Annotated in this window: 60 protein-coding genes, 3 tRNA genes, 1 pseudogene and 1 riboswitch (2 of these 65 cut by a window edge); of the genes and pseudogenes, 32 read left to right on the plus strand and 32 right to left on the minus strand. The window is 56.2% G+C overall.

Annotated elements, in window-relative coordinates; all coding sequences use genetic code 11:
- On the plus strand, positions 1-622 hold the 3' portion of the coding sequence (gene folE2 / locus AABB29_RS13050; RefSeq protein ID WP_341366497.1) for a GTP cyclohydrolase FolE2. 482 nt of this gene lie to the left of the window's left edge; only the last 622 of its 1104 coding nucleotides appear in the window; the start codon falls outside the window, past its left edge; the stop codon is at positions 620-622.
- Positions 623-625: 3 nt separating this feature from the next.
- Here the strand turns inward: folE2 and AABB29_RS13055 are convergent, their stop codons facing one another.
- Positions 626-1075 carry an SRPBCC family protein gene (locus AABB29_RS13055; protein WP_341366496.1) on the minus strand — a complete coding sequence of 150 codons (450 nt, stop codon included), beginning with the start codon at positions 1073-1075 and terminating at the stop codon, positions 626-628.
- The gene (locus tag AABB29_RS13060) at positions 1072-1389 is read right to left on the minus strand and encodes a metalloregulator ArsR/SmtB family transcription factor (RefSeq protein WP_341366495.1); all 318 of its coding nucleotides are present in this window, start codon (positions 1387-1389) and stop codon (positions 1072-1074) included. Before AABB29_RS13060 ends, AABB29_RS13055 begins: the two co-directional genes overlap by 4 nt.
- A 132-nt stretch (positions 1390-1521) precedes the next feature.
- Here AABB29_RS13060 and AABB29_RS13065 point away from each other — a divergent pair, with 132 nt between their 5' ends.
- The 5 genes from AABB29_RS13065 to AABB29_RS13085 all read left to right on the plus strand — a co-directional run bounded on the left by AABB29_RS13065 (position 1522) and on the right by AABB29_RS13085 (position 4743).
- Complete coding sequence (locus AABB29_RS13065) at positions 1522-2142, plus strand: ATP-dependent Clp protease proteolytic subunit (protein WP_341366494.1); 621 nt, start codon at positions 1522-1524, stop codon at positions 2140-2142.
- A gap of 126 nt (positions 2143-2268) precedes the next feature.
- Entirely contained in the window at positions 2269-3534 is a 1266-nt protein-coding gene (clpX, locus tag AABB29_RS13070) for an ATP-dependent Clp protease ATP-binding subunit ClpX (RefSeq protein ID WP_341366493.1), read from the plus strand.
- A gap of 4 nt (positions 3535-3538) precedes the next feature.
- Positions 3539-3922 carry a RidA family protein gene (locus tag AABB29_RS13075; RefSeq protein ID WP_341366492.1) on the plus strand — a complete coding sequence of 128 codons (384 nt, stop codon included), beginning with the start codon at positions 3539-3541 and terminating at the stop codon, positions 3920-3922.
- Between the two features lie 61 nt (positions 3923-3983).
- Positions 3984-4367 (plus strand): NADH:ubiquinone oxidoreductase subunit NDUFA12, encoded by a 384-nt coding sequence (locus AABB29_RS13080; protein WP_341366491.1) that lies wholly within the window; start codon positions 3984-3986, stop codon positions 4365-4367.
- 10 nt (positions 4368-4377) lie between these two features.
- The gene (locus AABB29_RS13085) at positions 4378-4743 is read left to right on the plus strand and encodes a DUF2155 domain-containing protein (protein WP_341366490.1); all 366 of its coding nucleotides are present in this window, start codon (positions 4378-4380) and stop codon (positions 4741-4743) included.
- Here the strand turns inward: AABB29_RS13085 and aat are convergent.
- From aat to AABB29_RS13130, 9 genes are all read right to left on the minus strand, one after another.
- Positions 4707-5360, minus strand: coding sequence for a leucyl/phenylalanyl-tRNA--protein transferase (gene aat, locus AABB29_RS13090; protein WP_341366489.1), 654 nt, complete (start codon positions 5358-5360; stop codon positions 4707-4709). The two genes, AABB29_RS13085 and aat, sit on opposite strands and share 37 nt — an antisense overlap.
- 5 nt (positions 5361-5365) lie before the next feature.
- On the minus strand, positions 5366-6712 hold the full coding sequence (accC, locus tag AABB29_RS13095; protein ID WP_341366488.1) for an acetyl-CoA carboxylase biotin carboxylase subunit: 1347 nt from the start codon (positions 6710-6712) through the stop codon (positions 5366-5368).
- A gap of 9 nt (positions 6713-6721) precedes the next feature.
- Positions 6722-7231 carry an acetyl-CoA carboxylase biotin carboxyl carrier protein gene (gene accB, locus AABB29_RS13100; protein WP_341366487.1) on the minus strand — a complete coding sequence of 170 codons (510 nt, stop codon included), beginning with the start codon at positions 7229-7231 and terminating at the stop codon, positions 6722-6724.
- Between the two features lie 113 nt (positions 7232-7344).
- Positions 7345-7695 (minus strand): hypothetical protein, encoded by a 351-nt coding sequence (locus AABB29_RS13105; RefSeq protein ID WP_341366486.1) that lies wholly within the window; start codon positions 7693-7695, stop codon positions 7345-7347.
- 117 nt (positions 7696-7812) lie between these two features.
- Positions 7813-8562 carry an ABC transporter ATP-binding protein gene (locus tag AABB29_RS13110; protein ID WP_341366485.1) on the minus strand — a complete coding sequence of 250 codons (750 nt, stop codon included), beginning with the start codon at positions 8560-8562 and terminating at the stop codon, positions 7813-7815.
- Positions 8563-8607: 45 nt separating this feature from the next.
- Positions 8608-9366, minus strand: coding sequence for an ABC transporter ATP-binding protein (locus AABB29_RS13115; protein ID WP_341366484.1), 759 nt, complete (start codon positions 9364-9366; stop codon positions 8608-8610).
- An 11-nt stretch (positions 9367-9377) separates the two neighbouring features.
- Positions 9378-10574, minus strand: coding sequence for a branched-chain amino acid ABC transporter permease (locus AABB29_RS13120; protein ID WP_341366483.1), 1197 nt, complete (start codon positions 10572-10574; stop codon positions 9378-9380).
- 4 nt (positions 10575-10578) lie between these two features.
- The gene (locus AABB29_RS13125) at positions 10579-11610 is read right to left on the minus strand and encodes a branched-chain amino acid ABC transporter permease (protein ID WP_341366482.1); all 1032 of its coding nucleotides are present in this window, start codon (positions 11608-11610) and stop codon (positions 10579-10581) included.
- Positions 11611-11741: 131 nt separating this feature from the next.
- Positions 11742-13079, minus strand: a complete 1338-nt coding sequence (locus AABB29_RS13130) for a substrate-binding protein (RefSeq protein WP_341366481.1) — start codon at positions 13077-13079, stop codon at positions 11742-11744.
- Positions 13080-13301: 222 nt separating this feature from the next.
- On the opposite strand from AABB29_RS13130, the gene AABB29_RS13135 reads away from it, so the two are divergent.
- The 5 genes from AABB29_RS13135 (at position 13302) to AABB29_RS13155 (ending at position 19226) form a co-directional block, all read left to right on the plus strand.
- The gene (locus AABB29_RS13135; RefSeq protein WP_341366480.1) at positions 13302-14606 is read left to right on the plus strand and encodes a short-chain fatty acyl-CoA regulator family protein; all 1305 of its coding nucleotides are present in this window, start codon (positions 13302-13304) and stop codon (positions 14604-14606) included.
- A gap of 79 nt (positions 14607-14685) precedes the next feature.
- Positions 14686-15054, plus strand: coding sequence for a response regulator (locus AABB29_RS13140; protein WP_341366479.1), 369 nt, complete (start codon positions 14686-14688; stop codon positions 15052-15054).
- Positions 15051-15323, plus strand: coding sequence for a hypothetical protein (locus AABB29_RS13145; RefSeq protein ID WP_341366478.1), 273 nt, complete (start codon positions 15051-15053; stop codon positions 15321-15323). Before AABB29_RS13140 ends, AABB29_RS13145 begins: the two co-directional genes overlap by 4 nt.
- The gene (locus tag AABB29_RS13150; RefSeq protein ID WP_341366477.1) at positions 15323-18013 is read left to right on the plus strand and encodes an ATP-binding protein; all 2691 of its coding nucleotides are present in this window, start codon (positions 15323-15325) and stop codon (positions 18011-18013) included. The genes AABB29_RS13145 and AABB29_RS13150 overlap by 1 nt, the downstream gene beginning before the upstream one ends.
- A 52-nt stretch (positions 18014-18065) precedes the next feature.
- The gene (locus tag AABB29_RS13155) at positions 18066-19226 is read left to right on the plus strand and encodes a FliM/FliN family flagellar motor C-terminal domain-containing protein (RefSeq protein ID WP_341366476.1); all 1161 of its coding nucleotides are present in this window, start codon (positions 18066-18068) and stop codon (positions 19224-19226) included.
- 8 nt (positions 19227-19234) lie between these two features.
- Here the strand turns inward: AABB29_RS13155 and AABB29_RS13160 are convergent, their stop codons facing one another.
- Genes AABB29_RS13160 through AABB29_RS13175 form a run of 4 tightly spaced genes read right to left on the minus strand, consistent with a single transcriptional unit; the run spans position 19235 to position 21416 of the window.
- Positions 19235-19660, minus strand: coding sequence for a TIGR01244 family sulfur transferase (locus AABB29_RS13160; RefSeq protein ID WP_341366475.1), 426 nt, complete (start codon positions 19658-19660; stop codon positions 19235-19237).
- An 11-nt stretch (positions 19661-19671) separates the two neighbouring features.
- Positions 19672-20103, minus strand: a complete 432-nt coding sequence (locus tag AABB29_RS13165; RefSeq protein WP_373636564.1) for a DUF6691 family protein — start codon at positions 20101-20103, stop codon at positions 19672-19674.
- On the minus strand, positions 20103-20528 hold the full coding sequence (locus AABB29_RS13170; protein WP_341366474.1) for a YeeE/YedE thiosulfate transporter family protein: 426 nt from the start codon (positions 20526-20528) through the stop codon (positions 20103-20105). The genes AABB29_RS13165 and AABB29_RS13170 overlap by 1 nt, the downstream gene beginning before the upstream one ends.
- Positions 20529-20552: 24 nt before the next feature.
- Entirely contained in the window at positions 20553-21416 is an 864-nt protein-coding gene (locus AABB29_RS13175) for an MBL fold metallo-hydrolase (RefSeq protein ID WP_341366473.1), read from the minus strand.
- An 86-nt stretch (positions 21417-21502) separates the two neighbouring features.
- Here AABB29_RS13175 and AABB29_RS13180 point away from each other — a divergent pair, with 86 nt between their 5' ends.
- Entirely contained in the window at positions 21503-21820 is a 318-nt protein-coding gene (locus tag AABB29_RS13180; RefSeq protein WP_341366472.1) for a metalloregulator ArsR/SmtB family transcription factor, read from the plus strand.
- Here AABB29_RS13180 and AABB29_RS13185 read toward each other — a convergent pair.
- Positions 21793-23022 (minus strand): acyl-CoA dehydrogenase family protein, encoded by a 1230-nt coding sequence (locus AABB29_RS13185; RefSeq protein ID WP_373636565.1) that lies wholly within the window; start codon positions 23020-23022, stop codon positions 21793-21795. The genes AABB29_RS13180 and AABB29_RS13185 overlap by 28 nt on opposite strands.
- A 17-nt stretch (positions 23023-23039) precedes the next feature.
- On the opposite strand from AABB29_RS13185, the gene AABB29_RS13190 reads away from it, so the two are divergent.
- Positions 23040-24173: a phosphotransferase family protein gene (locus tag AABB29_RS13190; protein WP_341366470.1), complete on the plus strand. Its 1134-nt coding sequence runs from the start codon at positions 23040-23042 to the stop codon at positions 24171-24173.
- A gap of 275 nt (positions 24174-24448) precedes the next feature.
- On the opposite strand, the gene AABB29_RS13195 is transcribed toward AABB29_RS13190, so the two are convergent.
- Entirely contained in the window at positions 24449-24664 is a 216-nt protein-coding gene (locus AABB29_RS13195; RefSeq protein ID WP_341366469.1) for a hypothetical protein, read from the minus strand.
- 160 nt (positions 24665-24824) lie between these two features.
- Here AABB29_RS13195 and AABB29_RS13200 point away from each other — a divergent pair, with 160 nt between their 5' ends.
- On the plus strand, positions 24825-25082 hold the full coding sequence (locus tag AABB29_RS13200) for a DUF2312 domain-containing protein (protein WP_341366468.1): 258 nt from the start codon (positions 24825-24827) through the stop codon (positions 25080-25082).
- A 25-nt stretch (positions 25083-25107) separates the two neighbouring features.
- Here AABB29_RS13200 and AABB29_RS13205 read toward each other — a convergent pair whose 3' ends face one another.
- Positions 25108-25992, minus strand: coding sequence for a hypothetical protein (locus AABB29_RS13205; protein WP_341366467.1), 885 nt, complete (start codon positions 25990-25992; stop codon positions 25108-25110).
- 227 nt (positions 25993-26219) lie between these two features.
- Between AABB29_RS13205 and AABB29_RS13210 the strand changes: the two genes are divergently transcribed.
- The 3 genes from AABB29_RS13210 to AABB29_RS13220 all read left to right on the plus strand — a co-directional run bounded on the left by AABB29_RS13210 (position 26220) and on the right by AABB29_RS13220 (position 28308).
- Positions 26220-26295, plus strand: a tRNA-Thr gene (locus AABB29_RS13210).
- Between the two features lie 165 nt (positions 26296-26460).
- Complete coding sequence (locus AABB29_RS13215; protein WP_341366466.1) at positions 26461-26913, plus strand: Arm DNA-binding domain-containing protein; 453 nt, start codon at positions 26461-26463, stop codon at positions 26911-26913.
- Positions 26914-26956: 43 nt separating this feature from the next.
- Positions 26957-28308, plus strand: a protein-coding gene (locus AABB29_RS13220; RefSeq protein ID WP_341365916.1) for an IS3 family transposase whose coding sequence is annotated in 2 segments (ribosomal slippage) — positions 26957-27293 and positions 27293-28308 — 1353 coding nt in all. Because the reading frame shifts where the segments join, the coding sequence is not laid out codon by codon here.
- A gap of 19 nt (positions 28309-28327) precedes the next feature.
- Here the strand turns inward: AABB29_RS13220 and AABB29_RS13225 are convergent.
- Positions 28328-28851, minus strand: a pseudogene (locus AABB29_RS13225) (transposase); the annotation flags it as partial.
- 101 nt (positions 28852-28952) lie between these two features.
- Between AABB29_RS13225 and AABB29_RS13230 the strand changes: the two are divergent.
- The gene (locus AABB29_RS13230) at positions 28953-29360 is read left to right on the plus strand and encodes a hypothetical protein (protein WP_341366465.1); all 408 of its coding nucleotides are present in this window, start codon (positions 28953-28955) and stop codon (positions 29358-29360) included.
- Here the strand turns inward: AABB29_RS13230 and AABB29_RS13235 are convergent.
- The 5 genes from AABB29_RS13235 to AABB29_RS13255 all read right to left on the minus strand — a co-directional run bounded on the left by AABB29_RS13235 (position 29357) and on the right by AABB29_RS13255 (position 33924).
- Complete coding sequence (locus AABB29_RS13235) at positions 29357-30043, minus strand: HAD family hydrolase (protein WP_341366464.1); 687 nt, start codon at positions 30041-30043, stop codon at positions 29357-29359. The two genes, AABB29_RS13230 and AABB29_RS13235, sit on opposite strands and share 4 nt — an antisense overlap.
- Complete coding sequence (locus AABB29_RS13240) at positions 30040-30945, minus strand: aminotransferase class IV (RefSeq protein ID WP_341366463.1); 906 nt, start codon at positions 30943-30945, stop codon at positions 30040-30042. Before AABB29_RS13240 ends, AABB29_RS13235 begins: the two co-directional genes overlap by 4 nt.
- A 406-nt stretch (positions 30946-31351) precedes the next feature.
- The gene (locus tag AABB29_RS13245) at positions 31352-32407 is read right to left on the minus strand and encodes a hypothetical protein (RefSeq protein ID WP_341366461.1); all 1056 of its coding nucleotides are present in this window, start codon (positions 32405-32407) and stop codon (positions 31352-31354) included.
- Positions 32400-33434 carry a hypothetical protein gene (locus AABB29_RS13250; RefSeq protein ID WP_341366460.1) on the minus strand — a complete coding sequence of 345 codons (1035 nt, stop codon included), beginning with the start codon at positions 33432-33434 and terminating at the stop codon, positions 32400-32402. The genes AABB29_RS13245 and AABB29_RS13250 overlap by 8 nt, the downstream gene beginning before the upstream one ends.
- A 415-nt stretch (positions 33435-33849) precedes the next feature.
- Positions 33850-33924, minus strand: a tRNA-Phe gene (locus AABB29_RS13255).
- A 419-nt stretch (positions 33925-34343) separates the two neighbouring features.
- Positions 34344-34560: riboswitch (cobalamin riboswitch) on the plus strand.
- A 119-nt stretch (positions 34561-34679) separates the two neighbouring features.
- On the opposite strand from AABB29_RS13255, the gene AABB29_RS13260 reads away from it, so the two are divergent.
- From AABB29_RS13260 to AABB29_RS13275, 4 genes are read left to right on the plus strand one after another with little or no spacing between them, the layout of a single operon-like run.
- Complete coding sequence (locus tag AABB29_RS13260) at positions 34680-35075, plus strand: DUF1636 domain-containing protein (RefSeq protein ID WP_341366459.1); 396 nt, start codon at positions 34680-34682, stop codon at positions 35073-35075.
- Complete coding sequence (locus AABB29_RS13265) at positions 35072-35872, plus strand: ABC transporter ATP-binding protein (protein WP_341366458.1); 801 nt, start codon at positions 35072-35074, stop codon at positions 35870-35872. The genes AABB29_RS13260 and AABB29_RS13265 overlap by 4 nt, the downstream gene beginning before the upstream one ends.
- Positions 35869-36804 (plus strand): ABC transporter substrate-binding protein, encoded by a 936-nt coding sequence (locus AABB29_RS13270; protein ID WP_341366457.1) that lies wholly within the window; start codon positions 35869-35871, stop codon positions 36802-36804. Before AABB29_RS13265 ends, AABB29_RS13270 begins: the two co-directional genes overlap by 4 nt.
- 1 nt (position 36805) lies before the next feature.
- A complete protein-coding gene (locus tag AABB29_RS13275; RefSeq protein ID WP_373636566.1) occupies positions 36806-37846 on the plus strand; it encodes a FecCD family ABC transporter permease in 1041 nt (346 codons plus the stop codon).
- Between the two features lie 213 nt (positions 37847-38059).
- Here AABB29_RS13275 and AABB29_RS13280 read toward each other — a convergent pair whose 3' ends face one another.
- Positions 38060-38698, minus strand: coding sequence for a hypothetical protein (locus AABB29_RS13280; protein WP_341366456.1), 639 nt, complete (start codon positions 38696-38698; stop codon positions 38060-38062).
- 284 nt (positions 38699-38982) lie between these two features.
- On the minus strand, positions 38983-39567 hold the full coding sequence (locus AABB29_RS13285; protein WP_341366455.1) for a thymidine kinase: 585 nt from the start codon (positions 39565-39567) through the stop codon (positions 38983-38985).
- A 293-nt stretch (positions 39568-39860) separates the two neighbouring features.
- On the opposite strand from AABB29_RS13285, the gene AABB29_RS13290 reads away from it, so the two are divergent.
- The gene (locus AABB29_RS13290; protein ID WP_341366454.1) at positions 39861-40313 is read left to right on the plus strand and encodes a hypothetical protein; all 453 of its coding nucleotides are present in this window, start codon (positions 39861-39863) and stop codon (positions 40311-40313) included.
- Positions 40310-41023, plus strand: a complete 714-nt coding sequence (gene arsH / locus AABB29_RS13295; RefSeq protein WP_341366453.1) for an arsenical resistance protein ArsH — start codon at positions 40310-40312, stop codon at positions 41021-41023. Before AABB29_RS13290 ends, arsH begins: the two co-directional genes overlap by 4 nt.
- 95 nt (positions 41024-41118) lie before the next feature.
- Here the strand turns inward: arsH and AABB29_RS13300 are convergent, their stop codons facing one another.
- On the minus strand, positions 41119-42237 hold the full coding sequence (locus tag AABB29_RS13300; RefSeq protein ID WP_341366452.1) for a beta-ketoacyl-ACP synthase III: 1119 nt from the start codon (positions 42235-42237) through the stop codon (positions 41119-41121).
- A gap of 175 nt (positions 42238-42412) precedes the next feature.
- Here AABB29_RS13300 and AABB29_RS13305 point away from each other — a divergent pair, with 175 nt between their 5' ends.
- A complete protein-coding gene (locus AABB29_RS13305) occupies positions 42413-42841 on the plus strand; it encodes a BrnA antitoxin family protein (protein WP_373636567.1) in 429 nt (142 codons plus the stop codon).
- 140 nt (positions 42842-42981) lie between these two features.
- On the opposite strand, the gene carB is transcribed toward AABB29_RS13305, so the two are convergent.
- The gene (carB, locus tag AABB29_RS13310; protein WP_373636568.1) at positions 42982-46299 is read right to left on the minus strand and encodes a carbamoyl-phosphate synthase large subunit; all 3318 of its coding nucleotides are present in this window, start codon (positions 46297-46299) and stop codon (positions 42982-42984) included.
- 194 nt (positions 46300-46493) lie between these two features.
- Between carB and aspS the strand changes: the two genes are divergently transcribed.
- Positions 46494-48347: an aspartate--tRNA ligase gene (gene aspS, locus AABB29_RS13315; protein ID WP_341366449.1), complete on the plus strand. Its 1854-nt coding sequence runs from the start codon at positions 46494-46496 to the stop codon at positions 48345-48347.
- On the plus strand, positions 48347-48832 hold the full coding sequence (locus tag AABB29_RS13320) for a DUF1993 family protein (protein ID WP_341366448.1): 486 nt from the start codon (positions 48347-48349) through the stop codon (positions 48830-48832). Before aspS ends, AABB29_RS13320 begins: the two co-directional genes overlap by 1 nt.
- Before the next feature lie 40 nt (positions 48833-48872).
- On the opposite strand, the gene AABB29_RS13325 is transcribed toward AABB29_RS13320, so the two are convergent.
- On the minus strand, positions 48873-49586 hold the full coding sequence (locus tag AABB29_RS13325) for a response regulator (RefSeq protein WP_341366447.1): 714 nt from the start codon (positions 49584-49586) through the stop codon (positions 48873-48875).
- Between the two features lie 127 nt (positions 49587-49713).
- Here AABB29_RS13325 and mce point away from each other — a divergent pair, with 127 nt between their 5' ends.
- Positions 49714-50118 carry a methylmalonyl-CoA epimerase gene (gene mce, locus AABB29_RS13330; RefSeq protein WP_341366446.1) on the plus strand — a complete coding sequence of 135 codons (405 nt, stop codon included), beginning with the start codon at positions 49714-49716 and terminating at the stop codon, positions 50116-50118.
- A 64-nt stretch (positions 50119-50182) separates the two neighbouring features.
- Positions 50183-50470: a DUF1467 family protein gene (locus AABB29_RS13335; RefSeq protein WP_341366445.1), complete on the plus strand. Its 288-nt coding sequence runs from the start codon at positions 50183-50185 to the stop codon at positions 50468-50470.
- Here the strand turns inward: AABB29_RS13335 and AABB29_RS13340 are convergent.
- Both AABB29_RS13340 and AABB29_RS13345 read right to left on the minus strand, forming a co-directional pair.
- On the minus strand, positions 50457-51146 hold the full coding sequence (locus tag AABB29_RS13340) for an EI24 domain-containing protein (RefSeq protein WP_341366444.1): 690 nt from the start codon (positions 51144-51146) through the stop codon (positions 50457-50459). The two genes, AABB29_RS13335 and AABB29_RS13340, sit on opposite strands and share 14 nt — an antisense overlap.
- The gene (locus AABB29_RS13345) at positions 51143-51721 is read right to left on the minus strand and encodes a nitroreductase (protein WP_341366443.1); all 579 of its coding nucleotides are present in this window, start codon (positions 51719-51721) and stop codon (positions 51143-51145) included. Before AABB29_RS13345 ends, AABB29_RS13340 begins: the two co-directional genes overlap by 4 nt.
- A gap of 380 nt (positions 51722-52101) precedes the next feature.
- Here AABB29_RS13345 and AABB29_RS13350 point away from each other — a divergent pair, with 380 nt between their 5' ends.
- Both AABB29_RS13350 and prfH read left to right on the plus strand, forming a co-directional pair.
- A complete protein-coding gene (locus AABB29_RS13350) occupies positions 52102-53229 on the plus strand; it encodes an RNA ligase RtcB family protein (protein WP_341366442.1) in 1128 nt (375 codons plus the stop codon).
- Entirely contained in the window at positions 53229-53873 is a 645-nt protein-coding gene (gene prfH, locus AABB29_RS13355; protein ID WP_341366441.1) for a peptide chain release factor H, read from the plus strand. The genes AABB29_RS13350 and prfH overlap by 1 nt, the downstream gene beginning before the upstream one ends.
- 110 nt (positions 53874-53983) lie before the next feature.
- Here the strand turns inward: prfH and AABB29_RS13360 are convergent.
- Positions 53984-54067: transfer RNA gene (locus tag AABB29_RS13360), tRNA-Tyr, on the minus strand.
- A gap of 119 nt (positions 54068-54186) precedes the next feature.
- Between AABB29_RS13360 and rlmB the strand changes: the two genes are divergently transcribed.
- Positions 54187-54368 carry the start of a 23S rRNA (guanosine(2251)-2'-O)-methyltransferase RlmB gene (rlmB, locus tag AABB29_RS13365; RefSeq protein ID WP_341366440.1) on the plus strand. Its footprint extends 598 nt past the window's final position, so only the first 182 of its 780 coding nucleotides appear in the window; it begins with the start codon at positions 54187-54189; the stop codon falls past the right edge of the window.

Below are 54368 nucleotides of genomic sequence, written 5' to 3' on the forward strand. Positions count from 1 at the left end.
GGATGCTTATAAGACCGATCTAGAGAGCTTTGACGCCCGCATTCAGATGCGCTTTAGCTTTCCGATGAAAGTGGAAAGCTTGCGGTCCGGTCTGGCGGGGTATCAGTACTATGATATCGCGCTGGAATTGGTGGAAAGCGCGGGCGTCCGTAAGAAGATTGTCCACCTGGACTATGTCTATTCCTCGACTTGCCCCTGTTCTTTGGAGCTGTCCGAGCATGCGCGGCAGTTCCGGGGGCAGCTTGCCACCCCGCATTCGCAGCGCTCGGTCGCCCGGATTTCGGTGTTGCTGGAAGATGGCGGTGATTTACTGTGGTTTGAAGACCTGATTGATCGCGCCCGGGCCGCCGTGCCGACTGAGACCCAAGTCATGGTCAAGCGTGAGGATGAGCAGGCCTTTGCAGAATTGAACGCTGCCAACCCGATCTTTGTCGAGGATGCTGCCCGATTGTTTACGCAAGCATTACAGCTGGATACGCGGATTTCTGACTTCCGCGTGATCGCCAGCCATCAAGAAAGCCTCCACAGCCATGATGCGGTGTCGGTCTTGACCGAAGGTGATACATTTGCGGCCGAAAGCCTTGATCCGCGGTTGTTCCAGTCGCTATTCCACGTTGGCTGATGTTTAGGCGATTGCCGGGGTCAGCCCGGCTTTCGCAAAACATCCCAGCACCAAATCCCAGCCGGACAGGTAGCTTGAGCTGACAGCATCTGCAGTGTCGCCAAGGATCTCAAATCCGCCGTGCGTCAGATCGCAGCGCGTCCCCGCCTCGGTCTGGGTGAACGTCACGGTGACCATGGTTGCCTCGTCCGCGTCGCGTCCGGGATGCCATGAAAATGCGAGGTATTTGCCAGGATCGTAGGCCAACAGGGTGCCCCAGACGTTGATGCTGCCGTCTGCGCCCGTCTCAACGATGTCGCCGCCTTTGTGATTGGCAAAGCTGACTTTGGATGTATCCCCGGTCACGGAAAACGGGTCTTTTGGCCACCATGTGTCCATGTTTTCGGTAAAGAGTTCAAAGGCTTCGGATGCGGTCAGGGGAACGATGAGCGTTTTTTCAATGGGGTTTTTCATTTTGAACTTTCCTTTGCTTTTTCTGCCGCAGCCCTGCCAAAAGCGGCAAGCGCATCATCCCAAAGCGTGTCCAGGTAACGGCGTAATTCATCCACCCCGTCTGGTGCGATCGCATAGAGCCTGCGATTGCCCGATGGGGTGACGGTGAGAAGGCCAGCGTCAGACAGCACGCGTAGATGTTGGCTAACTGCGGGGCGGCTGATGGGCATGCCGTCGGCGATGGCCCCAACAGCCAGTGGTCCGCTGCGTAGCCTGTCGATGATGTCCCGCCGTGTTGGATCGGCGAGGGCGGTTATTGTATCTTCGTAGGTCATGACTTACCGTAAGTCACTACTTACGATTCGTCAAACGTTTCGTGCTCCCCTTGAAGCCCCTGACACCCGAGACTAAGACTCTTTCAGGATTTTCGCAGTAGGACAGTTATGTCCAAACATGAGGCAGATAATATGCAAGACCCCGTCGAGACCTATATGAATCTTGTTCCTATGGTGGTTGAACAGACCGCCCGGGGCGAGCGCGCCTACGATATCTTTTCCCGTCTGCTCAAAGAACGGATCATTTTTGTAAATGGTCCGGTGCATGATGGCATGAGCCAGCTGATTGTCGCCCAACTGCTGCACCTCGAATCAGAGAACCCCAAAAAAGAGATCAGCATGTACATCAACAGCCCCGGCGGCGTGGTGACATCTGGTTTGTCGATTTACGACACGATGCAGTACATCAAGCCAAAGGTCAGCACGCTGGTGATCGGGCAGGCGGCCTCGATGGGTTCGCTTTTGCTGACGGCTGGGCATGAAGGGATGCGCTTTTCGTTGCCGAATAGCCGCGTGATGGTGCACCAGCCATCCGGTGGGTATCAGGGCCAGGCAACCGACATCATGATTCACGCCGCTGAAACGCAGAAATTGAAGACGCGGCTGAATGAAATTTATGTGAAACATACCGGAAACACGCTGAAAAAAGTTGAGGCGGCGCTGGAGCGCGACAACTTTATGTCACCTGAAGAGGCTAAAGAATGGGGTTTGATCGACGAAATCGTCGAAAATCGCCCAAAGTCGGACGAGTAAACGGTTTGTTAACGCTGCGGGCAGATGTTCATTTTTGACATTGTGGACCTTGGCGGGCTGTCCTAATGTTAGCAGTAAGGACGGCCCGCATTACGTTTGACCGGCCACATGGCCAAGAGGTTTGAGATGGCGAATACATCTGGCAACGACAGCAAGAATACTTTGTACTGCAGTTTTTGCGGCAAAAGTCAGCATGAGGTTCGTAAACTCATCGCAGGGCCAACGGTTTTCATCTGTGATGAATGTGTCGAACTGTGCATGGATATCATCCGTGAGGAAACGAAGACCGCAGGTCTGAAATCCGGCGATGGTGTCCCAACGCCGACCGAAATTTGTCAGGTTCTTGATGATTATGTCATTGGCCAGATGCACGCGAAGCGCGTGTTGTCGGTCGCTGTGCATAACCATTACAAACGCCTAAATCACGCCGATAAGGCCGATATTGAACTGGCGAAGTCCAATATCATGCTGATCGGCCCGACTGGTTGCGGTAAGACGTTGCTGGCTCAGACGCTTGCGCGAATCCTAGATGTTCCCTTTACCATGGCGGACGCCACCACGCTGACCGAGGCGGGTTATGTTGGGGAAGATGTTGAAAACATCATTCTTAAATTGCTTCAGGCCTCTGAATACAATGTTGAGCGTGCGCAGCGCGGCATCGTTTATATCGATGAGGTCGATAAGATCACGCGCAAGTCTGACAATCCATCCATCACCCGCGACGTGTCGGGCGAGGGTGTACAGCAGGCGCTTTTGAAAATCATGGAAGGCACTGTCGCATCCGTTCCGCCCCAAGGTGGCCGGAAGCATCCGCAGCAGGAATTCCTGCAGGTCGACACCACGAACATCCTGTTCATTTGCGGTGGCGCCTTCGCCGGATTGGATAAGATCATTGCACAGCGCGGCAAAGGCTCTGCAATGGGCTTTGGCGCGGATGTCCGCGAAGATGATGATCGCGGGATCGGTGAAATTTTCACAGATCTTGAGCCGGAGGATTTGTTGAAATTCGGGCTGATCCCGGAATTTGTTGGCCGTTTGCCTGTTATCGCGACACTGACAGATCTGGATGCAGATGCGCTGATCACGATCCTGACAGCGCCCAAGAACGCGTTGGTCAAGCAATACCAGCGCCTGTTTGAGCTGGAAGACACCAAGCTGACCTTCACCGAAGACGCGCTGAGCGCCATTGCGAACCGCGCGATCGAACGTAAGACAGGGGCGCGGGGGCTGCGTTCAATCATGGAAGATATCCTGCTGGATACGATGTTTGACCTGCCCGGTATGGATACGGTCACCGAAGTGGTTGTGAACGAAGAGGCTGTGACCTCAGATGTGGCACCGCTGATGATCCATGATGATGGCAAAAAGAAAGAGCCTGCGACAGCAAGCTAAGCCGATGTCTGTCAAACACATCACAACCGGATCGCCATTTGAGAAGCAAATCGGGTACAGCCGCGCTGTGGTGGCAGATGGCTGGGTATTTGTGGCTGGCACCACCGGTTATGACTATGCGTCGATGACTATGCCGGACAGTATCGAAGAGCAGTGCCGCAATACGCTGGATACGATTGCAAAGGCCTTGGAAGAGGCCGGTAGCGGGCTCGATCACGTTGTGCGCGTTAACTATATCGTGCCGAATACAGATGAATGGCCGGCCTGCTGGCCGATCACTTCGGCAGCGTTCGCCAAGGCACGCCCGGCGGCGACAATGATTTCAGCGCAGCTACAGAACCCTGAAATGAAAATTGAAATCGAAGTTACAGCGCGGGTTCCCGGCTAAGTATACTGGACCTTTCAGCTGTGTTCGTGCATGGATGAACCACGGTATTTGGAGACGCGCAATGGGCCTTGGTCACAACATCAAACGTATCTTTACCTGGTGGGATGGGCAGTCTTTTGGCACCCAGCTTTGGACCAGCCGCAATGGCGAAAAGGTTGGCGAAGATGCTGAGGGCAATGTCTATTATCGAAATGCAGATGATAGCCGCCGTTGGGTGATCTATGATGGTGAAAACGAAGCTTCGCGGGTCAGCCCTGAGTGGCATGGATGGCTACATCATACATGGGATGAACCGCCTACCGAGGTCGCTGTTTCGCACAAAGACTGGGAAAAGCCGCATCAAGAAAACCTGACTGGCACGCTTGCGGCGTATGCGCCAGCAGGCTCGATTCGCAAGTCAGCCCCGGCAGAGCGGGCCGATTATGAAGCTTGGTCACCTGAATAGGAAATCCACGATGCTATTGCGGGCGTTTGCACTCTTTGCCGTTTGGGGGACATCCGTTGTCGCGCAGGACCAAGTTGAAGCTGTGACCGCCCCAGGGGGTGATCTACGTGTGTTGGACAAGTTGACCGGCGATGTGACCGACCTATCCCTGCAAAATGGCGAAACGGCTGCCTTGGGCTTTTTGAAAGTGACTCTGAATGAATGTCGTTACCCCGCCGCAAACCCGTCAGGTGATGCTTTTGCAGAAATCGTGGTGACTTATCGGGACGAACCGCAGCCACTTTTTACGGGCTGGATTTTAGCATCATCGCCCGCGCTGCATGCAATGGATCATCCACGTTATGATATTTGGGCGCTGCGCTGTATCACGTCCTGAGCGTGGGGAATATGACGCCCAGCGGCATTGAAATATGCGGCTGTGTCTAGAGCGGCGGCGAGTTTTTCCTGAAAGACACGGCGCGGAATCTCGACCGCGCCAAGGCTTGCCAAATGCGGCGTGAGGAACTGCGTATCAAACAGCTGATAGCCACCTGACCGAAGCCGATCGATCAGATAGGCCAACGCAATCTTTGAGGCGTCTGTGGCTTTGCTGAACATGCTTTCGCCAAAGAACGCACCACCAATGGAAACGCCGTATACACCGCCGACCATCTTTTCGCCGTCCCAAATCTCGATCGAGTGGGCGTGGCCTGACTGGAATAATGCGGCATATAAATCGATGATGGTGTCGTTGATCCAGGTTTCGTCCCGATCGGCGCAGTTTTGCATGACATCCCGAAAGGCCCGATCAAAGCTGACCGTGAACTTTGTGCGGCGCATTGTCCGTGCCAGACTGCGCGAAATATGAAACCCGTCTAATGGAAAGATCCCGCGTCGCTTTGGATCGACCCAAAAGACCTCTGGATCGTTCCGACCTTCTGACATCGGGAAAACACCGACCCGGTAGGCCTGCAACAGCAGTTGCGGGGTGAGGGGCGGATCGGTGTCTTTCATACGGCCTAGTTCAAGTTTTGCTCAAGCCAATGTTCAAGCCAGTGAATATTATATTCGCCGGTTTGCACCGCCTCTTCCTCGAGCAACGCGTGGAACAAGGGGATCGTGGTGTCGACACCATCCACAATCAATTCACCCAAGGCGCGGGCGAGCCGGGCCAAAGCCTCTGGTCGGTCCCGCCCTTGGACGATCAGCTTGCCGATCAAGCTGTCGTAGTAGGGCGGAATACGGTAGCCATCATAAAGCCCGCTATCCATGCGCACCCCTAGCCCGCCGGGGGCGTGATACTGCGTAATGGTGCCGGGACAGGGGGCAAAATCGGGCAGCCTTTCCGCATTGATTCGTACCTCAATGGAATGCCCGTTGATTTTCAGGTCGTCTTGCGAGAAGGACATAGGCAGTCCAGCAGCAACACGCAGCTGCTCGCGCACCAGATCGACACCAAAGATGCCCTCTGTCACAGGGTGCTCCACCTGCAGGCGGGTGTTCATTTCGATGAAGTAGAATTCATCATTTTCGAACAGAAACTCGATGGTGCCCGCGCCGATATAATTGATCTTGGCGACCGCATCTGCGCAGACCTTACCGATCCTGGCGCGCAGCTCTGGCGTGATGCAGGGGCCAGGTGCTTCTTCGAAAACCTTCTGGTGCCGCCGCTGGAGCGAACAATCCCGTTCGCCAAGATGCACCGCGTTGCCTTTGCCATCGCCAAAGACCTGGATTTCGATATGCCGCGGTGTTGTGAGGTACTTTTCGATATAGACCTCATCATTGCCGAAGGCGGCTTTGCCCTCGGCACGCGCGGACATGAACGCCTGTTCCATGTCGCTTTCGGTCTGCGCGACTTTCATACCGCGCCCGCCACCGCCAGCGGTGGCCTTGATAATGACAGGATAGCCGATCTCCGCCCCGATCCGTTTGGCGTCTTCCAAAGTGGGGACGCCACCGTCCGAGCCGGGCACGCACGGCACCCCAAGCGCCTTCATTGTGTCTTTGGCGGTGATCTTATCGCCCATGACACGGATATGCTCGGCTGTGGGGCCAATGAATGTTAGGTCATGATCTTCGACAACCTGCACAAAAGCGGCGTTTTCCGAAAGGAACCCATATCCTGGGTGGATCGCCTGCGCGCCGGTGATTTCACAGGCCGAAATAATAGCCGGAAAAGACAGATAGCTTTGCGCCGAGGAGGGGGGCCCGATGCAAACGGCCTCATCTGCCATGCGGACATGCATCGCGTCGGCATCCGCCGTGGAATGAACCGCGACGGATTTCACGCCCATTTCCCGGCAGGCCCGGACAACGCGAAGGGCGATTTCGCCTCGGTTTGCGATAAGGATTTTATCGAACATGGGTGCGCCTTATTCGATGATCACAAGAGGGGCGCCAAATTCGACTGCGCCACCATCTTCGACCATGATCCGTTTGACCGTTCCGCTGCGTGGAGCTGGAATATGGTTCATTGTTTTCATGGCTTCGATAATCAGTAGCGTATCGCCTTCGTTGACGGTCGCACCGGTGCTGATGAAAGGGGCAGCGCCAGGTTCGGGGGCTGTATAGACCGTTCCGACCATGGGTGAGGTGACCGCACCTGGGTGGTTGGCAGGGTCGCCAGCGTCGGCAGCCTGCGCGGGCGCTGGCGGCGCAGCTGCGGGGGAAGCAGTTGGGGCAGCCGCTACAGGGGCCGGTGCTGCTGCGGGGACACTGGCCTGGACGATGGTCTGAATCTGCCGGCTGACCCGGACGTTAAGACTGTCATTTTCGCCATAGTCCCGTTTGACCTGTAATTCGGTCAGGTCATTTTCGCGAAGCAATTCTGCCAGTGCCTGAATAAAGCTGACATCGCTGTCGTGAGGGGTTTTGTTGCTCATTTTTTCCTCGGCCCGTTGCCCAATTCTGCGCGCTTCGCGACGTTACGTCACAAGCTTGGAACTGCTTATAGGGCAACCCGCCCGAGGTGGAAAGCGGGGGAGGATTGAAAATGTCAGGCGTCTGTATTGACAGGTTGCGCCGGATCCTGCGTTTTGGCGTCATTTTCGGCGTCAGGCGCGGCCGCCATTTCAGCCTCTGCATTTCCATCTGAGGGAAGCATCGGCGTACTATAGGGGCGCAACGTCCGTTCATCGGGCGCAATTTCGCCAGGCTGCTCTGGAAACTCTGTTCCAGATAATCTTGCACTGACGACTTGTGCGACAAAGGGTTTATTGGTGGGAATTGTCGCCGCACCTTCCATCTTTTCTACGATTGGAACTTTAGTATCCCGCGTTGGTTCCTTGTTTGGTACATAGGGCGCGGCCGCCACAGATTTGGGCGCAAAGGTTACTGAACTATCCATCTCTCGGCTCCGAAAAGCTACATTTATGATGGATTAAGAATCGCAAGCGGGCCTTACCAGTAGGTTAAGGCCCGCATCACTTGTTCCTCGCATTTTAGTAAAATGCGTAAGCCTTTGTCAGATCGCCAGATATTGCGCCCGCAATGCTTCGTCATCCAATACTTCTTGGGCCGATCCATCAAAAACAACGGTACCGGTATCCAGGATAACCGCCCGGTCTGCCAGTTTCAGCGCGGCCACGGCATTCTGTTCGACGATAACTGTTGTGATCCCCTGATCACGGATCACACCAAGCGTCTTTGCAATTTCCTGTACGATCACCGGCGCCAAGCCCTCATAGGGCTCGTCCAGCAGCAGAACCTTAATGTCGCGGGCAAGGGCCCTTGCAATGGAGAGCATTTGCTGCTCGCCCCCGGAAAGTGTCACGCCCTCCTGTTTGCGCCGTTCCCCAAGGCGCGGGAAAAGGTCATAGATACGCTCCAGTGACCATCCATGCGGCGGTGCAATTTGGGCGAGTTGCAGGTTTTCCTCGACGGTCAGCCCAGGGATAATCCGCCGGTCTTCGGGTACAAGGGCAATGCCATTTTGTGCAGCCTGATGGCTTTTCATTTCATGCAATGGCTTGTGATCAAGCCAGATTTCACCATGTGTCAGCTGCGGGTCGTCTAGCCGGGCAATCGTCCGCAGCGTGGATGTTTTTCCAGCCCCGTTGCGGCCCAGTAGCGCCAAGATCTCACCTTCATGGATGTTGAAGCTGACATTTTGCACAATGTAGCTTTCGCCATAATAGGCTTCGATTTCCCAAATACTCAGGTAAGCAGGATGGGTCGCCGCATTATTGGCGTGTTTGTTGAAAGGTGCATTCATTTTCGTGTCTCCTGCCAAATCATTTTTCGCGAAAAATGATCCGGGTTAAACCTGCGCCTCACCCAGATAGGCTTCGCGAACCTTGGGGTGGCCTTTGATGTTGTCAGGCGTGTCTTCGACAAGCGGGGTGCCCTGCGCCAATACGGTGATCCGCTCGGCCAGTGAGAACACCACATTCATGTCATGTTCGATAATCGCCATGGTGATCCCGCGTTTTTCACGAATTTCCTTCAGCAGGTTGATCGTGTTTTCGGTATCGGCGCGTGCCATCCCCGCTGTTGGCTCATCAAGGAGCAAAAGCTTGGGATCCTGCACCAGGCACATGGCCATTTCCAAACGCCGCTTGTCGCCGCGCGACAGGCTGGATGCAATCATCTCTTTTTTCTCAAGCATATTGACGTCCGCCAGAATGGCCTCGGCCTGTTCTTGAATGCCCTTTTCAGAAAAGATGCTTTCGATTGCATGCATCCGAAAGGCGCCATCCCGCTTGGCGAAACAGGGGATCATGACGTTCTCAAATACACTGAGATCACTGAAGATTTCCGGTGTTTGGAACACACGGCTGATCCCCATTTGATTGATCTCATGAGGTTTGCGCCCCAAGACCGAATGGCCGTCAAACATAACCGACCCGCTATCCGGTACGAGCTTCCCGACAAGCACGTTCAGCAGGGTCGATTTACCGGCTCCATTGGGGCCGATAATCGCGTGAGTGGTGTTCTCGGCCACGCTGAGGTTCACATCCCCTAGCGCTTGCAAGCCGCCGAACCGTTTATTGATGCCTTTGACTTCAAGGAGTCCCATATCCAATCCCCTTATTCGGCTGGTTCGGTTGCGTTTGGTTTGGCGTCTTCGGGCGATTTGCGCCGAAACGCCGAAGCGATCTTTTGTCCGCCCTGCACTAGGCCGCCGGGCAGGAAGATGACGACCAACATGAACAGGATGCCAAGCGTCAGGTGCCAGCCCTTGCCCACAAAGGGGTAAACGATGGCGACCAGAAAATCCTCGATCCCGTCAGGCAGGAAGGCGAACCAGTTGTGCAGAATATCCTTGTTGATCTTCGAGACGATGTTCTCGAAATATTTGATGAAACCGGCCCCTAGGACAGGACCCATCAGTGTCCCTGCGCCGCCTAAGATGGTGATCAGAACGATCTCGCCCGAGGCGGTCCAGAACATCCGCTCTGGTCCCGCTTGGGTGTCCATCGCCACCATCAGACCGCCCGCCAGACCGGCATACATCCCAGAGATGACGAAGGCCGCCAATGTGTAAGGCTTTGGGTTCAGCCCGGTATAGCTCATCCGGTTTTGGTTGGTTTTCACTGCCCGCAGCATCATCCCAAAAGGCGAACGGAAGATGCGGATCGACAAGTAGAAGGCCAGCAGCATCACCACGGCGCAGATGTAGTAGCCCGTGTTGAACGTGAAGGCCCAGTTGCCAAGCTCAAGCACGTAAGAGCTTTTCATATCCAGCCCGAAGAGATTGGCGCGTCCGATCTCGCCTGCTTCTTTGGCCCCGTCAAGAATGGGGGCATCGGTTGATTTTAGTTGCAACCCTGTCTCGCCCCCTGTCAGTGGTGTCAGAACCGAATAGGCCAAGGAATAAGACATCATCGCAAAGGCCAGCGTGAGGATCGAAAAGTAGATCCCAGAGCGCCGTAGTGAGATGAAGCCAACAACCAGCGCGAACAGGGCAGCTACGATGATCGCCGCAATCATGCCGGGGATAATGTTGGTGGTCACCAGTTTCATCATCCAGATGGCGGCATATGACCCCACTCCCAGAAACGCGGCGTGCCCGAAGCTCAGGTATCCTGTCAGCCCGAAGAGGATATTGAACCCAATCGCAAGGATCCCGAAGATCACAAAGCGCTGCATCAGGTCAGGATAGCCCGCGTTGAATTGCGCCATCGCGGAGCCTTCGGGGAAGGGGTTCAGCAGGAAAGGGGCCATCATCGTCAGGAAAAGGACGATCAGGAAGATCCGCCAGTCTTTTGCGTTAAGTCCGATCATTGGATTATTCCTCCATCACGCCTTTGCGGCCCATCAGGCCACGCGGACGCGTCAACAGAATGATGATTGCCACCAGGTAGATGACGATTTGGTTGATCCCAGGCAGCAGCTGCACCACACCGGGCATTGAGGCAAAGCTCTCCAACACGCCCAGCAGGAAGCCGGCCAAGACCGCGCCGGGCAGGCTGCCCATGCCGCCGACAACCACCACAACAAAGCTCAGTACAAGGAAATCCATCCCCATGTGATAGTTGGGCGCTACAATGGGCGCGTACATCACCCCAGCAAGGCCTGCGACCGCTGCCGCGATGCCAAACATGATAGTAAACCGCCGGTCGATATCGATGCCCAGCAGCCCAACCGTCTCGCGATCGGCCATCCCAGCCCGTACGACCATCCCAAAGGTGGTGAACTGCAAGAAGGCAAAGACGGCGCCGATGATGGCGATTGCAAAGAAGAAATAGACAAGCCGCCAGTACGGATAGATGATTGCGTTTGGATCAAAACCGAATGCGACGCCGAAATCAAAGCTGCCGACAAAGGCCTCTGGTGCAGGCGTTGGGATCGGGTTCGCGCCGTAGAAGTATTTCACGACCTCCTGGATCACGATGGCAAGGCCAAAAGTGACAAGGATCTGGTCAGCATGCGGGCGCTTGTAGAAATGCTTGATCAGTCCGCGTTCCATGATGAAGCCGATTGCGATCATGATCGGAATGGCGACCAGGATTGACAGCGGGACGGCCCAGTCGATGATTGCATTCCCGGCAGCTTCACCGAAAAAGTCGTACACATAAGGCACGTCCACTTGTAGCGGATTGCCCAAAAAGTCGGTGCGCGTTTCGTCGACAACCTTATGGCTGAGCGTCAAAACCTTGTTCAGGGTGACCGCGACGAAGGCCCCCAGCATGAACAACGCCCCATGGGCGAAGTTCACAACGCCCAGGGTGCCGAAGATAAGTGTCAAACCCAACGCGATCAGCGCATAGGCAGAGCCTTTATCAAGCCCGTTTAGAATTTGCAGTATGAACTGGTCCATTTGCATGACCTCTGATCGGTTAGAGACTGGGCAGGCCGCCCATCGTCCGTCCGCGCCGAAAGCGCGCTGATAATTTCAATGAAAAGGGAAGGGGGATCACCGGCCGATGGCCGATGATCCCATAATTGCCCTTAAGCGCCTGGGTTACAGGAGCCCAGCTCGCCGCCGAAGATCGAGGCGTCATAAGTGACCTGCGCCGCAGGTGTGACTTCAACGATTTCCAGAAGGTCGAACTCGTTTTCCGGGTTCTCTTTACCCTTCACAACCAGCACGTCTTTGAAACACTGGTGGTCTTCCGCACGATAAAGTGTCGGGCCGTTGCCCAGACCGTCAAATTCGAAGCCTTCCAGAGCTTCTGCAACGGCGCATGGGTTGAACGAACCGGCGCGGGTTACGGCATCTGCATACAGCAGGGTCTGCACATAGCATGTGTGCGCGGCCTGGCTTGGCGGGAAGCCGTATTTGGTGCCGAAGGAGCGTACAAAAGCCTGGCTGCCTGCGTCCTGCAGCGACCAGTGCCAATTGGTTGAACCGAAGATGCCTTTCACGTTCGCACCCGCACCTTTCGCCATCAGGCGAGAATACAGTGGTACGATGATTTCGAAGTCTTTGCCGTTGGCTTGTGCTTCGCGCAGACCGAACTGAACCGCGTTGGTCAGCGAGTTCACCATGTTCCCGCCGTAGTGGTTCAGCACCAGCACGTCAGCACCAGAGTTCAGAACCGGGGCGATATAGGATGAGAAGTCAGTTTGTGTCAGCGGTGTTTTCACAGCGTTCACAGTTTCCCAACCCAAAGCCTCGGTCGAGGTGCGCACGGCTTCTTCTGTGGTGTAACCCCAGTTGTAGTCGGCGGTCAGGTGGTAGGCGCGGCGGTCGGTGCCGTAGTTGGCAGCAAGGATTGGCGCCAGCGCGGCACCCGACATGTAAGAGTTAAAGAAGTGACGGAAACCGTTGGCCTTCTTGTCCTTACCGGTTGTGTCGTTCGAGTGGGTAAGACCTGCCATGAAGATCACGCCAGCTTCCTGACACAGGGCCTGCACGGCCACGGCCACACCAGAGGAAGACCCACCAGTGATCATGATCGCGCCGTCTTTTTCGATCATCGAACGGGCCGATGCGCGGGCAGCGTCAGATTTCGTCTGCGTATCGCCGGTCACATATTTAACTTCGCGGCCCAAGATGCCTGTGCCGTCCAGTGCTTTGGACGAGAAGGTGGTCAGCATGCCGCCATCGCCGCCGCCGTTCAGATGCTCAACAGCCAGCTCATAGGCGCGCAGCTCATCTGCACCCTCGTCAGCGTAAGGACCGGTTTGCGGTACGTTGAAACCCAGCGTGACCTCGCTGTCGCCTGGGGCGTTGGTAAAGCCAGCGTGCCCGTCTGCGCGCAAATATGTTGGCAAAGCAAGCCCTGCACCGGCAATCGCGCCGGTCTTCAGCACACCGCGCCGCGAGAAGTTCGATTTGGACATGAATATCCTCCCTAGAGTTTATAAGCCGATCCAGCCTCCTCACTGGCCCGACACGCACTTTACAATGCTCTTTCACTGTCGGGGAGAGATGGCAATTTGGGCAACAAGCCATTGGGGGTGCTAGACTTATTTGTAAATTTATGCACTAAGTGCGCGAAGATATGTGTAAAGCTGTTTTCTTGCGCCTGCAGAAAGCGATTGAAACTGTTAAGGGAATCCTAATTGCCAACCCGTCGACTTACCGGCTCACGGATCAGAGAAAAGCGACTTGATCAAGGGTTGCGCCAGGCCGCTGTCGCTGATGCCGTCGGGATTTCGGCCTCTTATCTGAACCTGATCGAACATAACCGCCGCAGAATCGGCGGTAAGTTGTTGTCGGATATTGCGCGCATCCTTGGGGTTGATCCGTCGCTTTTGACCGAAGGTGCGGACAGTGATCTGCTGGATCAGATGCGCAGTGCCGCTGCTGCATCCGATGACGGGGTTGAGATCGCCCGCACCGAAGAACTTGCCGCGCGTTACCCCGGTTGGAGCCGCTTGATCACATCTCAGGCCCGCCGCTTGGGTGAATTGGAAGAGCGGGTACAGGTCATGCAAGACCGGATGGCGCATGACCCCGAACTTGCCGATGCGCTGCATGATGTGATTTCGGCTGTGACCTCAATCAGGTCGTCCTCGGCAATTCTGACCGGACAAGAGGAATTGGATGCCGATTGGCAGCGCCGGTTTCACGAAAATATCCATAGTGACAGTATCCGTCTTGCCGCCCGAAGTGAGGCGCTGATCACTTATCTTGAAAAGCCGGATATGGATCTCGATACGTCAAATAGTCCACGCGCGGCGCTAGAGGCGTTTCTGGCTGTGACCGGCCATCATCTGGCTGATTTAGAAAACTCCAAGCCGGATGTTGCATCTGTCGTGGCGGGGTCCGGCCTAAACGGTAGTGCCGCCGACTTGCTGCGCGATTTTGCCATCCGATACAGCGCTGATGCGGAACTGATGCCTTTGACGGCTTTTTCCAAGGCCAGTGAAGCTGCAAAATATGACCCAATCGCCCTTGCTGGCCAGTTCAATGCGCCGCTTGATGCGGTTTTGCGGCGCATCTCAACACTTCCGGCAAACGCCGGTCATCCTCCGACGGGGCTCGTGATATGCGATAGTTCGGGCACGATTGTTTTGGCGAAATCGGTGCCGGGCTTTGTGTGGCCGCGCACCGGCGGCGCTTGTCCGCTTTGGCCGGTATTCGGTGCGCTGAGCCGCCCGACCCAACCTGTCCGGCAAGAGGTCGTTTTGCCCGGCGCGCCAGAGCCGCGTTTTCTAAGCTATGCTATCGCCGTGCCGATCAGTACCCCGCGCTATGACGCGCCGCCTGTTCTGCAAAGTACGGCTTTGCTGATGCCAGATCCGCCGCAGGGTACAGATCATCCTGTTGAATTGGGCATTTCTTGCCATATCTGCCCACGCCCGGCCTGCAATAGCCGCAGAGAGGCCCCCATCGCGGGCGTTGCATTGCAATCTGCACTTTGACAGCACGCCCGATTGCCCTGATAGTCAGCCCGAGGGGATCCTCGGGAGGGGATACGGGAGTAAGAGGAGAAACGATGGGATGGGCAAACGTGTCCTTCTGATCGAGGATGAGCCGAATATCATCGAGGCGATCAGCTTTATTTTGTCCCGCGATGGTTGGACAGTGCACACACATGAGGATGGTCAGACGGCCATGGAAAAAATCACGGCCACGCCGCCGGATATGATCATCTTGGACGTGATGCTGCCGGGGCGCAGTGGTTTCGACATCCTGCGCGATCTGCGTGATCATGACGTATCAAAGGACATTCCTGTGATGATGCTGACAGCAAAGGGCCAAGATAAGGACCGCGAATTGGCGCTGCGGCTGGGGGCGAACCATTTTATGACGAAACCCTTTTCCAATGCCGATGTCCGTGACCATGTGCGCAGCTTGATCGGCGCATGAGCAGCCCAAAAAACGCATCGGTTTTTCTAGAGCGGGCGAGCTACAAACAAAGGCGCTTGACCGATGCTGCCCGGCTTTTGCCTATTCTGGGCATGCTGTTATGGGCCATCCCCTTGCTTTGGGGCGCAGATGAACCCGTCCAAACATCAAACGCCCCCGCGCTGCTTTATGTGTTTGGCGTTTGGATGGCGCTTATCGCCGTCAGCGCGTTGATCGCGCGCTGGCTTGAGCCGGGTGAGGAGCCATTCGAAGCCGAAGGCAAAGAGTAATGGTTTCCTTTAACCTTCTGATCTTTGCGGCGCTGAGCTATGTCGCAATCTTATTTGCCGTCGCCTTTCTTGCCGAACAAAGGGCCGCCGCAGGACATTCTAATTGGCTGCAATCGCCGCTGATTTATACTTTATCGCTTAGCATCTATTGCACCGCCTGGACCTTTTATGGCGCTGTTGGGTATGCTGCGCGGTCGGGGCTTGAGTTTGTAACGATCTACCTGGGGCCAACGCTGGTAATGGTTGGTTGGTGGTGGCTGTTGCGCAAGCTGGTGCGGATTGGACGAACGCAGCGCTTAACCTCGATTGCTGATCTTGTCTCGTCACGCTTTGGTAAATCGACGCTTTTAGGGGTCATGGTCACTGTGATTTCAGTGATCGCAGCAACCCCTTATATTGCGCTGCAGCTCCAATCTGTGACCTTGTCTTTCGCTGTTTTCGCCCGCCCCAACGCGGGGTTATGGGAACCGGCTGATTATAATGCGACGGCAGTCTGGGTCGCGCTCGGCCTCGCTGTTTTTACGATTTTGTTCGGCACACGCAATCTGGATGTAAATGAACGTCACCATGGCATTGTGATGGCCATCGCGGTTGAGGCGGTCGTGAAATTGATGGCATTGCTGGCTGTGGGCATATTTGTTGTGTGGCAGGTTGCTGGCGGGCCCGGCGAGATGTTGCAGCGTATTGAAACCTCGGACATTACCCTATGGGAGCAAGATAACGGACGCTGGATCAGCCTGATCTTTCTCTCAGGTGCCGCGTTCATCTGCCTGCCCCGGATGTTTCAGGTGCTTGTCGTTGAAAACGTCGATGAGCGGCACTTGCGGATCGCCAGCTGGGCCTTTCCAAGCTACCTTTTTCTGATGAGCCTGTTTGTAGTGCCGATTGCGGTCGTGGGGCTCGATCTGCTGCCGACGGGAAGCAACCCGGATCTGTTCGTTCTGACGATCCCGATTGCGCAGGGCCGCGACGGGCTTGCAGTCTTGTCATTCCTGGGCGGATTTTCCTCTGCCACATCCATGGTGATCGTTGCGACAATTGCGCTGGCAACGATGGTGTCGAACCATATCGTCGTCCCAGCCTGGCTGCATATGCAATCAGGCGAGCATGCGATGATGTCTGGTGACGTTCGCCAGGTGATCTTGCTGGCGCGCAGGTTGTCCATTGCCGGGATTTTGATGCTGGGCTTTATCTACTACCGGCTTTCGGGCGGGGGGACCGCGTTGGCCGCAATCGGTCTGGTGTCATTTACAGGAACTGTACAGATTCTGCCTGCTCTGGTTGGCGGCATCTTTTGGCGTGGCGCGACCCGTATCGGCGCGGCGCTTGGGCTGGCGACAGGTCTGATGATTTGGACCTGGACTTTGTTCTTGCCAAGCTTCGGTGCTGATGCGGCGATCAGCCAAGCTGTATTTGCCCAGGGCCCATTTGGCATTGCCTGGCTGCGCCCGCAGGCTTTGTTTGGGATCGCGGGGCTTGATCCGCTGGTGCATGGGATCATGTGGTCGATGCTGTTGAATACAGCGATGTTTGTCATCGGATCGTTGCTAAGTTTCCCCGCTCCGCTTGAACGCTTGCAGGGCGCGCAATTTGTTAATGTGTTTGAACGCTCGGCCGCCGCCCCAGCCTGGAGCAGCGCCGCCGCAGATGCAGAAGATTTGCTGATTATGTCCCAGCGCATCTTAGGCAGCCGCGAGGCGCAGGCGATTTTCGAAGCGGAAGCGGCCAGCCAAGGATTAACAGGCTATTTGCCCGAAGTGACAGCCGGTTTCATTCAACGGCTTGAACGTGAGCTTGCGGGGTCCGTGGGTGCGGCGACCGCTCATGCCATGATCGGCCAGCTAACCGGCGGAAGCGGCGTGTCCGTGGATGATCTGATCGCGGTGGCCGACGAGGCCGCCCAGATTTTGGAATATTCCAACAAGCTTGAGGCAAAATCGGCTGAACAAGAACAGACGGCCCGGGCTTTGCGCGACGCCAATGACAAACTGACGGCGTTGTCGATCCAGAAGGATGCATTTCTCAGTCAGATCAGTCATGAACTGCGCACGCCCATGACCTCAATCCGGTCGTTTTCCGACATCCTGCGCGATGAAACCACACCGGCCCAGGCCAGAGAGCGTTACGCCGGGATCATCAATGATGAAGCTATGCGCCTGACCCGGCTGTTGGATGACCTGCTGGATCTTTCAGTGCTTGAAAATGGGCAGGTCGTGCTGAATGAGCAAAGCGGGGATCTGTCCTCTCTGATCGACCGTGCGGTTGATGCGGCTGGCGTGCAAGAGGGTGGATTGCGCGTAAGCCGTGACCTTGCGGCCGAGAAAGTAACGCTGTTTGCCGATTTGGACCGGTTGGCGCAGGTCTTCATTAATCTGATCTCAAATGCGCGAAAATATTGTGACGCGGCAGAGCCTGCTTTAACGATCACTGTCTCCAAGAATGAAGACTTCTATTTTGTTGATTTTATTGACAATGGCAACGGGATTTCACCAGAGAATGAAGAGCTGATTTTTGAAAAATTCTCGCGCGTGTCTGACCAGTCTCAGGCAGGGGGCGCGGGCCTGGGATTGGCGATTTGTCGTGAGATCATGCATCGCTTAGGTGGCGATGTGACCTATTTGCGCAGCGGTCCGGGGGCTGCTTTTCGGGTGACGTTGCCCATGTCAAAAATGCCTCATGCGTTAGGATAAACGTAACGCCTGTTCATTTAATGTTCAGTTGTAATCCCTGATAGACGGACCGATGGCCGACAATTCGCACACAAGCATTCTGCGGCGTATGACCGACCCGCAGGCGGATGAAGTAGCGCAAAGCCCGCTGACAACGTCGCGTGCCGTGCGCATGGCCATGACAAAGGCCGCGCACAGTGCTTTGGGGCTGGCTGTGACAGTAACGGCCATTGAAGAGGGTGCGCAGCCCTTGGATGCGATGTTGCCCGACTTACCCGATGATTTGATGATGGTGGCGCTGCATCGGCAAGGGGTGCCGGTTGGATTAATCGGTCTTGATATGCAAGTGCGCGCAGCGGTGGTCGAACTGCAAACCATTGGGCGGGTTGGTAAATTCGCGCCAGAGTTTCGTGTCGCAACCAGCACCGACAAACAGATGAGCGACCGTTTCATGGCCGCGCTTTTGCAGGACCTAACGGAATCTGTCGCAGGCACCGAATTTGAAGGTTGGCTGGATGGGCTGACGCATCAGGACATGATCGTCGATATACGGGCCGCCGCCCTCATATTGGACGACATGGAATATCGTACCTTGCGGATGAATATCGACCTTGGGGTTGAGGGGCGGGCGGGGCAGGTGCTGCTGGCATTGCCGCTGAATACGGCAGAGCCCGCACCCGTCACCCCCGCGGCCGAAAAACTGCCCTGGGATCCGTCCTTCCGTATGGCGGTTGCCGATGCGCCCTGCGTTTTGGATGTGGAGTTGCATCGCTTTAGCATATCGCTCGCCCAGGCCGAAAATCTGCAGGTCGGACAGGTTTTGGCCTTGCCCGATTGCACGGTGTCATCAGCGCAATTGGTTTCGACCGATGGCTTGGTCAGGCTGCCGGCAAAGCTGGGGCAGATGGGCGGAAAACGTGCCGTGCGCATCGAGCAGGCCCCCACGATGGGGATGTCTGATCTTGGCGCTCTTTCAACGGATCAAACGGCGGCTGCGGGCGGCCCGATGATCCCCGATTTGCCTAACCCAATGGAACACGATGCAGTTGATATGGCTCTGGAAGAGCCAGACATAGAAGCCGCCGTTGATGCGCCTGCCATAGAAACTGCCGCATTTGACGAAAGTGCCCTCGAGGCGGGGGCGTTTGACCCAAGCGCAATTGAAACCGACGCAGACCCCATGGACTTGCCCGAGATTGATATCGCGCCAATGTCACTAGAACTGCCTGAATAGGGCGGCCTTTAGCGCCCGGCAAGTGCATCCAGTTGCGGGCGCATACCAGCCAGATCATAGCCTGCGGCAGCAGTCGCAGCGATAATATCATCGGTTGTCATGTCGCCGGCCTGTCCCAAGGACCAAACGATCGAAGATCGCGTGCCAGAAGCGCAATAGGCCAGACAAGGACCATCTGACGATGCAAGCGCCTCTTTCTGGGCCTGAACCATATCTTGGTTCAGGCTTTGATGCGTTACGGGGATAATAACGAATTTCAAACCTGCGGCGGTTGCGGCGGTTTCGATGACATCTGCATGGTGGCTGGGCGGAATTTCCGCGTCCGGCCGATTGCAGATGATGGTTGTGAAACCGGCGGCAGCAATTGCGGGTACATCCTCAGCCGCGATTTGCGGCGAAACGGCGTAGGTCGGGCAAATTTGTCGAATATCCATAAAAGAAGTCTTTATACGGCTGCGCTCTGCGCGTCCAGACGGCTGCGTAACGTGGGGGCGGCGGCCATACCCGCCATCATCGCCACAAGAAACAAGATCGCGCCCGAACCTCCGAAGCCCAAAGAGGCCATAGCAGGACCCGGGCAGAGGCCTGCAAGCCCCCAGCCAGCCCCAAACAGTGTTGAGCCGATGACCAGGTTTCTGCCGGGCTTGGCGTCGGATTGCGGGGGGAACGAACCGCCGAGCACCGGTTTACGCCCAATCGTGAACCGCCACGCGATGGCCATTGGGATGATCGCACCGCCCATGACAAAGGCCAATGTCGGATTCCAGTCACCGAAAATATCAAGCCAACCTTGCACCTTGGTTGTGTCTGTCATCCCAGAGACAAGCAGACCAGCACCAAAAACCGCACCAGCGACAAAAGCAATAAGACCGCGCATCAGATGATCCCCAGAAGATGTTTGAAAATGATCACGGTAAGCCCGCCCGCTCCGATGTAGAAAACGGTGGCGACAATCCCCCGCAAGGACAGGCGCGATATGCCGCAAACCCCATGACCAGAGGTGCAGCCATTGGCCAGGCGTGTGCCGATACCGACAAGGATGCCTGCAATCAAAATAACCGCGATATTGCCGGTCAAATGCGTCTGGGCACCGCCCATGGCGAATGCGATGATGGCAGGGGTAACAACCAAGCCTGCGATGAACGCTGCTCGCTCGGCCCAATCATGTTGGCCCGTGCCATCGACAAGCCCACCCAACAGGCCGGACGCACCCATGATCCGCCCATTTGCCAAAAGAAAGATGGCGCCAGCCACCCCGATGAGCACGCCGCCAGCGAGCCCCATGATCCAATCGATATGCATGTTTTTCCTGTTGTTGTGATGTGCCTAGATCTGGTTGATCGGCACTTTGAAATAGCGTTGACCGTTGCCTTCCGGTTCAGGAAGATGTCCAGCACGCATATTGGTTTGCAGTGACGGCAGTATCAGCCGGGGCATCCCAAGTTTGGCATCCCGCGCGGTACGCATTGCGACAAATTCTTCCATTGGTCGCCCTGCGCCAATGTGAATATTCAGGGCTTTTTGCTCGCCCACTGTGGTTTCCCACGCGAATTCATCACGTCCTGGTGCCTTGTAATCATGCCCGACGAATATCCGGGTTTCGTCCGGCAGGCTGAGGATTTTCTGGATCGAGGCAAATAGGTCCTTGGCCGACCCACCGGGGAAATCGCATCTGGCTGTCCCGAAATCGGGCATAAAGAGCGTGTCACCCACAAAGGCTGTATCGCCGATGACGTAAGTCAGGCAAGCGGGTGTGTGTCCGGGCGTGTGCAACACATCTGCCCGCAACTGGCCGATATGAAAGCTGTCACCATCCTCAAACAGGGCATCAAACTGCGATCCATCGCGTTGAAATGCGGTCCCCTCGTTAAAGACTTTGCCAAACGTGTTTTGAACCACCGTGATGTTTTGACCAATACCGACTTTTCCGCCCAGATGGGTTTGCAAGTAAGGTGCCGCAGACAGATGATCGGCGTGCACATGGCTTTCCAAAATCCAAGCGACTTGTCGGTTTTCGGTTTTGACCCAGGCGATGATTTGATCGGCTGAGCTGGTGTCGGTTCGCCCCGACGCAGGATCGTAATCTAAGACACTGTCGATAATCGCACATGCACGCCCTTGTGGCTCGCAAACGACGTAGGACACGGTGTTCGTTGCGTCGTCGAAGAAGGCTTTCACGTCTGGTGTCACTTCGAATCTCCTTTATAGAAAGAATAGTGAACCCATCTAAACATTTCAACATTGGAATGTATTTTTCGACAGAGTATATGACCAGCATGACCAATAACACGCCAATCCTGACCGACCCTATGGACGCTGCCGCCGGTGAAGCCGCCGAGATGCTCAAAGCGTTGTCCAACCCCGGTCGGTTGCGGATCTTATGTGCATTGGTCCCCGGTCAAATGACCGTGGGCGAGCTTGAAAAGACGCTTGGGGCCAGTCAGTCTTATGTTTCTGGTCAGTTGTTACGTCTGCGTAACGAAGGCTTGGTCACATGTGATCGGGACGGGCGTAGCATGCATTATCGCCTGTCTGATCCGCGTGTGCGCCCCCTTCTTGAAAAGATTTACGAGCTGTTTTGCCCAGACGCATAATGCGCCAATTCCGCCCGCGCGACTTGCCTGCGATGCACGGCATCGGGGCCATCAGCAAGGCGCAGGGTACGCAAATGCGTCCATTGGCGGGCAAGCGGCGTGTCCTGCGAAACCCCCGCGGCACCGTGCATTTGAATGGCCATATCCGTCACGGCCAATGCGACTTGCGGCGCGACGACCTTGATTTGGCTGATCCAGGGCGCAGATGCGCGTTTGTCGCCCTGATCCATCATCCATGCGGCTTTAAGGCATAGCAAGCGCGCCTGTTCAATATCCATCCGGGCCTTCGCGATCAGGTCGAAATTCTCGCCAAGTTGGGCAAGTGGCTTGCCAAACGCATGTCGCGATACGGAGCGTGCGCACATCAACGAAAGCGCTTTTTCGGCCTGTCCAATCGCGCGCATGCAATGATGGATGCGGCCAGGGCCAAGCCGGTTTTGCGCAATTTCAAAACCGCGCCCTTCACCAAGCAGTAGGTTTTCTGCAGGCACGCGCACGTTGTCATAGCGAAAGTGAATATGCCCATGGGGGGCATCATCGTGGCCGTAAACCTCCATCGCGCGCAGCTTTGTGATGCCTGGGCTGTCTGCCGGCACAACGATCATGCTGTGTTGCTGATGTTTCGGGGCGTCATTGCTGCTACGCACCATCACAATATGTACGGCACAGCGGGGATCACCGGCACCTGTTGCCCACCATTTTTCCCCGTTCAGGACGTATTCATCGCCTTGGCGTTCACAGCGCATCGCGATATTGGTCGCATCCGAACTGGCGATGTCAGGTTCAGTCATCAAATAGGCTGATCGTATTTGCCCGGCCATCAGAGGCTTCAGCCAGCGTGTTTTCATCGCCGCAGTACCAAACCTGGCAAAGACCTCCATATTGCCGGTATCGGGCGCATTGCAGTTAAAGACTTCGGCCGCCAGGTGGCTTTTACCCATTTCTTCGGCCAAATAGGCATATTCGACCGTGCTGAGCTTGGGACCATCGCCCAACGTGTCCCAAAAGTTCCACAGACCTTTCGCCTGGGCGTGAGATTTGAGGTTTTCCAAAATCTCGCTCTGTCGCGCTGTCAGGACCCAGCGATCCCCTTTTTCGACCTCGGCCAAAAATGCTTCATCCATTGGGGCGATCTCATCTTTGATCATCGCCTTCACCGATGCCAAAACTGGCTTCAGCCGCTCTGTTTGACCCAGATCCATCACATGCCTCCCAACATTTGAACGGTATTGGCGCATCGGGCAGGGGGGATGTCAATCAACGGGTTGCACCGGGGCTGTGGATCGCCTCAAATGCAACCATGCAGGAAGCAGCACCAGATCTGGGGATGAACCACGCGCAGTTAGACGCGCACCTGACCGATGCAATCCCCGAGTTTGAGACCTTACAGACCGTCAGCAAATTTGGGACGGGGCAATCGAACCCAACTTACAAGTTAGAGGCTGCCAGCGGTACCTATGTTTTGCGCAGCAAACCGCCGGGCAGGCTGTTGCCATCGGCCCACGCAGTCGATCGCGAATATCGCGTGATGCAGGCTTTGGCGGGAACGGATGTGCCTGTTCCGGAAATGCTTTATCTGGCCGATGCGCAAAACGCGCCCAGCCGGCGCGCGTTCTTTGTCATGCGCTATTTGCCGGGACGCATCTTTTGGGACCCGGCATTGCCTGAGCAGGACAAGCCAGAACGCAAGGCGATTTATGACGCTATGAACGCAGCGCTTGCTGCTTTGCATGATGTTGATCCGGCCACCGTAGGTCTGTCCGATTTTGGCAAACCGGGAAATTATTTTGCCCGGCAGTTGGACCGGTGGAGCAGGCAATACCTTGCGTCGGTTGCTGATGCGCCCAGCGACGCGATGACCGCAATTATGGGATGGCTGGAACAGAACCTGCCTGCCGATGATGGCGCCATTTCGTTGGTGCACGGTGACTGGCGGCTGGACAATATGATCTTTGCGCCGAACAGCCCACAGATCGCGGGTATCTTAGATTGGGAGCTTTCAACTCTCGGGCATCCGATGGCTGATCTTGCCTATCAATGTATGCAGTGGCGTTTGCCCAATCGGGGGGATATGCGTGGTCTGGAAGGCATTGACCGGACGGAATATGGCCTGCCAAGCGAACGCGACTATGTCACCGATTACGCCAAGCGGCGCGGTTTGGTTGAGATTGAGAACTGGTCGTTCTACCTGGTTTTTGCAGTCTTTCGACTGGCCGCGATTCTGGCAGGTGTGGCAGCACGGGCGCGCGCAGGAAATGCATCAAATCCTGCGATGGCTCGCAAGTATGGCGCTGCTGTTCCTGCATTGGCTGCGATGGCTACGATCATTATCCATGAAGGGCCGGATCAATAAGGGCGCAGCCTAGGGTCAGGACCCACTAATCTTGCACCGTCAGTTTACCAGATTTTTGTCTCTGACAAGAAGCATCTGCGCAGGAATAGTGGTTCTATTTAAAGCAGATGTGCCGCAGATCAGAGGGAAAATCCGGCAAACCCGAAGGGCGGCGATTTCACTTCATCTCAGCGGCGTGCGCCGCTTGGCCGTAGATCAACTATGGCCGGCACGGCGCAAACCACTGATATTTCGTGAAATCGCCGCTGACGGTGCAAGATTAGTGGGTCCTGACCCTAGCTTGCCATGACACCTATGATGACGGCCATTAAGCCGATCATGGAAATAAACAGGGCACCTAGATTGATGGGAAGAATGCGGCTGATGCGTGCGCGCAATTCTTCATCTGGCAGGTTCGCGCGTTTGGCGCGCGAGACAGCGACAATACTGTAAACGATCCCAGCAAGCCCGATAGCAGACAGGGCCGCGCCCGCCCATACGACAATTTCCATCACTCACTCCGCGTTTTAGATGCCCTGCGATGACCCGATTTCTTGATCACGCTTCGGTTCATCAAAGTCGGGACGCTTTAACCTGCGTTTATGAACGCTGCAAGGGTTGCAGCCCTTTAGGGCAGGGGCTAGGGAAAGGCGATCACCAAGGAGAGCATCCATGAATGACGAGAGCACAGCGTCCAGTTCCACCGTTGCGGCCCAAGAGTTGCGTCAGTTTATTGAGCGTTTCGAACGGCTTGACGCTGAGAAGAAAGACATTGCCGACGCGCAAAAAGAAGTGATGGCCGAAGCCAAGGGGCGGGGCTATGACACCAAGGTCATGCGCAAAGTCATCGCGTTGCGCAAACGCGATGCAAATGACTTGGCCGAAGAAGAAGCTGTGCTGGACATGTATAAGTCTGCGCTGGGGATGTAAGCCTGCCGTTATGGGGTGGGATGGATCACGCCCCAAACGGAAGCATCAATTGGACGCCCGGTAGGGCGGCAATGACGTTCAGATCTTCCTCATAAGTCTGCGTCATCCGGTCAACCACATCGGATGGCAGCTCAAGCAGATCAATCTCGTCCTCAACCGCATCAGTGATGGCGTGCTTTTCCCATATATCGGCGATCATTTCATGCCGGTCGACATCTTTTTGGGGCGGTGCCTCAGCAAGACGAGCTTTCAGCAGTTTCAGACCATCGGCCGTCAGAACGTGCGAAAGCAGATCAAACCCTCCTGCGATGCCTTGATCCGGGGAAATGCCCGAAACGGACCGGATCAATTGATCCCACAACAGCGGGCTATCTTCGTTACACCAAACGACAAGTGGCACATCGGGCGCGCCTGATTTGATCCGCTTGATCATATCGGACCAGCGCAAATCTTCGGGCTGTAAGAGCCCAAGATATGTCTGAAAATCACCGGTCTGCGTGCGTTTATAGGTCTCTTGCAAAAAGGTGACAGGATTGCGAATGCTCAGATAGAGGGTGATTTCATCTTGCGGAAACAGGCGCCGCAGTCCGCGCACTTTATGTTCGGCCTGCGGATAGAACACGCCGTGGTCGAAAATGCGTTTGGGGATGCAGATGAAATTGTCGTTACTCAGTACGACGCGGCGCAGTTCGTCATTATCAACAATTGCGTCAAGCAGAATATCGCGCGCATCCGGTGCGGGGTCAGCCTGACCCAAACCTTGGATCGTTTCCCTGATCAAGCTGCGATAGCGGCTCGGGCCTGGCACGGCGATCCCTTGTTTCAATAACGGATCGGCATTTTTGAGAATCGATTTCAGCAAGCGATCTTCGTCTGTGCAGTTTGCGCCAATATGAAATGCGATCTGCATCAAAGCCTCGTGCCTTTGGTCTGGATGGTCTCATCAACATAGATGAATTTCGAACCAGTTAAACCGAATTCAGATAGCACAGAACACCGCTGCGGTCGCTAACGGCAGAATGTGGGAGGTCGCATAATTTTTTCGATCAGAGTGCATAATCAGGATTGCGCTTCTGACTTTACCCCTGCTATATGCCGCCCAGTCTTAGGACTGACGGCGCTGCACGGCGCTGATGTGCCCCTATAGCTCAGCTGGTAGAGCAACTGATTTGTAATCAGTAGGTCCGCGGTTCGAGTCCGTGTGGGGGCACCATTTCCTAATCCAGATTGATCCAGTGAGATCCGATAGAGCCTTGCATATAAGGCTTGTCATGAGGTCGTTCGTCCTGCACCATTTCACAATGTCCGATAACGTACCCCCAGATTTGGGGTATGATTGGGGGTACGATCAGTTTCAGAGAAAGAGCGTACCCCCACCGTGCCCCTAAGCGACATCAAAGTGAAGAACCTGAAATCCGGTGAAAAACCTTACAAGGTCGCTGACTTCGAGGGTCTATTCGTCTTGGTGAAAGTGAGCGGTGCCAAGTCTTGGCGCTTCAAATATCGGATCGATAGGAAGGAAAAACTTCTGGTCATTGGTGACTATCCGGCAGTTAGCCTCGCAAAGGCGCGACAGGCACGTGATTTGGCCAAAATGCAGCTAGCCGACGGGATCGACCCAAACGAAGCCAAGCAAGAGCGAAGGAGGCTTCGATTAGAGGCGAAGGGTCACACATTCGAAAAGGTCGGTACGTCGTTCCTCGCCAAGCAGCGCAAAGAGGGGAAATCTGCGGCGACTTTGTCCAAAACAGAGTATCATCTCAAACTTGCTAATAGCGACTTTGGCCGCTGTCTGACGTCAGCGCCTATGGGACAGTTTAGGCCGATTTGATAAGGGAGGATTTCTGGCACATCGTAACCACCAAGGAGTGGAGATGAGACAGAAACCCGGAACACGTAAGAGCCACGGTGATAAGGTCGTCAAAGACATCCGCCGTGCGACGCGCAAACAGTATTCCGCCGAAGAGAAGATTAGGATCGTGCTGGACGGCCTTAAGGGTGAGGACAGCATTGCCGAGCTTTGCCGTCGAGAGGGCATTGCTCAGAGCCTGTATTATAGCTGGTCCAAAGAGTTCCTTGAAGCGGGCAAGAAGCGTCTGGCTGGCGACACGGCCCGTGCAGCGACGTCGACCGAAGTCAAAGACCTTCGTCGGGAATCCCGTGATTTGAAAGAGGTCGTCGCTGAACAAGCCCTGGAGCTACGGCTGCTCAAAAAAAGCATGCTCGGGGATGGGGAGGACGACGAATGAGGTACCCCGCATCTGAGAAACTGGAGATCATTCGCCTGGTCGAAGGCTCGCATCTCCCGATCAAGCGAACCCTGGACAAGCTGGGGATTCCCAGGACCACCTTCTACCGCTGGTACGACCGGTATATGTCAGGTGGCCCCGAGGCGCTTGACGATCGTAGTCCGATACCGTCACGGGTCTGGAACCGCATTCCCGAGCCCATTCGAGAGAAGATCAGGGACCTGGCTTTGCAGGAAAGCGACCTGTCTCCGCGCGAGTTGGCCGTTCAGTTTACTGATACAGAAAAGTATTTTGTGTCAGAGGCTTCCGTATATCGCATCCTCAAGTCTTATGATCTGATCACCAGCCCGGCCTATGTGGTTCTGTCAGCCGCCGACGAGTTCAAAGAAAAGACAACGCGTCCCAACGAGCTATGGCAAACCGACTTCACATATCTGAAGGTCATCGGATGGGGCTGGTTCTATCTCAGCACTATCCTCGATGATTACAGCCGCTACATCATCGCCTGGAAGCTCTGCACAACGATGAAGGCCGAAGATGTGACCGATACGCTCGACCTCGCGCTGCAGGCTTCGGGCTGCGATCAGGCGACGGTGCTGCACAAGCCGCGCCTGCTCAGTGACAACGGGTCGAGCTACATCTCGGGCGAACTGGCTGATTGGCTGGAAGATCAGAAGATGGATCATGTTCGAGGTGCGCCATATCACCCGCAAACCCAGGGCAAGATCGAAAGGTGGCATCAAACGCTAAAGAACCGCATTCTGCTTGAAAACTACTACCTGCCCGGTGATCTCAGACAACAGATCGATGCCTTTGTCGATCACTACAACCACCGGCGTTATCACGAAGGCCTGCAGAACCTCACGCCTGCCGATGTCTACTTCGGGCGCGGGGAGACTATTTTGAAACAACGAGAAAGGATCAAGCGAAAGACCATCGAAACGCGACGCTTGCTTCACCGCAAATCCGCCGCATAATCACGACAGCCAGATGCGCCAGACCCTCTCTTAGGTTAGGCAGCCATCTGTCCCAAAATCCCTGACGACGGACACTGGGAATCCCCAGCTTGTCCAGGGTTCGCTTGATCGGGAGATGCGAGCCTTCGACCAGGCGAATGATCTCCAGTTTCTCAGATGCGGGGTACCTCATTCGTCGTCCTCCCCATCCCCGAGCATGCTTTTTTTGAGCAGCCGTAGCTCCAGGGCTTGTTCAGCGACGACCTCTTTCAAATCACGGGATTCCCGACGAAGGTCTTTGACTTCGGTCGACGTCGCTGCACGGGCCGTGTCGCCAGCCAGACGCTTCTTGCCCGCTTCAAGGAACTCTTTGGACCAGCTATAATACAGGCTCTGAGCAATGCCCTCTCGACGGCAAAGCTCGGCAATGCTGTCCTCACCCTTAAGGCCGTCCAGCACGATCCTAATCTTCTCTTCGGCGGAATACTGTTTGCGCGTCGCACGGCGGATGTCTTTGACGACCTTATCACCGTGGCTCTTACGTGTTCCGGGTTTCTGTCTCATCTCCACTCCTTGGTGGTTACGATGTGCCAGAAACCCTCCCTTATCAAATCGGCCTAAACTGTCCCATAGGCGCTGACGTCAGACATGACGATATGGTTGGGGTGACGCTTTTCACATGCTCTCGGTTTGATCTGGACGCCGGGCAGGCGGAACGTATCTACACAAGTGATGAGCTGGCCTATCCGTTGACAGGATTGAAAGACATTGTGCCCAATCGGTGGACCAAAACGGTCCTTGATGGGCGCGATCCGTTTTTGTCAGAGACGGTTGAGGGGCTACGTGACGTTTTCCCAGATCACGAAAAAATCGAAGACTTGGGCCTTGGCGCGGCGATCAATATTCCTGCTTTTGTGAATGGTAAGTTATTGGGCACAGCAAACTTGCTCGCCCCCGATCATGCCTATTCTTCAAAAACGCTAGAGCAGCTTGCGCCCCTGTCCATCTGCTTATCAGTCACCTTTCTGGCCTATACATTCAACACATCGCGGGTGGCGGGGGAGTTCACTTAGATCTTGTTCTTTGCCATTTCTTCATAGGCGGGCAAGGCCGCCGCGCAGAGATCAGCATCGCGGCCCCTGAGGTCCGGCAATGGGCCTTCGGCGGTGGCAAATCCAGTCGAGCGATGTACCGCGTCATACCAATGGGGTGCCCACACTCCGTCAAACGGTTTAGGTCCTTTCGGCCAGCTGAGCATCGCAGGATCGAAATCTACTCCAAGGGCGTTGCACAGTTTTTCCAACATGCCACGCGGGTCAAGACGGATATCATAGGAACTCACGACAGGTCCCGGGAACCGGCGATAGATGTCCAGATGCGCGGCAAACCCGATGTCTTTCAGCGTTGGGCTTTCGCGCTTTTGGGAATAACTCGCGATCACCCGGGCCGGATGCCGGATCAGGTGGAAATGCTGGCAGTCCTGCCCCCAATCCATCGGGAAGCCATCCAACATATGGAACGTCATCAACTTCAAAAACTGCCCGTCGCCGCGTTCCGCGATCTGATCTGCGACGGCCTGCGGGTCAGTTGGGCCTTGCGCCAAAATCTCGGCCTGCATCGGGTGTTCGAGATTGGTTTTATCAAGGTAGGCCGCGTAAAACGGTTCATCCCAAGGGCGCAGATCGCCGCGATTACCAAAGCTATACATCATCGCCGTCGACAGATTGCGCGGCCCGGACCACATGGCAATTTTCATGCGCCGGTCTCGATCAAAGCTTTGTAGAGGCCGCGAATGCGCGTGGTGACGGGCCCGAGGTCTCCGCTGCCGATGACGCGCCCGTCAATCTCGCCGACAGGAGTTTGCGCCCCGAACGTCCCTGTCAAAAAAGCTTCATCCGCGCCGTAGGTATCAACCAACGAGTAGTTGCGTTCATAGACCGGAATGTCATTGGCACGGCACAGATCAATCACCTTCTGGCGGGTGATCCCGTTCATGCAATAATCACCGGTAGAGGTCCAAACCGCGCCCTTGCGCACGATGAAAAAGTTGCAGGCATTCGTCGTGTTCACGAACCCATGGACATCCAGCATCAAGGCCTCATCCGCACCCGCCTTTTCGGCTGCGATACAGGCCAGAATGCAGTTGAGTTTAGAGTGCGAGTTGAGCTTCGGATCCTGGGTCATCGGCAAGCCGCGCATATGCGGCACCGTGGCCAGTTTGATTGGGCGTGGCCAGCTTGGGCGCGAATGCTCCATGATAATCACAAACGTCGGCCCCGACCGGCTCAGCCCTGGATGCTGAAATGGCCGCGCTTTGACCCCACGCGTGACCATCAACCGCACATGGGCGTCGGTGGTCATGCTGTTGGCCTCTTGGGTCATCTTTAGCGCGGCAATCACTCCGGCACGATCCATCCCGATATCCAGATCGATAGCTTTCGCCGCCTCAAAGAGACGGTCGATATGCTCGTCTACAAAGGCCCACGTCCCATCATAAAGCCGTAGTCCTTCCCATACACCATCGCCGAGCATAAAGCCGCTGTCAAACACACTCACCAATGCTTCTGCACGCGGTTTCAGCACGCCGTCGACATAAATCAAAACGCTATCATTGCGCGCATCTTCCTCGGCCTGGTGAGTACTGACGTGATCTTCCATGGGGGTCTCTTTCAACTTGTTAGAGTCATCTTGGGTGAAGGGCGGAAGAACCTCAAGAGTGGTCAGCTGCAGCATGCTTTTTAGCAGAGCAAAGATGGGTCGAGGTTACTTAGAAAGTTATGCGCATGCTGCGAATGACCGGCTTCCGCCCGGTGTCAGCAAAAGCCAAGAATTTGCTTCAAACGACTGCTAACGTCGTCCAAGGGGGGGATCTACGGGTGGACAGATTTAGGTCCAATTCCCTTGGGCGTTTATGATTATGAATTTTTTAAGAATAATGGTGCCCGGGGGCGTGGTGTATTAATCCTGATATTTGAAGGTGTTGCAAAAAGTGGGACTCTGGAAATCCTCCATAACTTCGTGTTGTTTCACAGAATTCTGTCCCACCCCTAAAAGTATCTAAAGTTCATTCAACTCTTGGGCTTGAGGCTGCCAAGCGAATTTTTGAGAAGTCCGTCCGTAGGTCACCTTGTTCGAGAGATCGCTCTTCGAGCCTTTCAACAATCTTGTCCATCGCCAACCTAGAGTTCAGCGACTGGAAGCCCAAAATTTCCCTCAGGCGGTCAGAAAATCCCTCAGGGACGATTTTTATGTCTGAAACTACTATGTCTTCCCTAAGGCAACTGACTTCCACCAAGACGTCCGGAGCGATATCACCAGCCTCTCCAGTCAAACGGATTGAAGCCACAGGGAACTCTTCTGCAATGGGCCATGGGCGACCCTTTAGGAATGTGTCATCGAGTGGTTCAAACTCTATTGAGTAGCCGTTTTCGAGCGGTTGGCCCGAGAATTGGACGGTTCCGAACTCAAGCGTCTCGGTAAGTGATCGCTCATTGTTCTTTGTCACAGACGCTGAAACCCCGAGAGCCTTCAGCGCCATGGAAGTAGTGGCAGACCCAACAGTTTCGCTGGACTTACTCGACGAGGTCGTGTTGCTGGATGAAAACTGGAGTTGTCGATTGGTGACAACTCCATGTCTAGGCCTGACAATTCGATAAGGCCCTTCTGCTGGCATAGTTATATCTATGTGCGCCCTACGAAGCGTGATCTTACATTGCAAGAAGTGAGAATCACCAAGTTCAACCGAAAACCTCTCGGTGCCAAAGCTAACGTCAATGAAGAGATCACTGTAACCGTCTTTGTCGCTGAACTCGTTGCGCCAAACATCTATGTTAACTAGGCCCGGAAAACCCATGCGAGGCTTTTGCGCCAATTTGGATCCAACAAAGTGCTTTTCAGATAGATCAGGGTACTCCTCTTCACTATCCAACAATGCTCCGTTCAAGTTGTAATCAGACTTGTTTGTGCCTCTCCAGTCGACACTGCGGAGGTCAGTGTATTGCAAGTCCTCCTTGGGATCTAATCCTGCTGCGCTTACCAGCTCGTCGATTGTGGGGTTTTCAACAGTCCGGATAGCGCGAAGTGCATCAAAATCTGGTACAAATTTCTTGTCGTCAGTCATCGGCGGCCTCAACCTGTATTGCTGCACGCGCCAAGACGATCTCGCCCGGCGGGGGTCTTGAACCGACCCCCACTTTGTGTGCCTCGAGCATTTTGCCCACGAGAGCGCCTTCGATAGCGCGCTTGTTTCGTTCCCGCCAGTCGGCCAAATCTCGATTTTCGGCAAGAGGGAAGTAGACGCAATCGCGCTTCTTGACTCTCATTTCCACTAAAGCAGAGTAGGGTTTGGATGTGTCCATCGGCTCCAAAAAACACAGTGGGTTATCCTCTTCGTCTAAAGGCCGATCAGGAGCTTCAAGCAAATAATCACCTTTCAGCAATGCATCGAATTGTCTGGGGTCACCAAGCACCTCATGTCCAATTTCCCAAGTTGGGCCGCTGGATTTCGTAACGATCTTTATGCTGATTTTTTGTGACAGGTTGTCTTTGTCCTGATCGTCAGACTGCCTTCCGCGCTTACGGCTGACATCCATGCCAACCTTAAGAATTTTATGCGCAACAGCAAGGTTTGCTACCCCCGCAAGTTCTTCCGACGAAGTCGATTTGTGTAAGCTTAGCTTTTCCCGAAAAATTGAAACTTGGTCTTCGGTCAGAGTCTTCTCGTACCGCCCCAGTCGTGCGATCGTACAATTGCTGAGGACTAAGTCGATGATAATTCTTCGAAACCGCAACCGGAAACTTACGTCAACATCTTCAATAAATTCTTGTTCGCCAGCAGAAACTACCAAGTTCAATGGTGAAAGGTTAAAGTTCTCCTGACCTTGATTTGGTAAGAACAGCTCCAAGAAAGCAGCCCGCTCTAATGTGTGAGCGCTAATGGAACGCGAATACTTGGCAGTCAAAGCAATCTCCAAATGGCGAATTTTCGATCCAGCATAATGTCGTTTCAGTCGAGATGCAGAGTTTCCTAGAGCGGGCAACTCGTGGGTGACCCTTTCTCGGCAATAAATTGATTTTTGTTCCATTTTTTGGTAACATTCATACATGACTTGGGCAACGGGGTTGGTCGAGTCTGGTGCCGGGGGCATCCAATTTTTTCCAACGGAAACTCGCAATGGACAGCTTCACGCTTTCCGTGCGCGATCTGAGACGTGCCACTGGTTGGGGCACTCATCGTGCGCGTTCGATCATCTCGCGGCCTTATCGGCTGGCTCATAAACTAACCTCGCCCGGTCCTAAGGGCGGTGGGCGAACTCGCCTATTTCGCTTGCACCGAGCAAGAAATCATGGCGATTACGGGTCATTGCACTTCGAAAGAAGTAACGCGGTACACCCAAAGCGCCAGCCAGCGGAAACGGGCTGAAAGTGCTCTAGCCCGCATGTCTTATCGCTCCGCAAAGGAACGGTAGTAGAACGAAAAAGTCCCACTTTGCATGCGAGTCTATCGGAGTGGGACTTTTCAGATCCGCAACCATCTAAAAACAAAGGATTTTCATAACATGATGGTGCCCGGGGGCGGAATCGAACCACCGACACGAGGATTTTCAATCCACTGCTCTACCCCTGAGCTACCCGGGCATTGGGTTAGCAAGGCTTGCCTTGCTACTGGGTAGCGGCGTTTTAGACGCGCCTGCGAGGGGTGTCCAGAGGGAAGTTCCGGCCTTTTTGTGTTTTTCGGCCGCTGCTAACGCACCGCCAGTCGCAGTGCATTGGAAAATGGGAAAATCCTGCGGGGTCGACGAGAACAGGATCGCGCGCTAGAGCCGCTGCGGGAATGGTGATCAGCAGCGCAATCGGCATCTGTGGTACACAAACGGCGGTTCAAAACCCGTGATCAGAAGTCGGGGCGCAAGATGCATGCCACGCATCGTGGTTTCGGCCGTGCGCAACCACGATCGCGCCGATGATACGCCTTGGTTACCATTCCACCCCGGCTCTCTAGAAGGCCATCAGCCTTCAGCGCAGTATTTCGATGATTGACTGCTCCTGAATTATACGATTTGCTATGCGCCGATGGTTCTCTGACGCCAAAGCGCTGACGAGATGAAAAGGGAACACGGTGAGGCGTAGCCAGTAGGCACCAAATCCGTGACTGCCCCCGCAACTGTGAGCGGAGAGCGACCCCGATATGAGCCACTGGACATTATGTCCGGGAAGGTTCGGGGAAGCAGCGACCCGCAAGTCAGGAGACCTGCCATCACCGTTGCGCAAACGCGCATCGGCATTTCAACACGATGCAGGCGGGGTGTCTGGTCAGGAGCATAAGATGGCACAGCGGTTTCGCCGCCAATGGCACAGTTCTTCCTTCGCCCGTCTGAAAGGCGGAGGGCCGAATGAAGCATCGCATTACAATTTGTACATCCTGTCGTAACAAAGGCACTGCGTGCCGCCCGGGCTATGAGCTGATCACGCGCCTGCGGCAGGCGATTGCAGCCGCCGGGGATGCCATCCCCGAGGATTTTGAAATATCAGGCGTGGCCTGCATGGCGGGCTGTAGTCATCCCTGCACCGTGGCCTATCACGGCACAAAGAAAGCGAGCTATCTTTTCGGGGATATCGATCCGGGCGAAGACATCGACGATCTTGTCACCTTCGCCAGGCAATATGCCTATCTGCAGGATGGCTGGTGTTCCTCGGTGGATCGGCCCGGCAAATTGCACAAATCCACTTTGGCCCGCATCCCCGCTGCAATCATGGCGATTGAAGAAGACGGGGTGCGCGCGTCGTGAGTGCGGCTGCCCTCTCTGTCCGGGACCTGTCCTGGTCGCCCGGGCGCGGGACCGACACGCTTTTGCACCCCACCAGTTTTACGCTGGGTGCTGGGCGGGTGCTGGGCATTGTCGGGCCCAATGGAGCGGGCAAAACCACCCTGCTGCGATTGCTCTACCGGTTTAACCGCCCGTTGACAGGGCAGGTCTGTCTTGACGATACCGATATCTGGGGCCTCTCGGCACGCGCCGTCGCCCAGCAAATCGCGGCGGTCTTGCAGGAACAGCCCAGTGATTTTGCCCTGACAATCGGTGAAATCGTCGCTTTGGGACGCACGCCGTACCGACGCGGCTTCGCGGGAAACACAGGGTCCCGTGACCAAGAGATTATCGACCAGGCCCTGGCGCGGCTTGATCTGCATGGGTTGGCAAACCGCCATCTGGGCACTTTGTCAGGGGGCGAGCGTCAGCGCGTCATGGTCGCCCGCGCCCTTGCGCAAGAACCGCGCCTCTTGATCCTTGATGAGCCGACCAATCACCTTGATATCCGTCATCAGCTTGAGGTGCTGGACCTGATCCGAAACCTGCCGCTGACGATTGTCACATCCTTGCATGATCTGAACCTCGCGGCGGGGGTCTGTGATGACATTCTGCTGCTGCGCGCCGGGGAAACCATCGGCTTTGGGCCGCCTGATCAGGTGCTGTCCGAGGCCGCCGTCTCGGACGCTTTCCAAGTCACAGCACGCCGCGAACGCCTTGCGCCCAGCAATGCGGGCCATCTCACCTTCCATCTTCCAAACAAGGAACCACACATATGAAAAAGGCACTCCTTTCCTCTGCTGCGCTGATCCTCGCAGCCGGGGCTGCCATGGCCGAAACCACCGTTCAAAGCTGTGACCGAACGGTCACCTTCGACGCCCCGCCGGAGCGGGCGATCTCAAACGATGTGAACCTGACCGAAATGATGCTGGTGCTGGGTCTTGCGGACCGGATGGTTGGCTACACGGGCATTTCGGGTTGGAACAAGCTCGATGCTGAAATGACCGCCGGTGTTGCCGAGCTGCCGGAACTATCCGCCCAATACCCCTCAAAAGAGGTGCTGGTCGGCGCTGACGCCGATTTCTTTTTCGCAGGCTGGAACTACGGGATGAAGGTCGGTGGCGAAGTCACGCCCGCGACATTGGACCCCTTCGGCATCCAGGTCTATGAGCTGACCGAATCCTGCATCCACATCATGGACAAGCAAAAGGCCAGCATCGAAGACATGTATGCGGACCTGATGAACCTTGGCACGATCTTTGATGTGCAAGACACAGCAGCCGCGCTGGTGGATAGCTACCGCGCCGAACTTGCCGCCTTCACAGGCGATCTGGAAACCGGTGATCCCTTGCGCGTCTTTGTCTATGACAGCGGCGAAGACACACCCTTCACCGCCGGGCGCTACGGGATGCCCACGGCGCTGATTGAGGCGGCAGGCGGCGTCAATATCATGGATGATTTCGAAAAAAGCTGGGCTACTGTCACCTGGGAAGAGGTTGTTGAGCGCAACCCCGAGGTCATCGTGATCGTCAATTACGGCGAGGTCACCGCCGCACAAAAACGCGATTTCATGATGTCCAACCCGGCCTTTGCGGGCCTTGATGCGATCAAGAACGACCGTTTCGTGACGCTGGAATATGTCGAAGCCACACCGGGGCCGCGCAATATCGAGGCGATCAAAACCCTGGCAGAAGCCTTCTGGGCCGAATGACATGATGGGCGGGATCAAAAGTTTCAACAAAACCCTCGCCCTTGTACTGGGGGCGCTGGCCCTGCTTTTGGTCTCGCTTTCATTTGCGATCTCGGTCGGGGCCGTCCCGGTGCCGCCGGGGACGGTCTGGGGGGTGATGCTGAATCGCATCTCGCCAGACCTGATTGCGCAAACCTGGTCGCAAAGCCGCGAGGCGATCGTCTGGGAAATCCGGCTGCCCCGCGCGCTGTTGGCGATGATGGTTGGGGCGGGGCTGGCGATGGTCGGCGCGAGCCTTCAGGCGGTGACGCGCAACCCTTTGGCCGACCCGCATCTTCTGGGGATATCCTCTGGCGGCGCATTCGGGGCCATCCTTGCGCTGCTGCACACGGGGCTCTTTATCGGGCCTCTGACAGTGCCCTTGCTGGCCTTCCTTGGCGCGCTTGGGGCGACACTGATCGTGCTTGCCGTGTCCCGTTTCGCCAACGCGATGAGCGCGGATCGGCTGGTCCTTGCAGGTGTCGCTGTGTCTTTCATCATCATGGCCTGCGCGAATGTGCTGATATTTCTGGCCGACCCAAAGGCCACCCATATCGTTGTGTTCTGGATGCTCGGCGGGCTGGGGCTCGCGCAATGGGGGCAGTTGATCTACCCGCTGGTGATCCTGCTGGGATGCGCCGGATGGCTGATGCTGCGGGCGCAGGATTTGAACGCGATGACAGTAGGGGATGAAACCGCCTCAACCCTTGGCATTCCGGTCGCGCGATTTCGACTGTCCGTCTTTGTGGTCGGCGCGCTGATCACGGGCGTTATGGTCGCATTTTCAGGGATCATCGGCTTTGTCGGGCTGATGGTGCCGCATGTAGCGCGGATGCTGGTCGGCGGCGATTATGCGCGGGTTTTGCCGGGCTCTGCGCTGATCGGGGCGGTCTTCCTTCTTTGGGCGGACATCGCTGCGCGCACCGTCATGGCCCCCGAGGACATGCCCATCGGCATCGTCACGGGCCTTGTGGGCGGGGTCTTCTTCGTCTGGCTATTGGGGCGACAACGGGTCGTGAATTAGACGCAGGCGGGCACCCGGGGCCTGTCGTGCATATTCCCTAAGGATTGAGCAGCCCGGTCTCACTTGGTTGTGCGCACAGTCTTTGCGAGACTTCGCGCACTCACGAACCGGACCTACGCTGTGCAATGCTTCGATGACCGCAAGGCGGGACGAACCGGACTCCTGTCGTTGGAGTTACAATGGCCGCTTTCAGAATTTGGGTGGCGTTGGCGGTTAGCGCGTTCCAAGCACACGCGTCATTACCTTTGACCAAAAGGTCGGAGAAATCGGTTCCTCTTTCATAACAGAAGGGTCAGTAGATGGCACTGCGGTTCCGCGCAAATCCTCTATGTAGGCGTCTAGGAATGCTTGATCACCAATGAGACCTCCGGTGTTGAGCCAGTAGTCAGCGATCATTGAGGGATGGATCTCATTTATCGCTTCCAGTGCACGTCTAAGTGCAAACAACTCTTCTTCCACGTTCGATCTTGTGTCAAACCAGATTGCTTTAAGGTAGTCGCCATCTGTTTCCAGCTTGAGGTACACCGATTGTCCGAAGCCATAGCATGTTGGATCAAGGTCTTTGTAGTGAAAGGGATTGTTGGTGCCGAAACCCACCTCAAATTCCTTGATCCTAGGTAGAACTTCGCCGATCGCGTTCGCAACGCTTTGCCACTCCAATCCGATCTCTAGAAACGATTTTTCAGGTTCTTGGATTGCGTGTACATCTGTCCAGCCAACGCCATTTGGTGCAAGATTTTCCACCGAATGAAGTTTCGCTGCTGCAATGTCATCCATCACGTCACTTATCGCATTTGCTGGATAAACGTTCCGCATTCCTTCATCGTCTTCATGTATGTGTACTTTTGACATCTTTGTCTGCTCCGCCGTTTTATCGACAGGCTAGACGAAATGGTGCACACCGAAAACCGCTATAAGCTGCCTTTCTTGGCTTCCATAGTATGAAGGTGGTTGCCAGCAACCAGAAGCTGTCATTTGTGGTTTACGCAGCATCACGCACCTTGGGCTCTCTGCCGGCGTTCGCTGCAAAACACCCGAACGTCAGTTTTTGGTATGCCGCCCAGTCTTAGTAAGATTGGGCGGCAACGTTATCGGGATCGGGGCGGCAATCAACTGAGAATATGCATGTGGCCTCTCTACTCGCTTTCGCCCATTTCCTCGCGCCAATGCTTGCGGCAAAGTGAAACGTAACGATCATTGCCGCCGATAGCGATTTGATCGCCGCTCGTCAGTACCTGACCATACTCATCCTTGCGCACAACCATGGTGGCCTTTTTCCCGCAGTGACAAATCGTGCGGACCTCGCGCATTTCATCGGCCAAGGCCAAAAGCGCGGCCGACCCGGGGAAGAGTTTTCCAAGAAAGTCGACCCGCAGGCCATAGGTCATCACCGGAACTTTCAAATCGTCAACAGCCCGGGCCAGTTGCCAGACCTGTTGGCGTTCAAGGAACTGCGCTTCGTCGACAAAAACGCAAGCGCAGGGGCCTTCGTTCAGCCGGGCCTCGATCTTGTCGTAAAGATCTTCGCCGGGGGCAAATGTATCCGCATCGGCGCCGATGCCAATGCGGCTGCCGATCCGGCCTTCGCCTGCGCGGTTGTCTAGCTGGGCAATCATCAGATAGGTTTTCATGCCGCGCTCAATATAGTTGTGCGAGGCTTGGAGAAGCACGGTCGATTTGCCCGCGTTCATTGTCGAATAGTTAAAATAAAGCTTAGCCATAAAACGTCATTACCGCCGGTCCTGCCATTTTGGCAAGACCGGTGGGATAATGACAATCGGCCACCGGCGCGGAGAAGCAAGGTCCAAGACTCCCGCGCCTAGCGGATCGCGATCCTAAACCAATATCATGCTGATCCACACGATCACTGGTGAAGCAAAGCAACAACTCGTTAAGCGTCTCAATCACACGAGACATGTTTATCAATGACATCAATGAATTTAGATATTAATGGGAAATGACGTTATCATTTCCCCGGTCGTGACAGGCGACAGACCAACAACGGAGTACAACCATGGCAGGGCATGTCGGTTATCTGAAGAAGCACACCGAGGCTTTGGTTAAAGACGTTGGGATCGAAGCCGCCTGTGAGTTGACAGGAAAATCCAAAGCGACTTTGGGGCGCTACTATTCGGATAATGCCGAACATGCAGATCGGTTTATTCCGATCGATGCTGTTGCAGCGCTTGAGGCGGCCGCCTCTTATCCGCATGTCACCTCTGCTTTGGCGGAAATCCGCGGTATTACAATGTCTTACGACGCCGACCGCAGTAATAGTGAGGGCGAGATCAATACTGACGTGATCAAGCTGAGCCAACGATTTGCGTTGTTGATGGCCGAGTATAACCAATCGATTGCCGATGGGGTGATCTCAACCAATGAAGCAAAACGCCTTTTGCGCGAGACGACGGCGCTGCAAAAAGTGCTGATTGATATGAAACTGCGTTTGGAAGATGAAGACGAATGACGCTTGATACGTCAGATATGCCGAACATCGTGCCCGGCGCGCTGCAACCTCTTGATATCCCTGCACTTGCTGGCCCCGATCATCCAAGCCATGCCCCGCGTATCTTGCTGCTTTACGGATCCTTGCGTGAAACAAGCTATTCACGCCTTTGCGCCGAAGAGGGGGCCCGGGTCCTGCGGGCCTTGGGCTGCGAGACCCGGTTTTTCGACCCATCCGGTTTACCTTTGCCCGACGATGCAGATGCAGATCACCCCAAAGTTGCCGAACTTCGCGATCTGGTCATGTGGTCCGAAGGGATGGTCTGGTCCAGCCCTGAACGGCATGGGGCGATGACGGGGATTATGAAAACGCAGATTGACTGGCTTCCCCTGTCACCCATCGGCGGTATCCGTCCGACGCAGGGCAAGACCCTGGCGGTTATGCAGGTCACTGGCGGTTCGCAATCTTTCAATACTGTCAATCAGTTACGCATACTTGGGCGGTGGATGCGTCTGGTGACCATCCCCAATCAGTCCTCAGTCCCGATGGCTTGGAAAGAGTTTGAGAATGGGCGGATGAAGCCGTCATCCATGTATAACCGTATCGTCGATGTGATGGAGGAGCTGGCCCGCTTCACCGTGATGACCCGTGGGCGCAGCGAGATGTTAACCGACCGGTACTCCGAGCGGGTTGAAACGCTTGCAGATGTGCATCAACGGGTCAGCGGTTAGACCAAAGGAACAAACGGCACACCGCATGCGCTGAGCGTCAGGAATAAGGCGAGAACAGCGATGGGTTTCATGAAATACCCTCTGATTTCATTGCGTTATGCACGCTCAACGATGACGGACCCAACTGAATAACCCGCGCCAAATGAGCAGATCAAACCCTTGTCTCCGGATGCAAGATCATCGGAATGTTTGGAGAATGCAATAATCGATCCGGCGGAAGAGGTATTGGCGTAATCCTGTAGGATATTGGGCTGCTCATCCGGGGCGGGGACGCGGCCCAGTACCTTTTTGCCGATATAGTCATTCATCGTCTTATTGGCCTGATGCAGCCAAAGCCGGCGTAGATCTGCTGCATCGATTCCGGCATCGGCCATATGGTCCGCGATATGTTTGCTGACCAGCGGCAGAACCTCTTTAAACACCTTGCGGCCATTTTGCATGAACTGCATATCGCGCCGGTCTTCCATGTGATCATGAGTGCGACGTAAGTAGCCGTTATTATTGCGAATATTGTTGCTGAACTGCGTCGCGCAACGGGTCGAGAGTAGCTTGAAATGCGGGGTTTCTAGCGCGTCATCCCGTTCAACCAATGTGGCCGTGGCCACGTCGCCAAAGATAAAGTGGCAATCGCGGTCACGCCATTCCAGATGGGCGCTGCAAATCTCGGGGTTGATGACGAGTGCGGATTTGACCGAGCCTGCGCGGATCATGTCGGCGGCAGTTTGGAGGCCAAAAGTCGCGCTAGAGCAGGCGACATTCATGTCAAAGGCGAAGCCGCCCGCGCCCAGAAGCTGTTGAATTTCCACGGCAATTGCCGGGTACGCGCGCTCCATATTTGAGGCGGCGCATATGACCAGGTCAACATCCGCCGCGGCGCGGCCAGCGGCGGCCAGCGCCTTTTGCGCGGCATCGACACCGATTTCAGCCATGTAACCTGGCGCATCATCGGGGCGACCGGGCAGGCGGGGGAACATCCGGGCGGGGTCAAGAACGCCTTCTTTATCAAGGACATAGCGCTGCTCAATCCCAGAGGCCGCAACGATAAAATCGCTTGAGGAATGCTCTTTCGCGGCCGCGTTACCTGCGGCGATGGCGTCCGCGTTTTCGGCGTTCCACAGATCGGCATAGGTGTTGAAAGCCGCGACCAACTCATCGTTGGAAATGACCGCTGATGGGGTGAAAACCCCGGTTCCGGTGATGGCGACGTTATGCATCAGAAATCCCCAAATTCAGTCAAACTACCCTAGGGGGAGCCTGCAAGACTGTCCACTGCCGCCGCTGCGTCAAAGCGCGTATGTTTCGCGTACAGATGCTGTATTGCGGGCGTACGTATCGCTTTGGGCTTGTTTACATTGTGACGTCACCCTGCCGCCAAAACAGGAGACCACGATGACCAAGCCCAAGAAGAAGACCAAGACCCAGGCGATCCATTGGAATTATGCGATCGACGCCCACCGGATGGTGGAACATGACCTGCACGCCGCGATTGGCCAAGCGGGCGGGCTCCCCCCGGGCTGGAACGAGATCTGGCAAAACCGCGACCGGCGCGACCCCAAACGCGTGCCGATCACAATCCGGCTTGATGCGGATGTCGTGAAGTTCTTCAAAGGAATGGGCGAGGGGTATCAGGGACGCATCAACCGGGTCCTGCGGATGTTCATGCACTACCGGCTGGCCGGGATCGTGGAAGGGCCGGATACGACGGATTACGTGCTGCGGCCCGAGACATTGGTGAGCGAAAAGGCGGGGAAGAGGCCCGAATGGGGGGATTATGATCGGTTGCAGGCGGCGGTTGCGGAGCGAACTCGGGAACGTTGAGGTACGACCACATTCGTAATGTACAGCGACAGTGCCGCGGACATGTACGCGCCGGAAAAATGTTAGCCCCCTCCCGAGGGGAGGGGCGGGGGCGGCCCGGGCCTTGGGCCCGGTCAGGGGTTATTGGATAGAGATCGTGCTTAGCCTTGTAGGGCACGCACCCCAACGTCCCCTTCTTCCCGTGCCTGCATGGCCAGCACGGCGGCTTGCGCGGCGGCGGCGGTCGTGAAGTAGGGGATTTTGTCGTAGAGCGCGACGGCGCGGATGTCGCGGCTGTCGTCGACCGCTTGCGCGCCTTCGGTGGTGTTGAACACCAGCGCCACATGCCCGTCTTTCAGCCGGTCGACGATGGTCAGCCCGCCCTCATAAACCTTATTCACCACTTCGCAATCAATTTGGTTTTCACTCAGCCAAGCGGCGGTACCGCGTGTGGCCAGAATATTGAAACCAAGCGACAGGAGGGTTCTTGACGCATCCAGCATGTGCGCAGTCTTGTCATCATCCTTGATCGAAATGAACACAGTGCCCGCCTCGGGCAGCTGCGTGCCTGCGCCCATCTGCGCCTTGAGGAAGGCACGGGGGAAAGACCGATCCCAGCCCATGACCTCACCCGTGGACCGCATTTCCGGCCCAAGGATCGTATCGACCCCGGGGAACCGGGCGAAGGGCAGCACGGCCTCTTTGACGCTGAACCACGGCGTGGTTGGATCGGCGAGGGTGAAGGCGTCGCCCTGCGGCAGAACGGCCATCGGGTCGTCATTTTCGGGGTAGGGCGCGCGCAGCGGGAAGTTTGACAGCGGCTCACCCGCCATCAGCCGTGCGGCGATTGACGCGATGGCCGAGTCCGTCGCCTTGGCCACGAAGGGCACGGTGCGGCTGGCCCGCGGGTTCACCTCAATCAGGTAGACTACCTCATTCTTGACGGCGAATTGCACGTTCATCAGCCCGATGACGTTAAGCGCCTTAGCCAGCGCCTCGGTCTGGCGCCGGATCTCGGCGATCATCGCGTCCGAGAGCGAGTAGGGCGGCAGGGAACAGGCGCTGTCGCCAGAGTGCACGCCCGCCTCTTCGATATGCTGCATGATGCCGGCGACATGGGTGTTTTGCCCGTCCGACAGGCAGTCAACATCCACCTCAACCGCGCCGGATAGATAGCTGTCCAGCAGCACCGGGCTGTCGCCCGACACAACGACCGCCTCGGAGATATAGCGTTCGAGCTGGGCCTGATCGCGCACGATCTCCATGGCCCGCCCGCCCAGCACGTAAGAAGGCCGGATCACAAGCGGGAAGCCGATGCCCGCGGCGATCTCTAACGCCTCGGCATCGGAATGGGCGATCCCGTTAATGGGCTGTTTCAGCCCCAACCGGTTGACCAGATCCTGGAAGCGCTCGCGGTCCTCGGCCAGGTCAATCGCGTCAGGTGTCGTGCCCAGGATCGGGATACCCGCATCATTCAGCGCATTCGCCAGCTTCAGCGGCGTCTGCCCGCCGAATTGCACGATGACGCCGTGCAGCGTGCCGTTGTCCTGTTCGACTCGCAGAATTTCCATGACGTGTTCGAATGTGAGCGGCTCAAAGTAAAGCCGGTCGGACGTGTCATAATCGGTGCTGACCGTTTCGGGGTTACAGTTGATCATGATCGTCTCATACCCCTGATCGGTCAGGGCGAAACAGGCGTGGCAGCAGCAATAATCGAATTCGATCCCTTGCCCGATCCGGTTGGGTCCGCCGCCCAGGATGACGACCTTTTTGCGGTCGGAGGGCCGTGCCTCGCATTCCGCCTCGCCCATCACGGGGGTTTCGTAGGTGGAATACATATAGGGCGTCTGCGCCTCGAACTCGGCCGCGCAGGTGTCGATCCTTTTGAAAACGGCCTTGACCCCAAGGTTGTGCCGCGCCCGTCTGATCTGGTCCTCGTCGCGCCCGGTCAGCGTGGCGAGCCGTGCGTCGGTAAAGCCGAGCATCTTGATGGCCCGCAGCCCGGTTTCGTCGACGGGTAGGCCGTTTTTGCGGATATCCGCCTCGGTGTCGACAATCTCGCGGATGCGGGCGAGGAACCATGGATCAAAGCTGGTGACGGCCTGGATGTCGTCGTCGGACAGCCCGTGCCGCATGGCTTGGGCGATGACACGCAGCCGGTCGGGCGTTTGTTTGGCCAGCGCTTTGGTGATCGCGGCCTTGTCCGGCGCGCCGGGAATTTCGATATCGTCAAAGCCAGTAAGCCCGGTTTCCATCGAGGCCAGCGCCTTTTGCATGCTCTCATGGATCGTCCGCCCGATGGCCATCGCCTCGCCCACCGACTTCATGGCGGTGGTCAGATAGGGCTCGGATCCTGCGAATTTCTCGAACGCGAAGCGCGGGATTTTGGTGACGACATAGTCGATTGTCGGCTCAAAGGACGCAGGTGTGACGCCGGTGATGTCGTTGTCGAGCTCGTCCAGCGTGTAGCCCACGGCCAATTTCGCCGCGATCTTCGCGATGGGAAAGCCAGTGGCCTTGGAGGCCAGCGCGGAGGACCGCGACACGCGCGGGTTCATTTCGATCACGACCATGCGCCCGTCGGCGGGGTTAACCGCCCATTGCACGTTGGACCCGCCGGTTTCCACCCCGATTTCGCGCAGCACGTTGATGCTGTGCGTGCGCATAATCTGATATTCTTTGTCCGTCAGCGTCAGGGCCGGGGCGACGGTAATGCTGTCGCCGGTGTGCACGCCCATCGGGTCGACGTTTTCGATGGCGCAGACGATGATCGCGTTGTCGGCCTTGTCGCGCACGACCTCCATCTCAAACTCTTTCCAACCCAGCAGGCTTTCGTCGACGAGGATTTGGCCGACGGGTGAGGCATCCATGCCCGAGCGGCAGAAGAACTCGTATTCTTCGCGGTTATAGGCCACGCCGCCGCCGGTGCCGCCGAGGGTAAAGGCGGGGCGGATGATCGCAGGCAGGCCGATTTCCTCCAGCGCTTCCAAAGCGATTTTGACGCCTGCGTCCAGATCGCCATCGGGTGCGGTCACAATGGTGGCCTTGGGGTTTTCGATGCCGAGGCGGTCCATGGCTTCGCGGAACAGCTTGCGATCCTCGGCCATTTCAATGGCTTCGCGCTTGGCCCCGATCATTTCGACGTTGAACTTTTCCAAAACGCCCATGTCGGCAAGCGCCAGTGATGTGTTCAGACCGGTCTGACCGCCCATTGTGGGCAGCAGCGCATCGGGGCGTTCCTTTTCGATGATCTTGGCGACGACCTCGGGCGTGATCGGCTCAATATAGGTGGCGTCTGCAAGGCCTGGATCGGTCATGATCGTGGCCGGGTTCGAGTTGACAAGGATGACCCGGTAGCCTTCTTCGCGCAGCGCTTTGCAGGCCTGTGCACCGGAGTAATCAAACTCACAGGCTTGCCCGATAATAATTGGGCCCGCGCCGATGATCATGATCGACTGGATATCGCTACGCTTTGGCATGGCAGTGCCCCCTAATATGCAAATTGTTCTGCGTTATAGGGATGGCGCGTCTGGGTGCAAGCGACGTGGATCAAATTTCTAGAAATTTGATGCCCAGACCTTGCGTATTTTGCGCAGGTTGCAGCAGGAGGTTGACATGCGGCGGCCAACGGGGTGTATCGGACCGACTGATTGAACCCGTTGAGGATGATAAAATGCACGCCTATCGCAGCCATACCTGTGCCGATCTGACCGCCGCCAATGTCGGCGATACTGTCCGTTTGTCCGGCTGGGTCAATCGCGTGCGCGATCACGGCGGCATTTTGTTTATCGATTTGCGTGATCATTACGGGATTACGCAGGTACTGTGCGATCCGGATTCGGCGGCTTTTGCGGATGTGGAAAAGGTCCGGTCTGAATGGTGTATCCGCATCGATGGCGAGGTGAAGGCGCGGGACCCGGAACTGGTGAACCCCAAACTGCCCACCGGCGAGGTTGAGGTTTTCATTCGCGGAATTGAAGTTTTGGGTGCGGCCAAGGAACTGCCGCTGATGGTGTTCGGGGATCAGGAATACCCGGAGGAAACCCGCCTGAAGTACCGCTATCTGGACCTGCGTCGCGAGGCGATGCAGAACAACATGAAGCTGCGTTCGGACGTGGTGGCAGCCATGCGCCGCCGCATGTGGGACAGCGGGTTCCGCGAATATCAGACCCCCATTATTACGGCGTCTTCGCCGGAGGGCGCGCGCGATTTCTTGGTCCCGTCACGCCTGCACCCGGGTAAGTTCTATGCCTTGCCCCAGGCCCCGCAGCAGTTCAAGCAGCTGATCATGGTGTCTGGTTACGACAAATACTTCCAGATTGCCCCCTGTTTCCGCGATGAAGATCCGCGTGCTGACAGGTCGCCCACGGATTTTTATCAGCTGGACATGGAGATGTCCTTTGTTGAGCAGCAGGATGTATTTGACACGATCCAGCCGGTCATAGCCGGGATTTTCGAAGAGTTCGGCGGCGGTCGCAAGGTTGACCAGACGTGGGAGCAAATTTCCTATCGCGATGCCGCACTTTGGTACGGCTCTGACAAGCCGGACCTGCGCAACCCTATTAAAATGCAAGTGGTCTCTGACCACTTCCGCGGTTCTGGCTTTGCGATTTTCGCAAAGCTGTTGGAGCAAGAGGGCACCGAGGTGCGCGCCATTCCCGCCCCAACCGGTGGATCACGCAAATTTTGTGACCGGATGAACAGTTTTGCGCAAAAAGAAGGGTTGCCCGGCATGGGCTATATCTTCTGGCGTGAAAAGACCGCTGATGCGGTCGCCCAAGAGCTGGGTATTTCCGTGAAAGAGGCTCAGGCCAAGTTGAAATCTGGCGAGGTCGCAGGTGGCATGGAAGCCGCCGGTCCGCTGGCCAAGAACATTGGCCCCGAGCGTACCGAAGCCATTCGCCAGCAGCTGGGTCTGGGTCTGGGTGATGCGGCGTTTTTCCTGGGCGGCAAGCCGAAGGCCTTTGAACCTGTGGCGGGCCGTGCCCGGAATGTGATTGGCGAGGAATTGGGTCTGACCGATCTGAACCGCTTTGCCTTTGCCTGGATCGTGGATTTCCCGATTTACGAGCAGGATGAGGAAACCGGCAAGATCGATTTTGAACACAACCCGTTCTCCATGCCCCAAGGTGGGATGGAGGCCCTGCAAGGCGATCCGCTGAAGGTCCTTGGTTACCAGTATGATCTGGCCTGTAACGGGTATGAGCTGGTGTCGGGCGCCATTCGGAACCACCGCCCCGAGATCATGTTCAAGGCCTTTGAAATTGCCGGTTACGGCGAAGATGAGGTGAACAAGCGCTTTGGCGGCATGGTCAATGCGTTCCAATATGGCGCGCCGCCTCATGGTGGCTGTGCTGCGGGTATTGATCGGATCGTGATGTTGCTGGCCGATGCGTCGAATATTCGCGAGGTCATCATGTTCCCGATGAACCAACGTGCGGAAGATTTGATGATGGACGCCCCGTCAGAGCCGCAAAATGAACAATTGCGCGAGCTGCGCTTGCGCGTGTTGCCGCCCGAAAACTGATGTATCAGGCGGCGGTTCCCGTTGTCCGGCAAGCGCTTGATCAGGCGCTTGTCTTGCTGGATCATGCGACGCCGGATCAACTGGCCGCGCGGCTGCATCCCAACATGTTCGACTGTGCGACCCAGTTTCAATTGGTCGCCGGTTTTGCCTTGCGTGCAACTTTCCCGCTTGTCGGGCGGGACGTTCCAGAGCTCAGCTCTGGAAAAGATGCGCCTGCGCTGAGGGATGCTTTGCTGCGCGCCCAGGCAGAAGTGTCGGCATTGACCCCTGCGGATTTTGCAGAAGCCGGCAAGCGCCGAATTCAGCATCGGGCCGGGTTTGCCGATCTGGATCAATCGGGCACCGCGTATTTACAGCATTTTGCGCTTCCAAATCTTTGGTTTCACTTATCCATGGCCTTTGCCATCCTCCGCGCAGAAGGTGCCCTCGTTGGCAAAGCTGAATTTGATGGCTTGCATCGCTACCCGGAAGGTTTTTCCTGGTAGCGGGCAATGATTTGCCCAAAAGGCCACATCTTCGGACCCTTTACAGTGGACCGGCAGCCGCGATCCGTGTGTTCACCAGTTCAGATAACGCATCCATATCTGGTTTCACACTCGTACCATCGGTCCGGGACTTCATCAGATCGCGGACGGCTTGGTTTAGATCATCGTCCCGCGCGCTGCGGGCGATGCCGCCTAGAAACTGCGTGACATATTCAATGTCACAGCTTTCATCGTCGCGCAGAACCTGGGCGATATGGTTAAGATCATCCTGATAGGCAACATCATCAGGTTTGACCGTTTCGTCTTGCAAAAGACGCGGCCCGGGGGGTTGTCGGTCTTGCGGCAGATGCGCCAGAATGGCGTGCTGGAACGCGGCGAGATTGCTGATGGGCTTGGCGATAAATCCATCAGCACCTGCAGCGATGACCGCATCTTCGGTGCTGGGTTCGCCACTGATCCCCAAAATCACATCAATACGCGGTGCAGCCGAAGCCAGAGCCTCAATCAATGCCAACCCGGACCCATCCGGGAGCCCCACATCGATCAATGCGACGGTTGGCCTATAGACGGCCAAATGCCGTTTGGCGGTTTCCAGGCTATCGGCCCGTCTGATCCGCGCCCCCGACCGCAGGCACATCAGGCGCACGGCCTCGCTTGCGTAGCGGCTGTCTTCGACAACCAAAACCGTCACCCCGAGCAATGGTCGACGCGCGGTTGGCGCCTGTATTGGCATCATGCTTGATAATGCATCCATGGCGATTCCCCCTTCTGGGTTTGCAGCTGGAAGCATTGAAACCATCTCAAGGTGAACAGAACCTTAAATCGAACGCACGTTGCAGCTTTTTCCAAGGCAGGTCATAACCCGCCCGAGGAGAAATGCTATGATTGGTCGCCTTAACCATGTTGCCATTGCCGTGCCTGACTTGGAGGCGGCAAGTGCGCAATACCGTACGATGCTAGGCGCTGATGTCGGCCCGCCGCAGGATGAGCCGGACCATGGGGTCACTGTCGTATTTATCACGTTGCCCAACACCAAGATTGAGCTTCTCTATCCGCTGGGTGCGGGGTCTCCGATCCACGGATTTTTAGCTAAAAATCCGGCTGGCGGCATCCATCACATCTGTTACGAGGTTGATGATCTCCTGGCTGCCCGCGATCATCTATTGGCGGAAGGCGCACGGGTTCTGGGCGACGGTGCGCCCAAGATTGGCGCCCACGGCAAGCCGGTTCTGTTTCTGCATCCCAAGGATTTCAATGGATGCCTGATTGAGCTTGAACAAGTTTGACACCTTGCCCCGCGGCGCAACCGGCGTATGTAAGCTGTATTGGTTGATCTAAAGGAGTGCCCTGATGGGACCCGTTTCAGCACTTGTTCTATTTGCCGTCGTCTGGGCGATGGTGTTTTTCATCGTGCTGCCTTTGCACATGACCTCGCAAGGGGACACGGGCGAGGTGGTTCCCGGCACCCATGCCTCGGCCCCAGCGGATGCGCAGATCGGGCGCAAGGCCAAGATCACAACCATGTGGGCTTTGCCGATTTGGGCCGTGATCGCAGGCACGATCCTTTCGGGCGTCATCACTGTGCGCGATATCGATTGGTTCGACCGGATGTCGACCCCGGCGATCAGCGCTGATTGATCTGATGATAAAGATGGGTGAAGGTCGCAGCACCCAAGATCGGGATCACCAAGTTGATAAGCGGAAATGAGAGCGGCACGGCCATCAGACATCCGGCCAACCAGATCTTCCCCCGGTGCTTTTTGCGCATCTCGCGCGCGGCATCCCGCCCGATCCGCCGCATCGCGGCCAGTTGAAAATATTCCTGTCCCAGCAAATAGCCGTTGAGCCCATAAAAGATGAACACGGCCGCAAAGGGCAGCGCAAGATAAAGCCCAAAAGCCAAGATATTGGCGCCCAGTAACACGCCGAGAAAATTGACCGTATCCCGCAGCCCGTCGCCAAAGCTGATCCCGGGGACGTCCGGCAGATGTGGGAAGTGCTTATCTTCCACTGCCTGGGCGACCTCATCAAGAAAAAGCGATGTGATCGCCGATGCGACCGGGACCATCAAAAAGATCGATAAAACGATCATCATCAGAAATGATCCAACGCCCAGAAGATCACCCAGCCAGGTGATTTCGCCGACGATGGGCAGGCTGATCGGCTCTTGGATGAGCCATGTGATCAGTTGCAAAAGACCTGCATAAACACCGATCAACAGCGCAATGGTTAAACCGATGCCGCGCCAAAGGACGCGGCGAAATCGGCGGTCGGGCAGCTGTGCAAGCGCTTTGAAAAATGCGGATAGGATCACGCGTCAACCCATGTGGTGATGGCTGCCAAATCGGGCCGTGGCCGTTCGGGCGGGGCGCTTTGTTCTGTGCCGAGATGGATGAAACCGGCGATGTTTTCATGCGGGGCAAGCCCCAGCCCGTCACGGATGAAATCGCGGTCATGGCTGGCCCAACCGGACAGCCAGTTTGCCCCCCAGCCGGCTGCAAGGGCCGCGTTGAGCAGCGCAAGGCAAACGGCGCCTGCTGAATAGACCTGTTCAATCTGCGGGATCTTTTCCGACGGTTTGGGGCTGCTGACCACCGCAATGGCCAGATCGGCATTGGCATATTGATCGCGGGCTTTGATGATCTTGTCTGGATCGATTTGCAGGGCCTCGCCGCGTGCGGGGATCAGTTGCGCAAGCCGGGCCAAAGCGCCCTTTTGCAGAACGATAAAGCGCCAGGGTTCAAGCTTCCCATGATCCGGAGTGCGGGCGGCCGCCGTCAACAGCGTTTCAATCATCGCCCGATCCGGCACCGGTGTTGTCAGGGTCTTGGCCGGGCGCGAGCGCCGGGTCATGAGAAATTCAAGCGCGGTGGGGTTCGGTTTGGGCATGATGGCTCCTGCAGTTTTGCATCTGTCAGATATGTCGGGGGGCAGGGCAGAACAAGCTTTGCGGCTGGCGGCACATCTTTGATCGTTGGAAAGCTGCCACGATGCGGCCCAAGCGGCACCGATCAAACGTGTCACCCCAGCAAAAGTACAACACCTGTTGCTGCGTTCAATTTTAGGTTTGCACGAATCGCAAGGGCGGCATAACTGCGCTGGTGCAGGTCAAAAGACCTTATTCGTAACGCCAACAAAGGAGGGCAACAAATGACCAGTCAGATCGCAACCCTTCGCGGGCGCATCACAACTTAAGTCAGGGACCTGACCTGCTGTGATGATACTGGCCGTTGGCCAATCCAAAATTTACGAACATAGGACCATTTCACATGGGCAATCCTGCTATGGATGGCGGCCGGTCTGCATCGCAGACTGGCGCGACCATCACACAATTTTATACATCCGAGGCATGGATCGAAGGCCGGGCTGAGGATCAACTTCATCACGTCAGCACATGGGCGGGGGTCAAGCGTATCGCGGCCTTTCCGGACCTTCATCCGGGCAAATATGGCCCGGTGGGCTGTGCCGTGTTAGCGGACCGAATCTATCCGCAATTGATCGGAAACGACATCGGCTGCGGTATGTCGTTGTTTCAACTTGATCTTCCTGCGCGCAAGCTGAAGCTGGAAAAGGCGGTGCGGCGGATCAGATCGTTGGGCGATCCAATGGATGGGTCGCAATTTGCGCGTTTGGAACAGCTCGGCCTTCCGGTTGATCGAAGCGCCAATGCGTTGGGGACGATCGGCGGCGGCAATCATTTCTGCGAGGTACAGACCATTGCCGAGGTGCAAGAGGGTTGCGATCTGGATCACAGCCTGACATATCTGCTTGTACATTCGGGGTCGCGTGGATTGGGCGAGGCGACGCTGAATGCCTTGCCTCAGGGGGCGTTCGATGGGCTGATGCCGGGTGGCGTTGATGCGGCTTATTACATCGCAGCGCATGATATCGCCGTACAATGGGCCAGATTGAACCGCCAAATTATTGCCGAGCGGGCAGCAGATGCGCTTCGGGCGGATGTCCGGTTGATCAGCGATGTGCCGCACAACATCCTCTCGGACATTCAAGGTGGCTGGTTGCACCGCAAAGGCGCCGCTATGGCCGCCGATATTGTGCCCGTCGCAGGGTCGCGTGCGACGTCCAGCTATTTGGTTGCGCCGTTGGGGCTACCAGGCGCTATGGCATCATTGGCCCATGGGGCAGGGCGGCGTTATGATAGGTCTTCGATGCATGGCCGGGTGCGCGGTAAACGCTCTGATATCGCAGCGATGGAACGGACGCCATTCGGTGGCCGGGTCATCTGTGAAGATAAGGACATGCTGATCGAAGAGGCACCGCAAGCCTATAAATCTGCCGAAACTGTCCTGTCCGACTTGGAAAGCCTGGGTGTGGCGCGGCGCATCGCGACGTTGAACCCTTTGATCACCTTCAAGAAAACGCGCCGGGGGGATATGTGATGCAAAAAGCAGATCACCTTTCATTGCTTGTCACAGCGGGCGATGGTCCGGCTGAATGTAATCAGGCTGTCGGGCATATTCTTGACCGGATGCAGGATGAGGCCGAGATGTTCGGCCTTAGCTTGTCTGTGCACCGCGCAGAAGGCAAACATGGACCCAGATCGGCCGTTGCCGTTGTCCATGGTCCTGGGCGTCAGGCATTCGCGACGTCTTGGGTCGGGACGATCCAGTGGCGCATGCAAAGTCAATTGCGTCAGCATCACAAGCGGGCCAATTGGTTCGTTGGGGTCTTTACGCTTGCACAGCATCCGGGGCGGGCCGCGGATATCCGGCCTGCGGATGTTACCTTCTCAACCCTGCGTGCCGGTGGTCCCGGCGGGCAGCACCAAAACACAACCGATAGTGCCGTGCGCGCAGTGCACAAATCGTCAGGTTTGAGGGTTGTTGTCCGCGAGGCTCGGTCTCAGCACCGCAATAAAGCGTTGGCATTGGAACGGCTGCAAAGCCTCGCCGATGCACAACAGAGTGCTGACCAGGAGATGCGCAAAAACGATCAGAACAAACTGCATCATGCATTGGAACGCGGTAATCCCGTGCGGCGATTTGTCGGTGAGCGGTTCAAGGAGGACGTAAGAGACCGGTGATACATCTGCGCGGTCGCGGTCAGAACAGGCTTTCCGCGACCGCAAATATACCAAAGGCGTGTTTGGGCGCTGGCAATAGCACGCAAATTCAAATGTCTGTTATGGATGAGTGGTGGGCGACCCTGGAATCGAACCAGGCGTGCGTCTCCGCGAGGGAGTTACAGTCCCCTGCCACACCTTGCGGCCTGTCGCCCACTGACGGGCTGATTACCTGCGACCCTTTAGGCCGTCAACCGCAAAAGTAGACCGCGCTTCACAGTCTTCGATTTGTCAGGTATCGGCTCGGATATATCCGCCAAAAATGGAAGATCGCATGAAAAAGCCAAAATGGGTCATCGCCAAGGAACAAGCCAAACGGGCCGCCGCGCATGAGACCGTTTGGCTCTTTGGTTTGCACGCTGTACGCGACGCATTGGAAAACCCTGACAGGGTCAAACTGCGTCTTGTTGTCACCCGCAATGCGCTTGAGCGGCTGGGCGATGCCGTCACCAAGGT

This window comes from Yoonia sp. BS5-3 (assembly GCF_038069655.2).
Classification (GTDB): Bacteria; Pseudomonadota; Alphaproteobacteria; order Rhodobacterales; family Rhodobacteraceae; genus Yoonia; species Yoonia phaeophyticola.

Excerpts from the sequence above, each read along its gene's own strand:
- AABB29_RS13055 (WP_341366496.1), bottom strand. The coding sequence starts at position 1,075 with ATGAAAAACCCCATTGAAAAAACGCTCATCGTTCCCCTGACCGCATCC.
- AABB29_RS13060 (WP_341366495.1), bottom strand. The coding sequence starts at position 1,389 with ATGACCTACGAAGATACAATAACCGCCCTCGCCGATCCAACACGGCGG.
- AABB29_RS13065 (WP_341366494.1), top strand. The coding sequence starts at position 1,522 with ATGCAAGACCCCGTCGAGACCTATATGAATCTTGTTCCTATGGTGGTT.
- clpX (WP_341366493.1), top strand. The coding sequence starts at position 2,269 with ATGGCGAATACATCTGGCAACGACAGCAAGAATACTTTGTACTGCAGT.
- AABB29_RS13075 (WP_341366492.1), top strand. The coding sequence starts at position 3,539 with ATGTCTGTCAAACACATCACAACCGGATCGCCATTTGAGAAGCAAATC.
- AABB29_RS13080 (WP_341366491.1), top strand. The coding sequence starts at position 3,984 with ATGGGCCTTGGTCACAACATCAAACGTATCTTTACCTGGTGGGATGGG.
- AABB29_RS13085 (WP_341366490.1), top strand. The coding sequence starts at position 4,378 with ATGCTATTGCGGGCGTTTGCACTCTTTGCCGTTTGGGGGACATCCGTT.
- aat (WP_341366489.1), bottom strand. The coding sequence starts at position 5,360 with ATGAAAGACACCGATCCGCCCCTCACCCCGCAACTGCTGTTGCAGGCC.
- accC (WP_341366488.1), bottom strand. The coding sequence starts at position 6,712 with ATGTTCGATAAAATCCTTATCGCAAACCGAGGCGAAATCGCCCTTCGC.
- accB (WP_341366487.1), bottom strand. The coding sequence starts at position 7,231 with ATGAGCAACAAAACCCCTCACGACAGCGATGTCAGCTTTATTCAGGCA.
- AABB29_RS13105 (WP_341366486.1), bottom strand. The coding sequence starts at position 7,695 with ATGGATAGTTCAGTAACCTTTGCGCCCAAATCTGTGGCGGCCGCGCCC.
- AABB29_RS13110 (WP_341366485.1), bottom strand. The coding sequence starts at position 8,562 with ATGAATGCACCTTTCAACAAACACGCCAATAATGCGGCGACCCATCCT.
- AABB29_RS13115 (WP_341366484.1), bottom strand. The coding sequence starts at position 9,366 with ATGGGACTCCTTGAAGTCAAAGGCATCAATAAACGGTTCGGCGGCTTG.
- AABB29_RS13120 (WP_341366483.1), bottom strand. The coding sequence starts at position 10,574 with ATGATCGGACTTAACGCAAAAGACTGGCGGATCTTCCTGATCGTCCTT.
- AABB29_RS13125 (WP_341366482.1), bottom strand. The coding sequence starts at position 11,610 with ATGGACCAGTTCATACTGCAAATTCTAAACGGGCTTGATAAAGGCTCT.
- AABB29_RS13130 (WP_341366481.1), bottom strand. The coding sequence starts at position 13,079 with ATGTCCAAATCGAACTTCTCGCGGCGCGGTGTGCTGAAGACCGGCGCG.
- AABB29_RS13140 (WP_341366479.1), top strand. The coding sequence starts at position 14,686 with ATGGGCAAACGTGTCCTTCTGATCGAGGATGAGCCGAATATCATCGAG.
- AABB29_RS13145 (WP_341366478.1), top strand. The coding sequence starts at position 15,051 with ATGAGCAGCCCAAAAAACGCATCGGTTTTTCTAGAGCGGGCGAGCTAC.
- AABB29_RS13150 (WP_341366477.1), top strand. The coding sequence starts at position 15,323 with ATGGTTTCCTTTAACCTTCTGATCTTTGCGGCGCTGAGCTATGTCGCA.
- AABB29_RS13155 (WP_341366476.1), top strand. The coding sequence starts at position 18,066 with ATGGCCGACAATTCGCACACAAGCATTCTGCGGCGTATGACCGACCCG.
- AABB29_RS13160 (WP_341366475.1), bottom strand. The coding sequence starts at position 19,660 with ATGGATATTCGACAAATTTGCCCGACCTACGCCGTTTCGCCGCAAATC.
- AABB29_RS13165 (WP_373636564.1), bottom strand. The coding sequence starts at position 20,103 with ATGCGCGGTCTTATTGCTTTTGTCGCTGGTGCGGTTTTTGGTGCTGGT.
- AABB29_RS13170 (WP_341366474.1), bottom strand. The coding sequence starts at position 20,528 with ATGCATATCGATTGGATCATGGGGCTCGCTGGCGGCGTGCTCATCGGG.
- AABB29_RS13180 (WP_341366472.1), top strand. The coding sequence starts at position 21,503 with ATGACCAATAACACGCCAATCCTGACCGACCCTATGGACGCTGCCGCC.
- AABB29_RS13185 (WP_373636565.1), bottom strand. The coding sequence starts at position 23,022 with ATGGATCTGGGTCAAACAGAGCGGCTGAAGCCAGTTTTGGCATCGGTG.
- AABB29_RS13195 (WP_341366469.1), bottom strand. The coding sequence starts at position 24,664 with ATGGAAATTGTCGTATGGGCGGGCGCGGCCCTGTCTGCTATCGGGCTT.
- AABB29_RS13200 (WP_341366468.1), top strand. The coding sequence starts at position 24,825 with ATGAATGACGAGAGCACAGCGTCCAGTTCCACCGTTGCGGCCCAAGAG.
- AABB29_RS13205 (WP_341366467.1), bottom strand. The coding sequence starts at position 25,992 with ATGCAGATCGCATTTCATATTGGCGCAAACTGCACAGACGAAGATCGC.
- AABB29_RS13235 (WP_341366464.1), bottom strand. The coding sequence starts at position 30,043 with ATGAAAATTGCCATGTGGTCCGGGCCGCGCAATCTGTCGACGGCGATG.
- AABB29_RS13240 (WP_341366463.1), bottom strand. The coding sequence starts at position 30,945 with ATGGAAGATCACGTCAGTACTCACCAGGCCGAGGAAGATGCGCGCAAT.
- AABB29_RS13245 (WP_341366461.1), bottom strand. The coding sequence starts at position 32,407 with ATGACTGACGACAAGAAATTTGTACCAGATTTTGATGCACTTCGCGCT.
- AABB29_RS13250 (WP_341366460.1), bottom strand. The coding sequence starts at position 33,434 with ATGCCCCCGGCACCAGACTCGACCAACCCCGTTGCCCAAGTCATGTAT.
- AABB29_RS13260 (WP_341366459.1), top strand. The coding sequence starts at position 34,680 with ATGAAGCATCGCATTACAATTTGTACATCCTGTCGTAACAAAGGCACT.
- AABB29_RS13270 (WP_341366457.1), top strand. The coding sequence starts at position 35,869 with ATGAAAAAGGCACTCCTTTCCTCTGCTGCGCTGATCCTCGCAGCCGGG.
- AABB29_RS13275 (WP_373636566.1), top strand. The coding sequence starts at position 36,806 with ATGATGGGCGGGATCAAAAGTTTCAACAAAACCCTCGCCCTTGTACTG.
- AABB29_RS13280 (WP_341366456.1), bottom strand. The coding sequence starts at position 38,698 with ATGTCAAAAGTACACATACATGAAGACGATGAAGGAATGCGGAACGTT.
- AABB29_RS13285 (WP_341366455.1), bottom strand. The coding sequence starts at position 39,567 with ATGGCTAAGCTTTATTTTAACTATTCGACAATGAACGCGGGCAAATCG.
- AABB29_RS13290 (WP_341366454.1), top strand. The coding sequence starts at position 39,861 with ATGGCAGGGCATGTCGGTTATCTGAAGAAGCACACCGAGGCTTTGGTT.
- arsH (WP_341366453.1), top strand. The coding sequence starts at position 40,310 with ATGACGCTTGATACGTCAGATATGCCGAACATCGTGCCCGGCGCGCTG.
- AABB29_RS13300 (WP_341366452.1), bottom strand. The coding sequence starts at position 42,237 with ATGCATAACGTCGCCATCACCGGAACCGGGGTTTTCACCCCATCAGCG.
- AABB29_RS13305 (WP_373636567.1), top strand. The coding sequence starts at position 42,413 with ATGACCAAGCCCAAGAAGAAGACCAAGACCCAGGCGATCCATTGGAAT.
- carB (WP_373636568.1), bottom strand. The coding sequence starts at position 46,299 with ATGCCAAAGCGTAGCGATATCCAGTCGATCATGATCATCGGCGCGGGC.
- aspS (WP_341366449.1), top strand. The coding sequence starts at position 46,494 with ATGCACGCCTATCGCAGCCATACCTGTGCCGATCTGACCGCCGCCAAT.
- AABB29_RS13320 (WP_341366448.1), top strand. The coding sequence starts at position 48,347 with ATGTATCAGGCGGCGGTTCCCGTTGTCCGGCAAGCGCTTGATCAGGCG.
- AABB29_RS13325 (WP_341366447.1), bottom strand. The coding sequence starts at position 49,586 with ATGGATGCATTATCAAGCATGATGCCAATACAGGCGCCAACCGCGCGT.
- mce (WP_341366446.1), top strand. The coding sequence starts at position 49,714 with ATGATTGGTCGCCTTAACCATGTTGCCATTGCCGTGCCTGACTTGGAG.
- AABB29_RS13335 (WP_341366445.1), top strand. The coding sequence starts at position 50,183 with ATGGGACCCGTTTCAGCACTTGTTCTATTTGCCGTCGTCTGGGCGATG.
- AABB29_RS13345 (WP_341366443.1), bottom strand. The coding sequence starts at position 51,721 with ATGCCCAAACCGAACCCCACCGCGCTTGAATTTCTCATGACCCGGCGC.
- AABB29_RS13350 (WP_341366442.1), top strand. The coding sequence starts at position 52,102 with ATGGGCAATCCTGCTATGGATGGCGGCCGGTCTGCATCGCAGACTGGC.
- prfH (WP_341366441.1), top strand. The coding sequence starts at position 53,229 with ATGCAAAAAGCAGATCACCTTTCATTGCTTGTCACAGCGGGCGATGGT.